Raw genomic sequence first — 56,206 nt, 5'->3', positions numbered from 1 at the left:
TGCCGTACCTCCTTGCGGCAGGACTGCAGACCAAGACGGCAGAACCTACTTGGTTCCATCACATTAGCGTTCAAGCGGATAGGCGCCACCGGATTGCAAAAAAACGCCCGGGCACGAGCGCCCGGGCCTTAATCCAAATCAATTTGTTGTCCGGTCAATTCATCGTCGGGATGACGAATTCGGCACCATCCTTGATGCCCGCCCGCGCGACCGCAGCCGAAGGCGAGGACGCGCAACCAAGAAATCGTCCGGTCAGTTCATCGTCGGGATGACGAATTCGGCACCATCCTTGATGCCGGACGGCCAGCGCGAGGTCACCGTCTTGGTCTTGGTATAGAAGCGGAACGCGTCCGGGCCGTGCTGGTTGAGATCGCCGAACGAAGATGCCTTCCAGCCGCCGAACGTGTAGTAGGCGATCGGCACCGGGATCGGCACATTGATGCCCACCATGCCGACCTGGACACGGCTTGCAAAGTCGCGCGCGGCATCGCCGTCACGGGTGAAGATGGCGACGCCATTGCCCATCTCGTGATCGTTGGCGAGCTTGATCGCGCTCTCATAGGTCGGGGCGCGCACAACAGAGAGCACCGGCCCGAAGATCTCTTCCTTGTAGATACGCATGTCCGCGGTGACGTTGTCGAACAGGCAGCCACCCATATAGTAGCCGTCTTCATAGCCCTGCATGGAGAAGCCGCGGCCGTCGACGACCAGCTTGGCGCCTTCCTTGACGCCGGTATCCACGTAGCCCTTGACCCGTTCCAATGCCTGCGCCGTCACCAGCGGGCCGAAATCGGCGGAAGAGTCCGTCGAAGGACCGACCTTCAGGCTCTCGACGCGCGGGATCAGCTTTTCCATCAGCCGGTTGGCGGTATCGTTGCCGACCGGGACGGCGACCGAGATCGCCATGCAGCGCTCGCCGGCCGAGCCGTAGCCGGCGCCGATCAGCGCATCGACGGTCTGGTCCATGTCGGCATCGGGCATGATGATCATGTGGTTCTTGGCACCGCCGAAGCACTGCACGCGTTTGCCGGCGGCCGTGCCGCGCGAATAGATGTAGTGGGCGATCGGCGTCGAGCCGACAAAGCCGATGGCCTTGATATCGGGATCGTCGAGGATGGCGTCGACCACGTCCTTGTCGCCATTGACGACATTGAGGATGCCTGCCGGCAGGCCGGCTTCGAGGAACAGTTCGGCAATGCGCATCGGCACGCCCGGATCGCGTTCCGACGGTTTCAGGATGAAGGCGTTGCCGCAGGCGATGGCCGGCGCGATCTTCCACAGCGGGATCATCGCCGGGAAGTTGAACGGCGTGATGCCGGCGACGACGCCGAGCGGCTGGCGCATCGAATAGACGTCGATGCCGGGGCCGGCGCCGTCGGTGAATTCGCCCTTCATCATGTGCGGTGCGCCGATGCAGACCTCGACCACTTCGAGGCCGCGCTGGATGTCTCCCTTGGCGTCGGCGATCGTCTTGCCGTGCTCGCGCGCCAGGATGTCGGCCAGTTCGTCATAGTCGCGCGCGACCAGTTCGAGAAACTTCATCAGCACGCGCACGCGGCGCTGCGGGTTGGTCGCGGCCCATTTCGGCTGCGCTGCCTTGGCATTCTCGACCGCCGCGCGCAGTTCCGCCTGCGAGGCCAACGCCACCGTGCCGCGCACGGAGCCGTCCATCGGCTGCATGACATCCTGCTTGCGGCCGCTGGCCCCGGCGACATGCTTGCCGCCAATGAAATGACCATAGTCGATCATGATTTCTCTCCCTTGTTTGTGATGCTGCATTGTCCGCCTTTGGCCGGCGGATGGCAACGCGAAGGAGAACGCAACCGTTGTGCGGAGAATAGATAACGATTGACGAGCGAGCATCAATTCCCGCAAATGGTGGGATCACGAGACGATGCCCGAGGATTGACAGGTTGAGTTCCTTCGCGCCCCCCTCTGTCCTGCGGGACATTCCCCCAGCCTTCACCCTCCCCCTTGTGGGGAGGGTCGGCGAGCGGTCGGAGCGAAGCGGAGATCGTTCGACGGGGTGGGGGTCTGGCGCCAGCGTCACCCCCACCCCGCTCCGCTACGCGGATCGATCTACCGGGGCGAGCCACGGGTCTCGCCCGTCCTTCGGACCCCCACAAGGGGGAGGGTAAGATGAACTGGGATGACGTCCGCATCTTCCTCGCCGTGGCGCGCGCAGGCCAGATCCTTGGCGCGGCCAAGCGGCTGGAGCTCAACCACGCCACCGTCTCGCGCCGCATCGCCGCACTCGAGGAAGCGCTGCGGACAAAGCTGTTTCGCCGCTTGACCACCGGCAGCGAGCTGACGCCCGCCGGCGAGCGTTTTCTCGACGTTGCCGAGCGTATGGAGGGCGACATGATCGCCGCGCGCTCGACCATTTCAGGCGAAGGCGACGACGTTTCCGGCACGGTGCGCATTGGCGCGCCTGATGGTTTTGGTGTCGCCTTCCTGGCCAAGCGCCTCGGCGAACTGACCGCCCTGCACCGCGAGCTGACGATCCAGCTTGTGCCGGTGCCGCGCTCCTTTTCCTTGTCGCGCCGCGAGGCGGACATCGCCATCACCGTCGAGCGGCCGACAGAAGGCCGGCTGGTGGCGGGAAAGCTGGTCGACTACTCGCTCGGCCTGTTTGCCTCGTGCGCTTATGCTGAAGCGCATGGCTTGCCCAAAACCGCCGCCGAGCTCGGCCAGCACACGCTCATTGGCTACGTACCCGACCTCATCGTCAGTCCCTCGCTCGACTATGCGGGCGAATTCAGCGCCGACTGGCGCACCAGTTTCGCCATCTCCTCGGCGCTCGGCCAGGCCGAGGCGGTGCGCTCGGGCGCCGGCATCGGCATCCTGCACACCTTCGTCGCCCGCTCGATGCCGGAATTGGTACCCGTCGACGTGGTCGCGCCGATCCGCCGTGCCTACTGGCTGGTCTATCACGAATCGGTCAGGCCGCTGCGCCGCGTCCAGATCGTCGCCAGCTTCATCACCAAGATGGTTGAGCGGGAGCGAAACCTGTTCGTCTGATGCATGTCGCCCAAAAGTGATCTCGGTTTTGGGAGGACGACATGCATAAAACAAAGACGCCAAAGCGCATCGCATGAATCCGGTCAAACGCGATGCGCTGTAGCCGTGCCGCCTTTTCCTTGCCACAAAACCGGCCAGTGTGGCATCAGGCGTGCGGTCGCCGGCTGTGGGCGGACGCCGCACGCGGAGAGATCTTTCAGAAAGCTGGCGCGGATAGACATGCGAGCCGTTCTTGCCATCCTGCCGCTGCTTCTCGTTTCCGCTTGCGCCAACCCGTGGACGAAGGTCCCGGAGGCCGAGCTGCCCAAGCCGATCCGCTACGCAATGGCGCGGCCTTCGCCTTTCGTTCTCGGCAATTATTGCGGCCCCGGCACCCGCACCGGCGACCTGTCGGCCCGGCCGGCCGACCGCCTCGACGCGGTCTGCCAGACGCATGATGCCTGCTACATCGCCCGCCACAACCATTGCGACTGCGACGGCACCCTGGTCGCCTCGGCGAAAGCGATCCGCGACGACAAGACAACGCCACGCAAAATGCGCGGCGAGGCCGAACTGTTGATCGCCACCTTCGCCATTCCCGTTTGCAAGGTCTTCCCGCAGGGCTTCATGCCGCCGCGCGATCCCGCGCAATTGAGCGCCCTGAAGGCCGGAGTCGCCGGGTGAAGGGTCGCGCATCCATCGCCATCGTTCTGTTCGGGCTGGCTGTCCTTGCCGGCTGTGCCGGCGCTGGCCGCAATGCCTGCGATCTCCTGCAAGGCCAGAGCGCTTGCGCGCGACCCGCGCTCTCCGCCGAGACAGCTGGGCCGCGGATCGCCGCCGCGCAGTTTTTCGGTGACGCCGGCACGAGCGACTATGAAAAACGCTTCCTGGCGCTGCTCGCCCACCACCAGCTTGGCGCCATGGACCGCGCCAACGGCACCGGCCCTTTCGGCCATGACCGGCATGAGATCGCCAACAGCGATTTCCAGGCGACCTACCGGACACTGCAAAAACTGGCCGGACCGGTTGCCGAAACGCATCTGCCGCCAGCCGGCGCCAGCAGCGGCGAGGGCCATTTCGATGGACGCTGGCGGGTGTCGCGGCAGACACTCTACATCGATGCGGCTGCGCGGCCCTCGGCGCCCAGGATCTTCGATTTCTCCGGCCTGCAGGCGTGCAGCGTCGAGGTCGTGCTGCGCCAGGCCGGCAAGCAACCGGCCGACATCGAAGGCATCTGCGACGGCACGCTGGCGATCCGTGCCGGCGGCGGTTCACGCACCATCGCCATGGGCACGGCATTCCGTTTTCGCCTGTCCGGCGAGGACGACACGGTCAGCCTGTTTCCGAGTGACGGCCTGAACCGCTGCACCGCAAGGATCCGCTCCAGCCTTGCCCCGGCCGGCGCGCCGCTCACCATTCGGCGCGAAGAGGCCGCCGATCCGGCTCTCGCCGCCTTCGACAGTCGCTACGAGCGTTGCACGACGCCTAACCCCACCGGCCTCGATGCGCTCAGCCGCGCCTTCTATGCCAGCCGCTGGCTGTCGCAGACCTGCGCCTTGCCGATCGGAAAGCCGCGCCTGCTGCGCAAATCGCGCGATGGCTTCAACGCCAAGGTCGAGGCGCTGATGGGAGCGCCGCTGTCCGACAGCGCCATCGACAAGGGCGACCCGGAGCTGCCGCTCGACTTCTCCAAGGCGCCAAGGCTGAAGCTGATCTATCTGTCGTCCCTGGAGTTCAAGGCCGACTTTTCCGGCCGCATCATCGAACGGCTGATCCGTCATCATGCGGCCCTCGGCACCAAGGTGCGCATCCTGGTCACCGACGTGCTGGAGCGCGACAAGGACGACGCCATGCTGCATCGGCTGGCGGCCGAATTCCCCAATGTCGAGCTGCAGGAATATCGCTGGCGGGCGGACCGGGGCGCGCCGATCGACGAGCAGATTTCACAATTGCACAAGGTCCATCACGTCAAGATGCTGGCGACGCTTGCCGACGATCCACGGCGCTCGCGCGCCATCATCGGCGGCCGCAACATCCATGACGGCTTCCTGTTTCACCAGCCGATCGATCTGTCGCGCTATCCCGATCTTGAGCAATACGGCAAGACCGACGGGCTCTCGCTGAACTACTATTCGAACTGGAGCGACTTCGACATCGAGTTCGCCGATCCGGCCACGGTCGAAATGCTGGCTGCGCATCTTTCGACAGTGTGGCTGCGCGACGCCGACACCAATCTGGCGCGCCCCTTCTCCATTCCGGTCCGGTCCGACGGCGCCCGCCCGTCAGGCACGGCACGACACTTCATTTCGGTGCCTTACGAGGACGGCCATGCGCTGGAGGACTATTTCGTCGAACTGGTCGACGCTGCCCAGCACCATATCCAGATCGTCAATCCCTACCTCAACCTGACGCCCAAGCTTGCCCAGGCTGTTGACCGGGCGCTCGCCCGCGGCGTCAGGATCGACATTGTCGGCCGCATCGATCTCAAGGGCGATATCGGCGGCAAGTTTCTCACCGCGCTCAACAAGCTGTTCGTCGAGAAATATGGCGACCGCATCAACATCCGCGAGTTCAAGGCGCCTGACGTGGTGCTGCATTCCAAGATCATGATGATCGACGAAAGGTTGGTCGCCATCTCGTCGGTCAATCTCAACAACCGCAGCTTCTTCCACGACAGTGAGAACGGCATGATGGTACTCGATCCGGCCTTCTACACCAGGATGAAGCCGATCTATGACGACTATGTCGCGCACTCCAATCCGGTCGCCACCAATGTAACGATTCCGTGGGCCTACCGGCTGCTTTTCGACGAGGACTGGGTCCGGCAGGCGTTCTGACCCTCTACCGTAGATAGCGCTCCTGCGCGAGGTCGCGGACGTCGATGTCAGGCACCCGGCTGGAGATGATGTCGGCCAGAACCTTGCCCGAGCCACAAGCCATGGTCCAGCCGAGCGTGCCGTGGCCGGTGTTGAGATAGAGATTGGAAAGCTCGGTGCGGCCGATCAGCGGCGGACCATCCGGCGTCATCGGCCGCAGCCCGCACCAGAACGTCGCATCCCGCATGGCGCCGGCGCCCGGAAAGAGATCGCCAACCGAGTGTTCCAGCGTGCGCCGCCGCGATTCGTGCAGCCTGAGGTCGAAGCCGGAAATCTCGGCCGTACCACCAACCCGGATGCGGTCGCCGAGCCGGGTGATCGCCACCTTGTAGGTCTCGTCCATCACCGTCGACACCGGTGCCGCGGCGGCGTCCTTGATCGGCACGGTGATCGAATAGCCCTTGACCGGATAGACCGGGATCGGCCGCTTCACCCGGCGCATGAAACCTGCCGAATAGCTGCCCAGCGCCATCACATAGGCGTCGGCGGTCTTCCAGCCCTTGCTGGTGCTGAGATTGGCGATGCGGTTGCGGCTGCGGATGACGCGCCAGATCGTCACGTCGTACTCGAACTTGACGCCGCGGGCCACACAGAGTTCGGCCAGCCTGTCGGTGAACATCTTGCAGTCGCCGGTCTCGTCGTGCGGCAGCCTGAGGCCGCCGACGAACTTTTCGCGCACCCCGGCAAGGCCAGGCTCAGCCGCGATGCAGCCGTCCTGGTCGAGGATCTCGTAAGGCACGCCATACTTCTTCAGCACCTCGACATCGCCGCCGGTGCCGTCGAGCTGCTTTTGCGTGCGAAACAGCTGCAGCGTGCCCTGGGTGCGCTCGTCATAGGCGATGCCGGTCGCTTCGCGCAGCGCCTTCAGCGTGTCGCGGCTGTATTCGGCGAGCGGCACCATGCGTGCCTTGTTGATCGCATAGCGCTCGGCCGTGCAGTTGCGCAGCATCTTGATCAGCCATGTCCACATATGCGGGTCGAAGGCCGGCCGCACCACCAGCGGGCCATGCTTCATCAGCAGCCATTTGATCGCCTTCAGCGGAATGCCGGGTCCGGCCCAGGGCGAGGCGTAGCCGGGCGAAATCTCGCCGGCATTGGCGAAGCTGGTTTCCAGCGCCGGGCCTTTCTGGCGGTCGAGAACCGTCACCTCGTGGCCGGCCTCGGCAAGAAAGTACGCCGTGGTCACTCCGATGACGCCACCGCCCAGCACCATGATCTTCATCGTTCACTCCTTGCCGCCGCACGTCCTTGAGGACGCCTGGACGCGGCCGCATTTCCGATTTGCGCACGATCCCCTGCGAAAATCGATGCCGACTTTCGGGATCGTGCAGTGTTGCCTGTTCACGCCGCCGTGGGACCGGGGTCGTCATCCCCTGTCTGCCGCATTCCGGCCCTTTCGCCAAGGGGCCGCCAATCGGCTGCGGCGCTGTAGACGAGGGTGAGCCCATGCGGCCGTCGCGCCTCGTCTCGGGATTTCTCCCTGACGGCACGCCGCGCGGCCTCCGGCTGGTAGAGCACGGTCGCGATCAGGACCGACTCCCGCCTGCCGTCGGCCTGTTCGATCCATGCAGTCTGACCCTCGGCCATGCCGAGCATGCAAAGCCCCCGCCTTGTCATGATCGACAGGCTGGAGCCGACCGGACCGCGCACCTCATTCTGCACCAGAGTTCGGGTCTCGGCAGGGCCGGCATCGACACGAAACACCAGCCTGCTGTTCAGCGTCACGATATCGGATCCGACCGAATCGATCGCGACGACCTCGGCTTTGGAAAGCTTCTCTTCAAGCATTGGAACAATCGGATCCGCGAAAGCCCGCCAACGCTCCAGCATGATCTCGAGGACGGCGAAGTCCTTCGTCGTCAGCCGGAAATTCGCGCCTGTCATCGCCGTCTCCATGATCAGGACCCTTCACGCCCGCAGGCCGGCGCATCGACCGCTTCGATGGTCGCCGACAGTTCCCGGCCGCCACGGCTGCTCCAGCACACTGTCTGCCCGATCGACGCGCCGATAAGCGCCGTCCCCATCGGCGTCAGCACCGAGATCCTGTTTTCACTGATGTCTGCTTCGCCGGGATAGACCAGCGTGATGCGCTGGGTGTGGCCGCCATCGTTGCGGATTGTCACCGTCGAACCCATCCGCACCACGTTGGCCGGCATGGAAGCCGCTGCCGTCACGAAGGCACGGTCCATCTCCGAAAGCAGTTCTTCGGCCGTCTCGGGCACGCGGTCGAGCGACGCCCGCGCCAGGCCCGTCAGCCGGTGGTGGTCGGCATCGCTGACCAGAAGCCGGCTCGGTGGACGCAATCCTGTTGCATGTTGCATGGCAAACCTCATGACTTGGCGCATCCAACAGACGCGCGCCTGCCCCCGCACAAACGGTGGCTTGATGAAAAGCCGGCAGCCGCGAAGCTGTCTGGCTCGGGAATGATGATGTCAGGTAGAAATGCCCCGGTTCGGACGAACGCCAAAAGGCGACCGCGCCGGGGCTACGATCCCGCGATCGGGCAGACCCTGAACAAGGTTCTGATATAAGCTGGGTTGCTCATGCAAGGAGCCTTGCCGACAGGCGTCCGCTTGTCAAGCGCGGCCAAACCGCTCAACTGCCGACATAGCGCCTATGGAAGCGCGGGCCGAGGCTGGTCAGGATCTCGTAGCCGATGGTGCCGGCATGGCCGGCAGCGTCATCGACACTTTGCGAGGGACCGAGCAGTTCGACGAGATCACCCTCGCGCAACCTGCCGGCCGGCAGGGCGGAAATGTCGAGAATGATCGAATCCATCGACACCCGCCCGAGGAAAGGCAGGCGCGTGCCCTCGAACCACGCAGCCGACGCGGCCCGGCGCTGCCAGCCATCCGCGTAGCCGAACGAAATCGTCGCCAGCCTGAGCGGGCCTTGCGCTTGATAGGTGTGGCCATAGCCGACGCCGGCGCCTTTTTCGATGCTGCGCGTCTGTGCCACCTTTGCCTGCAACCGCACCACCGGCAGCATCGGATTGGGCTTTGCCGGCGTCGGATTGATACCGTAGAGCGCGGCACCGGGGCGGGCGAGATCGTAGTGAAAGCGCTCCCCAAGAAAGATGCCGGAGGAATTGGTCAGCGAGGCCGGTGCCGCCGGCAGCATCTTGCGCAGCTGCTCGAATGCCAGCCGCTGCCGCTCATTGGCCGGGTGTTCCGGCTCGTCGGCGCAGGCCAGATGACTCATCACGAACCGGATGTCGATGCCGTCGAAGGCCTGCGGATCGGCGGCAACGCGCTCCACATCCCGGGGCGCCATGCCGAGCCGCGACATGCCGCTGTCGACCTGGATTGCGGCCGGCAGTTTTCGGCCGGCGCGGCGAGCCGACACACGCCAAGCCGCCAGTTGCTCGGGGCTGTTGATAACAGCGCAAAGGTTTGCTGCCACGGCGTCCGTCTCGGCACCGGACGGAATGCCGTTCAACACGAAAATGGCAGGGCCCGCACCAAGCGAGCGGCGCAGGGCGACGCCTTCGCCCAGAAGCGCAACGAAGAAGACATCGCAGCCGTCGCGCAGCAGCGCCGCCGCGACCTGGCCGGCGCCAACGCCGTAGCCGTCCGCCTTGAGCACACCAGCGCAGGCAACATCGCCCAACCGCGCCTTCAGCCGCCGGTAGTTTTCACGGATTGCACCGAGATCGATGGTGAGGATGGCCCCAGCCGCCACTTCGCTTGTGGCGGTGACCTCTTCTGGCGGCGATTTTTGGGGGGCGTCGTTCATGGCGACCCTTCGCGTGCTAGTGGATACATCAATAGGACCGCTGGGCCGGCGCGGCAACCGCGGTTGTTGTATAGCGGCTATTGCACCAGATGCCGGAATGCCGTCACCACATCCTCATAGACATGGCGCTTGAACGGCACGATCAGGTCGGGAAGGTCCTGCATAGGCCGCCATGCCCATTTGTCGAACTCTGCGGTGTGGCCACCCGGCGGCGGGTTGATCTGGATCTCGCTGACATCGCCGTGGAAGCGAAAGGCGAACCATTTCTGCGTCTGGCCGCGATACCGGCCCTTGAAGGCGATGCCGACGAGATGGTCCGGCAAATCATAGTTGATCCAGTCCGGCGCCTCGGCCAGCAGCGAGACGCCTCGCATGCCGGTCTCCTCATAGAGCTCGCGCTCGGCCGCCTGCAATGGCTCCTCGCCCTCGTCGATGCCGCCCTGCGGCATCTGCCAGAGCTGCGTCGTGCCGGCAAATTCGCTGTCCGGTTCGGCAATCCGGTGCCCGACCCAGACAAGGCCCTCGGCATTGAGGATCATCAGCCCGACACATGGACGGTAAGGCAGCGTTTCGCGGTCGATCTTGTTCGTCTTTGGCATCAGTCAGTCTTTCCAGCCGTCTTACGATGGCTAGCCTTTTTGCGGATCTATAGCCACCGCTGAAATCGGCACGATCTCTATGCCGCGCTTCTTGGCCTCGACCACCCAGGACGACACGGTATCGACCGTCAAGTCGAAGGCCGAACCGATGCCGACGGCAGTGCCTTTGGCCCGCGCGGTCGCCTCCAGGCTGTCTAGCTTCTTCAGGATTTCGCCGCGATCCTGCACGGCATCGATCGCCATGTCGCCGGCGACGAAGGGCACGCCATCCTTCAGCGCCAGGTCCGGCGCCAGGCTGCGCGCCGACGAGCCGTCATCGATATAGGCGAGGCCGCGTTTGCCGAGCTCGGCGATGAACGGCTCCATCGCCGCGGCATCGGCGGAAAAGCGGGCGCCCATATAGTTCATGACGCCGGTATAATTGGTCGTCCGCGACAGCGCCCAGTGCAGGCTCTTCAGGTTCTCATCCGCGCTCGCCGCCACCGTCAGCGTGTTGCGGCCCGGATTTACCTTCGGATAATCGAACGGTTCGAGCGGCACCTGCATGACGATCTCGTGGCCGCTCTGCCTGGCTGCCTGCATCCACCGGCCGATGCTGTTGCCTTGCGGCGCGAAAGCCAGCGTCACTTCCGCCGGCAGCTTGGCGATGGCCGCCTGGGTGCCGGTCTGCGAAACCGAAAGCCCGCCGATGACGATCGCCACCCGTGCGCCGCGCCCGCCCGACCAGGGCCGCGCATAGACGTCGAACGGCCGCCTGCCATCCGTGGCGCGCACCGGCAACGGTCCGGTCTCGCTGGTCTCGATCAGCGCCTTGTCGGGAATATGCGCGATCTTCAGGTTCTGACCGATGGTCGACGGATCGCGAATGACGATCGCTGCCTTGGGCGGCCCATCGCCCTCCTCCGTCTGCACATGGATAATCTGCGGCCCGCCTGATTTGACCGGCGCCTCCGGCTTCGGTGCCGCCGGGGCCAATGCAGGCGGCGCGGCGGCAGGCTCGGCCGCCGCGGTCACTTTCGGCGTTGAAACGGCAACCTCTTGCGGCTTTCTAAACGGTTTTTCCCTGAGCGCGATCGCGCCGGAGACGCCGGCCACCGCCAGCACGGCCACTGTCGCCATGATCGCACCGCCGCTGATCTTGCCGGCGGCGCGCGGCGACCGGACTGCCTGTCCGAGCGGGCGTTCGATGTCCTTGCCGATATCAGCCAAGCCTAATCCCCGGGCACATGGCTCCGAAGACGAAGCCGCTTCGAAAAGACATGCGCGAATTCATCAATTCCGGCGCACCCCGCGCCATGTCTTGGGAGCTTTGCCTCGCTCCCCGAATCAAACTGCCGGAACCTTTCGGTCCCGGCAGCATCGCATTGCTTCCATCTGGCTCAAACAGAAAGATGGGGCGGCGCGTGCGCCGCTCCAGATCCTTACTGGTTGAGAACCGCCTTTTGCGGATTGGGCGGGAAGGACGGATCGGTCTTCTGGCCACGCAGCAGCTGCTCGGCATAGATGAGCTGCAGATCGTCTTTCGGATCCGGCGGCACATAGGCCGCCGAGCCCGAACCCGTCGTGCTCTCGTCGGCGCCCTTGATATGGCCCTTGAGATCGGATTCGCCACGTGTCAGATCCCTGCCCTGCAGTTCCGGCGGCAGTGGCTGTTCGACCTTGATGTCCGGCGTGATGCCCTTGCCCTGGATCGACTTGCCGGACGGCGTGTAATAGAGCGCCGTCGTCAGCCGCAGCGCACCATTCTCGCCGAGCGGAATGATGGTCTGCACCGAACCCTTGCCGAAGGACTGCGTGCCGACCACCGTGACACGGCGCAGGTCCTGCAGCGCGCCGGCGACGATTTCCGACGCACTGGCCGAACCGCCATTGACCAGGACGATCATCGGCTTGCCGTTGATGTCGTCGACCTGCTTGGGCTTGGCGTCGAAGCGGGTGACGTCCTTGGGGTCGCGGCCGCGCGTCGAGACGATCTCGCCGCGGTTGAGGAAGGCATCGGACACGCTCACCGCCTGGTCGAGCAGGCCACCTGGATTGAGGCGGAGATCCAGAACGTAGCCCTTCAGCTTGTCGTCGGGAATCTGCTTCTTGATGGTGTCGATGGCGTTCTCGAGGTCGTCATAGGTCTTTTCGGTGAAGGAGGTGATCTTCATGTAGCCGATGTCGTTCTCCACCCGGAACTTGACCGCCTTGACCTTGATGATGTCGCGCACGACCGTCAGTTCGATCGGCTTGTCGGCGCCCTGGCGCAGGATGGTCAGCTTGATCGGCGTGTTGACCAGGCCGCGCATCTTGTCGACCGCATCGTTGAGGGTCAGGCCGCGAACCTCTTCGCCGTCGATCTTGGCGATGTAGTCGCCGGCCAGCACGCCTGCCTTGGCGGCCGGCGTGTCGTCGATCGGCGTGATCACCTTGACCAGATCGTTCTCCATGGTGACCTCGATGCCGAGGCCGCCGAACTCGCCCTTGGTCTGGACGCGCATATCCTGCGCCTGCTCGGCATTCATGTAGGAGGAGTGCGGGTCAAGCGAGGCCAGCATGCCGTTGATGGCATTCTCGACCAGCGACTTGTCGTCGGGCGGTGTCACATACTGTGCCCGCACCCGCTCGAAGATATCGCCGAAGATCGCCAGTTGCTTGTAGGTCTCCGACCCTGCAGCGTTCGCCGCCGAGCCGGGCGCGCCATAGACCAGGCTCATGGCGGACGCGCCCATCAGCGCACCGGCAAACAGAAGCGACAGTTTCCGCATTATTCACGTCCTTCCAGAAAAACGGTCCGCCCACCATGGGGCCGGATCGACGGGTTTTCCATCCTTGCGGAACTCGACATAGAGTTCCGGCGTGGCATTTCCATTCTTCGAAACCGAGGTGCTCGCCACCCGGGCCTCTCCCATCGCACCGATCGGCTCTCCTGCAAGCACTGATTGACCGGTCGCGACGCTGATTCTGCTCATCCCCGCCAAAACGACATGATAGCCGTCGCCTGCGTTCAGGATCAAGAGTTGACCATAAGAGCGAAACGGCCCCGCATAAAGCACATTTCCATCCGCCGGCGCGGTAACGATGGCTCCCGATTGTGTCGCAACCATGTCGCCAAGCATCACCGCGCCGTTACCGTCATCGGCGCCGAATCGCCGCTTGATACGGCCGGTCACCGGCAGCGCGATCTGTCCCTGAAGGGCCGAAAAGGGCACCGCGGCGGCAAGTTGGTTGCTTTCCGGAACGGGCAGCGACGCCAGTTCCGCCGGCGCCGATGTGTTGTCGCCGCTTGCCGTCTTCTGCTCGGCGGCCTTGGCAGCATCGGCAGCCTTGCGGCTCTTGTCGGCCTGCGCTTCGAGCGACGCGATCAACTCCTTCAGGCTGCCGGCCTTGGCCGCCAGCGCTTCGGATCGCTGCTTTTCGGCGGCCATTTGCGTCTGCGTGTCGGCTTCGAGCTTCTGCTTGGCCTCCAGCAGCATGCCGAGCCGCTTCTTTTCCGCCGTCTGGTCGCCGACCGCCGCCGTCAGCCGCGCCCGTTCGGCCTCGATCGACGCCGTGATCCTGGTCTGTTCCTTGAGATCGGCAAGCAGGCTATCGGTCTGCTGGCGCAGTTCCGGCACCACCGCGCCGAGCAGGATGGCGCTGCGCACCGACGACAGCGCGTCCTCGGGCTTGACCAGGATCGCCGGCGGCGGGTTGAGGCCCATGCGCTGCAGCGCGCCCAGCACTTCGGCCAGAACGTCGCGCCGCGCCATCAGCGAGGCGCGGATCTTCTGTTCCTGGCCCTTCAGTCCTTCCAGCCGGGCGCCGATGTCCTCGATGTCCTGGCCGAGCTTCTGCTCGGTCATCGCCGACTGGATCAATGCGGCGGTGATCGAGGCGTGATCCTTCTTGATCGTCGCGATATCGGCGGAGAGTTTGGCCAATCGTTCCGACGACAGCGTGATCTCCTTCGAGACCCGTTCATATTCGGCCCGGCTCTGATCCGGATCGGGAGCCATGTCGAGCGTGTTTTCCGCCCGCCCCGCATGCAGCGACAGCACAAGCACCGCCACCGCGATGCCGCAGCGCGCGCGCCAGGAGCCCGTTCTTGATTTTCTGTCTTCAGACATTGAAGCCCGACTCTATGCGTGGCTTCGTTAACGAACAATCAACCATGTTCGAAACCGCCCACTCGATGCAATCTTGCCTCGGCATTGGGGCGGAAATCCGGGTGTACTGCACCAATTCACCGGTTTACGAGCGATGATAAGGATGTCCCGAAAGGATGGTGGCCGCCCGATAAAGCTGCTCTCCCAGCATCACGCGCACCAGCTGATGCGGCCATGTCAACAATCCGAACGACATCACCAGTTCGGCCTGGTCGCGCAGCGACTGGTCGTGACCGTCGGCGCCGCCGATGGCGATGACCAGCGCCTTGCGGCCACCGTCACGCAACAGGCCGAGGCGCCCGGCGAAATCTTCCGAGGAAAAGCTTTTGCCGCGTTCGTCCAGCAGGATCAAAGCGGTGCCGGGCTGCAACTGCGTCTGCAGTTTCTGGCCTTCCTCACGCCGGCGCTCGTTGGCGGTCTGGCTGCGCCCCTCGGCAATCTCGGCAATGCCGCCAAATTCAAGCCCCACGGCCGGGCCGCTCTTGGCGAAGCGCTCGAAATAGCGGTCGGCAAGCAGCTTTTCGGGGCCGGCTTTCATCCGGCCCACGGCATGAACTGATATCTTCATCCTCGCCTTGTAAGCCGCGCGAACGACTTAGTGGAGCGTTTCTTCCTCGAGGTCCGGCGCCTGCCACATCTTTTCGAGATTGTAGAATTCGCGGACTTCGGGGCGGAAGACATGGACGATGATGTCGCCAGAATCGATCAGGACCCAGTCGGCGCCGGACAGCCCCTCAACGCGCGCGGTGCCGAGACCGGCATCCTTGATCGCTTTGAGAAGATGATCGGCGACAGCCGCGACATGACGGTGCGATCGGCCCGAAGCGACGACCATGTAGTCGCCGAGGCTCGATTTCCCCTGGATGTCGATGGAGACAATGTTTTCGGCCTTGGAGTCTTCCAGACTGGCAAGGACTGTCTTGATGGCGCGGGACACGGCGTCGTCTACGCTGATCCTGGCCGGCGAAGGCATGATATCGGCCTTCTTCCGCAGTGCTGTTCTCAGTGTATTTCCTTTCGCAGCAAGAACAACCAAATCACCCCTTGAAGCAGGTGACACCACTTAGATAGGCAGAGTTCCCTGACAGTTTCAAGACGGGACCCTGCCTCGCACGAACGTATTGTCGCTCTTGTGGTTCCGCTGCACGCCGGAAAAGATCGGAACCCTCACCGCCCGCATGGGTTATCGGCTCACCGACCAACCGGATTCCCCCCATGCCGATCGACCCGCAAAACGCCTTTCTCAGCGTCCAGGCTGGCCTCGCCCAACTGAGCACGCTGATTGTTTCGTACTCCTTCTCGGCCATCGGTGCCGTCATCCTCTTGATTGTCGGCTACATCGTCGCCGGTCTTGCCGAACGTTCGATCTTCGCCGGTCTCGGCCATATCCATGGTTTCGATGCGACGTTGCGGCATTTCTTCTCCAAGATCGTCCGCTACGCCATCCTGATCCTCGTCACCATCATGGTGCTCGGCCAGTTCGGCGTGCAGACGGCCTCGATCATTGCCGCGATCGGTGCCATTGGCCTCGCCATCGGTCTGGCGTTGCAGGGCACGCTGCAGAACATCGCCGCCGGCATCATGCTTCTGGCGCTGCGGCCGTTCCGCATCGGCGAATCCGTCGAGGTTGGTTCGATCGCCGGCACGATCGAGGAAATCGGTCTGTTCGCGACCAAGCTCAGGACCGCCGACGGCGTCTACATCCTGGCGCCCAACTCGACGTTGTGGAACCAGCCGGTGCGCAACTTCTCGCGCAACGGCGTACGCCGCAGCGACATCACACTCTCCATCGGCTCCTGGAACGACATCGACAGGGCGCAGAAAACCTTGCTTGCCACTGCCGCGGCCGAACGGCGAGTGAAACGTGAGCCGGCGCCGATCGCTTTCGTCTCGACATTGGGTGACAGCACTGTTTCGATTGCCTTGCGCTATTGGACATCGTCGGCGGACTTCTTCGCCACCCAGACCGATCTCACCAAGCGCGCCAAACAGGAATTCGATAGCGAAGGCATATCGATCCCGCTGCCGCCGCCGGAAGCGCCCCAACCCGAAGCCCGCCGGCAATAATCGGTTGGCTCAGTGCCGGCCCTCATCGTCCGGTGCGAAGGCAAGTTCGACCGGCAAAGGCGCCTGCGCCGTCATCGGTGCGAAACTGCCGGTTTCACCGACCGGGACCGCACGCGTCGTGAACACGCGCAAAAGCACGAACAGGCAGAAGGCTGCGGCGATGAGAACAGCCACATAGATGAAAGCCTGCGTGCCGAAGACGGCCGACAGCGCCGTCACAATGCCGGGCACGACGAAACCCGACAGCGACCAGGCAAACAGAAGCGAACTGGACAGCGCCACCATGTCGTCCTTGCCGGCGCGGTCGGCGGCATGTGCGCTGGCCAGCGAATAGATCGATTCCGAGGCGCCGTCCCACACGATATAGATCACAACCAACGCGGCCAACGCGCCGCCATCGAACCCGAGCGCAAACAGGCCGGCAACCATGGCGAGCGCGGATGCGGCGATCAGCACATAGCGGCGGTCGGTTCGGTCGGAAATCCAGCCAAGCGGGATCTGCAGGATCAGAGTGCCGAGAGGCATCGCCGAAAGCAGCAGCGCCACATCGGCCTGGCTGTAGCCCTTGGCCGTGGCGTGGATCGGTGCGAAGCCCGCAATCGACATCGACAGGCCGCCAACCGCAAGCATGCCGGCGACGCCGACCGGTGAAACCCGCCAGGCACGGCGCAGCGCCACCGAGGCCGCCTGCGGTGCCGGCGGCTGGGCAAGTCGGGTCATCCCGACGGGAAGGATCGATAGCGCCGTGAAGGCGATGCCGATCAGCGGCGCATCCGCTGTCCTGATATCGACCAGCGCCAGCGTCGCGTAGCCGACGCCGAGCCCGGCGACATAGGCAACGTAAAAGAAAGCCATCACCCGGCCGCGGATGGCGTTGGCAACGGCATCGTTGAGCCAGCTCTGCGCGACGATGAACAGGCCGCAGATGGCAAAGCCGTAGAGCGCGCGGGCGGCTATCCACAGCAGCGGATGGACCCCGGCGCCGACGGCGGCGTTGGCGAGTGCGATCAGCGCCGACAACACCATGAAGGCACGGGCATGGCCGACCCTTCGCACCAGCGGTCCGGTCAGGATGCAGCCCGCCAGCCCGCCGGCCGAAAGTCCGGTGATGATCAGCCCGGCCCAGGTCGGATCGAAACCCTCGGCGCCGAGCCGAACCGGGATATAGGCAAACATCAGCCCGTTGCCGACGGCTATCAGTGCCATCGACACGATGACGCTGGCAATCGCGATCAGCGGTGTGGGCTCGGCGCCCTGCTCGGCTTCGCTACGGGTTTTCCTGGGAATCGACATGCCAGCTCAGGATTGCCCATGAAACGGGCAAAGGGAGCGATAAAAGCGACATGGGCGGGCGGTCGGGCTCACCCCTTCGCCAGCTTGCGGATCGCACTTGATGACAGCGACGAGCGCGGGCCGTGGATAAAGGTCCAGGCCGGTGCTTTCATGCGGGCAAGCCGCGGCGCATCGCCCTCGTCGATGCGGGCATAGTCGAAGGTCTTGGCGACGACGGAGGACAGGAACGACAGCGTCGCGCCCGGGCGGTCGATGACGGCGATCGGGAAGGTCATGACGATCTCGCGCCAGCGCTGCCAGCGGTGGAAATCGCGCAAACTATCCGCCCCCATAATCCAGACGTAGTCGACCCCGGGATTGCGCGCCTTGACCAGCGCCAGCGTGTCGGCGGTGTAGCGGACGTGATGGGCGGCTTCGAACGCGGTGACCTTGATCTTCGGGTTCTTGGCGATCTGCTCCGACAGCTGCAGCCGTTCGCCGAGCGGCGCCAGTTCCCTGGTGTTCTTCAGCGGATTGCCCGGCGTGACCATCCACCACAATTGGTCGAGCGCCAGGCGTCTGAGCGCGATCTCGGCGACCAGCGCATGGCCGGCATGCGGCGGATTGAACGAGCCGCCGAACAGGCCGACGGCGAGGCCTTTCTCGGCATGCGGCATCTTCAGGTAACGGGAGGGTACCGCCGGTTCGGAAGATGCCAGCATTGCCTCAGGCTCTGACAACGAAAAGATTCAAGGCCTCACCTGTCCCGACCCGCGCACGCGGTATTTGAATGAGGTCAGTTGCTCGACGCCGACCGGTCCGCGCGCATGCATCTTGCCGGTGGCTATGCCGATCTCGGCGCCCATGCCGAACTCACCGCCATCGGCGAACTGCGTCGATGCGTTGTGCAGCAGGATCGCCGAATCGATCTCGTTGAAGAATCTTTCGACGGCTTGCGCGTCCTCGGCGACGATCGCCTCGGTGTGATGCGAGGAAAACGTCTCGATATGCTCAATGGCACCGGCAACGCCGTCGACCAGCTTCACCGCGATGATGGCGTCGAGATATTCGGTCACCCAGTCGGCATCGATCGCCGGCTTGGCATCGAAAAACACTTTCAGCACGTCGGCATCGGCATGGATTTCGCAACCCGCCGCGCGCAGTGCGTCGAGGATCGGCACCAGATGGGTGGAGGCGACCGCCTGGTCGACCAGCAGCGTCTCGGCGGCACCGCAGACGCCGGTGCGCCGCATCTTGGCGTTGACGGCTATCCGCACCGCCATGTCGAGATCGGCCGAGCGGTCGATGTAGAGATGGCAGATGCCTTCGAGATGCGCGAAAACCGGCACCCGTGCCTCAGCCTGCACGCGCCCGACGAGGCTTTTGCCGCCGCGCGGGATGATGACATCCAGCGTGCCGCCGAGGCCCTTCAGCATCTCGCCAACGGCGGCGCGATCGGTGGTCGGCACCAGCTGGATGGCGTCTTCCGGCAGGCCGGCTTCCTTCAGCCCTTCGACCAGACAGGCATGGATGGCGGCCGACGAATTGAGCGAATCCGAGCCGCCACGCAGGATCACCGGATTGCCGGCCTTGAGGCACAGCGCACCGGCATCGGCGGTGACGTTCGGGCGGCTCTCATAGATGACGCCGACGACGCCGAGCGGCGTGCGCACGCGCTCGATATGCAGGCCGTTCGGCCGGTCCCATTGCGCCATCACATCGCCAACCGGATCCCGTAGCGCGGCGATTTCCCGGATGCCGTCGGCCATGGCGCGAACGCGCGCCGGATCGAGCTTCAGCCGGTCCATGAAGGAGGCGGAAAGCCCGGATTCCTGGCCGTTCGAGACATCGATGGCGTTGGCGTCGAGAATGTCCTGCTCCCGAGCGACGATCGCCTCTGCCATGGCGAGGAGTGCGGCGTTCTTGGCGGCGGTCGTGGCAATGGCCAGCGGTCGGGCGGCAGCGCGGGCACGACGGCCGATATCGGCCATCGTTGCTACGGTGTCATCCCCGGATTTTTCATGCAGCTTCAGCATGGCTCATCCTCCGCTGGTTACCTGGTCACTGGCCAGTACTTGGTCGCCGGCCCGTACTTGGTCACCCGAATGGCTCACCACAAGGTCGTCGCGGTGGATCATCGCCGAACGCGCCTCGTAGCCGAGCACGGTTTCGATCTCGGTCGTCTTCAGGCCCGCGATCCTTACGGCATCGGCCGCATCGTAGGCAACCAGCCCGCGCGCGATCTCGCGGCCCTCGGGCGACAGGATCGCCACCGTGTCGCCGCGCGAGAAATTGCCGCTGACCAGCTTGACGCCGGCCGGCAGCAACGACTTGCCCGACAGCAGCGCACCGATGGCGCCGGCATCGACCGTAAGCCGGCCGGCCGGTTCGAGCTGGCCGGCGATCCAGGTCTTGTAGCCCTTGACCGGGTTGCTGCTCGGCCGAAAGAAAGTAGCGCGCTCGCCGCGTTCGATCGCCATCAGCGGCGACAACCGCGTGCCTGAGGTGATGATCATCGCGGTGCCGGCGGCGGTGGCGATCTTGCCGGCATCGAGCTTCGTGCGCATGCCGCCGCGCGACAGCTCGGAAGCGGCCGCACCCGCCATCGCCTCGATATCGGGCGTGATGCGGTCGACCACCGGAATGAATTTAGCTTGGGGGTCACGCGCCGGCGGCGCCGTATAGAGGCCATCGATGTCGGAGAGCAGTACCAGGAGGTCGGCGCCCATCATGGTGGCGACGCGAGCCGCCAGCCGGTCATTGTCGCCATAGCGGATTTCGGACGTCGCCACCGTGTCGTTTTCGTTGATGACCGGCACCGCCTTCATCTTGAGCAGCGTCGAGATCGTTGCCCGCGCATTGAGATAGCGGCGGCGCTCCTCGGTGTCGCCGAGCGTCAGCAGGATCTGGCCCGATTTCAGGCTGCCCTTGCCGAGAGCATCCGACCACGCGCCGGCCAATGCGATCTGCCCGACGGCTGCCGCGGCCTGGCTCTCTTCGAGCTTCAAGGCGCGCTTGCCGAGACCAAGGATCGTGCGGCCAAGCGCGATGGCGCCGGACGAGACGACGAGGATTTCAGCGCCGCCCTTGGCCAGCGCCGCAATGTCGTCGGCGAGCGAGGCCAGCCAGTCGCGCTTCAGGCCTGTCGCGCGGTCGACGAGCAACGCCGAGCCGATCTTGACGGTGATGCGCCGATATTTTCCCAGCGACTGCATCGTCCTACTTTTCCCAGCGCGTCTCGACCGGAGCAGCGATCTGCGCACGCGCCTCGGCCACCACCGACATCAGCGCCCGCAGCACCGCCTCGACGCCTTCGCCGGTGACGGCCGACAACAGCATCGGTGCGCGGCCGGCGGCACGCTTCAGCGAGGCGACTTTTTTCTTGCGCGCATCGGCGTCGAGCGTGTCGACCTGGGACAGTGCCACAATCTCGACCTTGTCGGTCAGGCCGTTGCCATAGGCCTCGAGCTCCGCGCGCACGGTCTTGTAGGCCTTGCCCGGATTTTCCTCCTGCGCCGAAACCAGATGCAACAGCACACGCGTGCGCTCGACATGGCCAAGGAAGCGGTCCCCGATGCCGACACCCTCATGCGCGCCTTCGATGAGGCCCGGAATATCGGCGATGACGAATTCGCGCGCGTCGATGCGGGCAACGCCGAGGCCGGGATGCAGCGTCGTGAACGGATAGTCGGCGATCTTCGGCTTGGCTGCGGTGACCGCCGCCAGGAATGTCGACTTGCCGGCATTGGGCAGCCCGACCAGCCCGGCATCGGCGATCAGCTTCAGCCGCAGCCAGATGTTGAGCTCCTGCCCCGGCAGGCCGGGATTGGCGCGGCGCGGCGCCTGGTTGGTCGAGGTCTTGAAATGCTGGTTGCCGAAACCGCCATTTCCGCCCTTGGCCAGCAGAAAGCGCTGACCGACCACGGTCAGATCGCAGATCAGCGTCTCGTTGTCTTCTTCGAACACCTGCGTTCCCGCCGGCACTTTCAGCGTGACATCGGCGCCCTTGGCGCCGGTCATGTTGCGGCCCATGCCGTGGACGCCGGTCTTGGCCTTGAAATGCTGCTGGTAGCGGTAGTCTATCAGCGTGTTCAGCCCGTCGACCGCCTCCAGCCAGACATCGCCGCCACGGCCGCCATCACCGCCATCCGGCCCGCCGAACTCGATGAATTTTTCGCGCCGGAACGACACAGAACCGGCGCCACCGTCACCGGAGCGGATGTAGACCTTGGCTTGATCGAGAAATTTCATGGGATTGTACAGTTTCTACTAGTGGCTTTGCGGCATTGCTCTAAACCTTGGCCCTTGCTCTAAACCAAGGCGCGGCGAAGGGCGAGGCCGTTTTGTGACAATGGCCGCGCGGAATCGGCCGGAGAGATGCCGGAATGAAGCTTGTAACCTACAACATCCAGTACGGCATCGGCCTCGACGGGCAATACGATGTCGGGCGCATCGCTGATGCCGTGCGCGGCGCCGACGTGATCGCTTTGCAAGAGGTGACCCGCAACAATCCCCGGAATGGCGGCCGCGACATGGTCGCCGAGATCGGCGAGGCGCTGCCCGACTATTTCGCCGTCTATGGGAGCAATTTCGAGGCCAATATCGGTTCGCACATCGACAACGGCCGTGCCGTCACGAAAACCTTCCAGCTCGGCAACATGGTGCTGTCCAAGACCCCCATTCATCTGTCGCGCAACCTGCTTTTGCCGCGCAGCCGCAGCTTCGAGATGATGAACTTCCAGCGCGGCGCGCTGGAAGCGCTGATCGAGACGCCGCTTGGTTTCATCCGCTTCTATTCCATCCATCTCGATCACCGCAGCCCCCTCGAACGCGCCAGCCAGATCCAGTTCCTGCGCCAACGCATGCTGAACTATGCGCTCGAAGGCGGTGCACTGTCCGGCGTCGCCGAGATCGGCCTGCCGGAACTGCCGCATCCCGAAGCCTTTGTCGGCATGGGCGATTTCAACATGCTGGCCGGCTCGCCCGAATATGTCGAACTCGCCGGCCGGCCGGATCATGAATTCGGCATGCCGCTGACCGCCGACTTTGCCGTCGACGCCGCTGTGCGCCTCAATGTTACCGGCGACGATCTCATCAGCTGGGTCGATCCCAAGCAACCCACCGATCCCAGCCGCCACAAGCGCATCGACTACATCTTCACCAGCGCGTCGCTCGCCAAATCCCTGCAGCGCCTGTGGGTCGACCGAAAGGCCGTCGGCTCGGACCACCTGCCGGTCTGGGTCGAACTGGGCTGATCCAGGTTTGCCTCCCATTGGTTTCGCGCCGTACCCGATGTGTGTCGAGATTCAGGTCAGGCCGAGCCGAGAATAGTGGCTTCCGAGAACCGGAGCGGAGCGTACTTTTCGTACGCGAGCACCGGAAGCACAGGAAGCCGCCATTCGCAGGCCGGCCTCACCTGAATATCGGCACACATCAAAAGTGGACCCAGTTCCGCAGGCTCGTCCAGGTCTTGCGATCGAGCCGGTAGCGCTCGACAGGAACCTGGCCGGCGACGATCGAATTCAGCATGCCCTGGCCGGCATATTGGAAGCCGCATTTGTGGATGACGCGGCGCGAGGCCGGATTGATGACCCGCGTCGAGGCATGCAGAACCTGGATCGACGTCCTCTGGAAGGCGAGATCGACCAGCGCGTGCGCCGCCTCGGTCGCATAGCCCTTCTTCCAGTACGGCTCGCCGATCCAGTAACCGAGCTCCAGCCCGCGATCGGTGGTGTTGAGACCGGCGCAGCCGACGAAGGTGTCGGTGCCGGCCAGCGTCAGGGCATAAGCGATGCCGGCCCGGCGCGACTTGGTCATGGCCAGGAAAGAGCGCGCCTCGGCCTCGCCATAAGGGTGCGGCATGCGGGCCAGCATTTCGGCGACATGGCGGTTGTCGGCAAGTTCGACCAGTTGCGCGATATCGCCTTCGTGAGGCGCCCGCATCACCAGTCGCTCGGTTACCAGCACCGGACAATCTATCGCGTAACTTTCGTCTTCTGAGTCTTCCGCTTCGGCAACCATTTGAAAGTCCTCCAGGCACAAGAAAAAGGGGAGATGGAAACCCATCTCCCCTGATCCTTTTCCTGGCTTTGCCAGACACCGGTTCCCGAGATGGGCGCCGGTGTTCTAGTGCGGAACCGGCTACTCCGCGGCTTTGGCAATCGGGTTGACCGATACGTAGGTTCGGCCGTTGGCTTTTTTGTTGAACGTCACGGCGCCGGTCTCGAGCGCAAAAAGCGTATGGTCCGTGCCCATGCCGACATTGACGCCGGGATGCCACGTGGTGCCGCGTTGACGAATGATGATGTTGCCCGGGATGACGGCTTCGCCGCCGAACTTCTTCACGCCCAGACGCTTGGAATGCGAGTCGCGACCGTTGCGCGACGAGCCGCCAGCTTTCTTGTGTGCCATCTAACTAACTCCGTTGCGCCGTAAGGCGCCTAAAAGGCCTTATGAACGCGTTCGCGTTCCGTTTCAAGTCCGATCCGGCGACCAGGTCGCCAGAAAATTACTTCGCAGCCAATTCCTTGGCCTGCTCCCGCCAGTCCTTGATCTGGTCGGCGCTGAAGGACATGTGCTCGTCGATCTTGGCGACATCCTTGTCGGTCAGCTTGGCGAGCTGCGCGAAGGTGATGATGCCCTGCTCGTTGAGATCCTTGGCTGCGACCGGGCCGATGCCCTTGATCACGGTCAGATCGTCCGGCTCACCCTTCGGCGCCTTGAACAGCGGCGCTGCCGCGGTCTCGGCTGCCTTTGTCTCGGCTGCCTTGGCCTTGGGCTCCTTCTTCGGCGCAGCTTCCGCCTGCACCTCGGTGGCGGCCTCGGCCTTCACCTTCTTCGGCGCCTTGACCGATGCCGTCTTCGTCGGCTTGGCGCCACCCAGCAGGATCTCGGAGATCCGCACGGTGGTCAAAAGCTGACGATGGCCGATCTTGCGGCGCGAATTCTGCCGGCGGCGCTTCTTGAAGGCGATGACGGTGCGGTTCTTGCCCTGCTCGACGACTTCGGCGGTGACCACCGCGCCATCGACGAACGGCGCGCCGAACGTGACATTCTCGCCTTCGCCATGTGCAAGGACGTGGCCGATCTCGACCATATCGCCGACATTGGCTTCGACTTTTTCGATCTTCAGGAGATCGTTGGCGGCAACGCGATACTGCTTGCCACCCGTTTTAATGACTGCGAACATTTTTTGCCTTTCGCTGTTCGGTCGGCCTTGATGAACCGCCTGAGGCAGTTCAGCCGTCTTTTTGTCAGTCTGCGGGTTCAAAAAACAAGCGGCGCGGAAGAACCCTCCACGCCGATTGCGCGCTGTCCCTAACCGAAGGTTGGGGGCGAGTCAAGGCAAACCAGCCGCGCCGTTTCGAGACCGTCATTGGCGGGCACGGACCGGCTGTGCCGACATGCCCACGGCGTTGCCCCCGCCTGGGCTGAGGATGGGTGACTGGTCGGCAATCTGCCTCGGGCCTCGCTGTACCCACCAGCCCGTGAATCCGCCGCTTGCCAAGCAAGCCAAATAACTGACGGATTGGCCTTGTAACCTGCCCGTTCAGCCGTTATCTAGTGCGCCGCGCCGGCAACGGCCGACCATGACCGCGGAGAGGTGGCAGAGTGGTCGAATGCACCGCACTCGAAATGCGGCATGGGTGCAAGCCCATCGGGGGTTCGAATCCCTCCCTCTCCGCCATTTAGTCCAAAAACCTGACATCTCCTGGGCTGCTAGCCGCCTGCCGCATATCGCGCAGCCAACAGGACAAAGCCGCCCGAGCCGGGACACTCTGGCCTTCGCGGAGGCCGTAGGCTTCGGCGATGGGCAGACCCATTCGGCATCTCCGCACATGGCTTTCTGTCCGCAAGCGCAGCCATGCCGCTGTGAATTTGCCAGCCGGTTTAGCCCAAATGGGGGAAGAGGCCCGGCCCAAGATCTCGTAATGGTTGGTTCGCCCAGCCAGTTAGGAGACCACTATGCGCAAAGCCTCTCTCGCCGTCACAGTCGCCGGCACGGCCTTCTTCAGTCTTTCCACTGTCGCATCGGCATGCGTGTCGATGGACGGCAACTTCGTCGTAAACAACTGCAATTATCGCGTCATGGGAAATTACAAGGGCTCGGATGGCAGTTGGGGTGGCTTCGGACCCCTCCGCGCGGGCGGTCGTGAGGTAGCTTCCAAAAGACGCGATGCCGGCTGGGACATCAGCTATTGCAACTACGATTCGTGGGTGGCAGGCACCTGCCGGCCGAAGGATCCCAGGCAGATGTAAGCCGCTTTCAAGCGCGTCACTTTGCGCGCTCGGCTGACGATGTGGCCGGCGTCGAACACCGGCCACTCTGACAGCGCACGGTAAATCCGTTATTGCTCCTTCTTGAACAGATCCTGGAAGATCAGCTGGCCCCAAGTGCGGCCGCGTGCGTGCACCAGTGCGCCGCCCTCGTTGAGCTTCCCCAGCTTGACCGGTGCGAACCCGAGTTGTTTGGCCAAGGCCGCCACGGGAGCGATCGCGTCCTCGTCGTCACCAGACAGAAAGACGACCCGGTGGCCGCCCTCGACGATCGGATCGGCAGCCAGGGTGGCCGCAATCAGGTGATTGAAGCCTTTGACGAGCTTGGCGCCGGTGAACGCCTTTGCGACGAAGGCCGAGGACGGCAGACCGTCCAGTTCTTCGGGGACTGGAAACACGTTCGTCGCGTCGATGATCGTCTTGCCTTCCCAGCTTGACAGCGCCTTCGCGACATCTGGGTGCGATTCGAAGCGGACAGCCAAAAAGATGATGTCCGCCTTGACCGCGTCCGCCAGCGTTTTCGGGATGATCGTGGGTCCGATCGCGGCCGCGGCTGATGCAAAGCTTTCCGGGTCGCGCGTGGTTGCCACGGACACTTCGATGCCGTTGCGGGCAAACGCCTTGGCAAGAGCCTGGCCGATCTTGCCGAAGCCGATAATTGCATAGCTCATGTATATTCTCCTTCAGTTTACCAGGCCCTGCGGGCTCGGGATATCGAATGGATGAACGGCGGGGCGTAGCGGGTCAGATTTGCGCCAAGCCCCCGTCGACGGCGACCTCGCTGGCGGTCATGAAGCTGCTGTCGGGCGACGCGAGAAACGCAGCCGCCGCCCCGATCTCCGCTGGATCGGCCATCCGCTGAAGCGGATTCATCGAGGCGAAGGCCTTCAAGCCCTCCTCGCCTATCGCTGCCTTCGCGAGTTCGGTCGCCGTCGGCCCGGGCGACAGCACGTTTACCCGGATGCCGGTGCCTTTCAAGTCTTCCGCCCAGGTCCGCGCGAGGTTGCGCACGGCCGCCTTGCTCGCGCTATAGACGCTGAATGCGGGCGCGCCCGTGGTGCCGGCGCTCGATCCGGTCAGGATAATCGAACCGCCCTCGCCCATCAGCGGTAGCGCCTTCTGGACCGTGAAAATCGTACCCTTCACATTGGTGTTGAAGGTTTCGTCAATGTGCTCGGCGGTGAGCTTGCCGAGCGGAAGCAGGCTTCCCACCCCGGCGTTGGCGAAGATGATGTCGAGGGTTCCGCGCTCGGCCTTCACCGCCGCATAGAGCCGATCGAGGTCGGCCTCATCCGAGACCGAGCCCTTCACCGCGCGGGCATTGGGCCCGAGTTCGGCCACAGCGGCGTCTAGCGCGTCCTGCCGGCGGCCGAAGATGAAGACGAAGGCGCCCTCCTCGATGAAGCGCTTCGCTGCGGCGCGGCCGATGCCGGTGGCGCCACCCGTAATAACCGCAACCTTACCGTCCAGTTTTCCCATGACTCAATCCTTCCAGCTTCTGTCTTTGCTCGTTCGGGGTACGCCCCGAGGACCTCTAGATGGGCCCGTCGGGGTCAGGTGGTGAGTGCGGAAGCGCGCACATCGGTGGTGCAAAATCGATCCGCTTTCAGGGCTGACGCCCGCCGCGACGATCCGTGTCCGCCATTCGGAATTGCGCCGCCCCTGTCGACATAAGCTATGATGTCCCGCCCCTACCGCTGTAGGATGTGCTAGATACGGGCTTTGGAAGGCGCACCGCGCGGTGCCGGATTGCACCATGATCGACTGGGATGACATTCGCTACTTTCTAGCCGTCGCACGCGGAGGCTCGGTGCGGGCTGCCGGCGCGCAGCTCGGGGTGAATCACTCGACCGTGCTGCGACGCATCGCACAGCTTGAGGAACGCCTCGGGGCGCAAATGTTCGAAAAGCTGCCTTCGGGCTACCGCCTGATGGCTGCGGGCGAGGAGGTCCTCGAGCTCGCGAACCAGATGGAAGCGTCGTCTCACCAGCTGGAGACGCGCGTCTTCGGGCGCGACCAGAGCGTGCGCGGGCTTCTGCGGGTGACGCTGGCACCCCCCCTCGCGACACACCTGCTCATGCCGGACTTCGCCGATTTCGCGAGTCTGCATCGCGACATCGAGATGGAAATCCTGTCGTCCGGCGAACTGGCAAATCTGACCAACCGAGAGGCCGACGTGGCGATCCGCGTCGTCTACGACCGCAAAACCCTGCCGCTCAATCTTCACGGCCTGAAGGGACCGGAGGTGTTCGGCGGCGTCTACATGTCCCGCGATCGCCTGGCCGCGTGGCGGGCGGGCGCGCCTGATCCCATCCGGTGGATCGTCATAAGCGTTCATGGAATTCCAGAGTGGGCCGGCGCGGGTGAAGTTCGCATCACGGGGGTTCCATTCAGGACCACGGACGCCGAGGCGCAGATCGTTGCCGTACGGCAAGGTCTCGGGATCACGACACTGCCGTGCTTCGTCGGAGATGCCGACCCCCTGCTGGTGAGGGTGCCAGGCACTGACCTGCACATGTACGGAACGCTCTGGCTTCTCACCCAGGGGGAGACACGCAAGACCAAGCGCGTGCGGCTCTTCACGGAGTTCGTATCCCGCAGGCTCGCCGCCTACGCTCCGCTTCTCACGGGACTATCCATATCGCGCGACTGACGCCCGGCGGGTCGCCTGCGACGCTTGCGGTGGACAGGCGCCGGCAATTCGGCAGGCTCGACGCCGTCGCGCCCAGCGAGTTTCACACCTACACGGTTGGCGATCTGGTGCTGCCGAAGAGCCGCTTTGACGGCCCGAGGCGACCGGCCGCCCGTGGCGTGGCGGCCGCGGATCGGCCGCGTGGGTCAACTGCCGATCCCCCCGGTTGATTGACTGCATACAGGAATTCAAGTATTCGGCCGTCATCAACAGGAAGGACGATCCGCGATGATGTCGACCGCCGAAATGGCCATTCGCGAGGATCTGGCGGCGGCTTATCGGCTGATCGCCCGGTTCGGGATGGACGACATCATCCACACGCACATATCCGCGCGCCTGCCCGAGGAACCGGAACTCCTGCTGATCAACCGCTACGGCGATCTCTTTCGGGAAGTGACGCCGGAATCGCTGGCGGTGATCGATCACCATGGCCGGCAGATGCGCGGCCAGCAGGTGCCGATCAACACGGCGGGCATCGTCATTCACACGGCGGTCCACGCGGCGCGCCCGGATGCGGTCTGCGTCATGCATACGCATACCGCCGCGGGGGTTGCGGTCAGTTGCCTGGAGGAGGGACTTCTGCCGCTCAACCAGACGTCGCTGCTCTTCTATGGGCAGGTTGGATATCATGAGTTCGAGGGCATCGCGCTCGACCCGGGCGAGCAGGAGCGCCTGGTCGCCGATCTCGGCGCCAATCGTGCCATGATCCTGAGAAACCATGGCCTGTTGACCGTCGGGCGATCGGTCGGGGAGGCTTTCGCCCTGATGTACAACCTCGAGCAGGCGTGCCGCATCCAGCTTTCCGCGTTGGCCAGCGGGCGGCCCATCCACCTGCCCAGCAAGGAGGTGTGCGAGCGCACCGCCAGGCAGTATGAGGCGGATCCGGACGGCGCCGCGGAACTGGAATGGCTGGCGCTGCGCCGGCTTGCCGGAATGCCCATCGACAGGCATTGATCCGTGCGGATCGTCATCGCCGATCCGCTTGCCTACAGCGACATTTTCGAGCGCGCGCTGCGCACCGCGCTCCCCTCGGCGGACTTCGTCCGCTGGCCTGACCTGGCGGACGGCGCCGAATACGATCTTCTGGTTGCCTGGCATCTGCCCGAGGAGATGGTCGAGTTGCCGCGCTCGCTGCGTGCCCTCTTCTGTTTTGGCGCGGGAACGGATCAGCTCCTCCATGATCCCCGCGTCCCGGCCGATCTCCCGATCGTGCGCCTGCAGGATCAAGGCCAGGCCGAGCAACTGCTGGACTATGCGATGCATGCGGCCTTCGCACGCCTGCATGACGATACAGCCGTTAGGGCAGACCAGCATGCCCGCCTGTGGCGCCCGGCTGATCGTCGGAACCGGACACGCGGATCGCTGCGGGCGGCTGTCCTTGGACTGGGTCCGCTCGGCCTGCATGTCGCGCAAGGGCTGTCGGCAGCCGGCTTCCCGGTGTCCGCCTGGTCGAGAACGCCCCGCCGGATCGACGGCGTCGCCTGTCTATTCGGCGATGATGGGCTCGGCGCCTGCGTCGACGATGCCGATGTCGTGGTCAATCTCCTGCCCTCCAGCCCCGAAACGAAGGGCATATTGTCGGACCGGCTGTTTTCCCGCCTCGCAGCCGGCGCTTATGTCGTCAATCTCGGCCGCGGCGATCACCTCGATGAAGAGGCGCTGCACGCCGCGCTCGACCGGGGTTGGCTCGGCGCTGCATGGCTGGACGTCTTTGCCGTCGAACCTTTGCCGCCCGAGCACTGGTTCTGGCGGCACGAACGAATTCGGCTGACGCCTCATCGTGCCGGCCTGCCGACGCCACAGGGCGCAGCGGCATCCATCGCCGCCGTAGCGACGGCACTCGAACAAGGCCGCAGCCTGCCCGGCACGGTCCGAGCATGATCGAAGCAAGACTGACCGAAAATTGAGCCGAATTTCGCAGTTGCACAAAGAATATGCTTGACTCGAAATGAGCCTGAATGCCAGCATACCGCCATGCTGAACCTGAGCACCTCACTCCTTGCGGATCAGAACGAGCGTCGAAACAGGATCTCGTCGAAGGCCTATGTCGAGTTGCGTGAGGCGATCATCACCGCACGTGTCGCGCCCGGTGCCAGTTTTTCGGAAACAGACGTCGCCCAGTCGCTCGGCATCAGCCGCACCCCGGTGCATGAGGCTTTCACGCGGCTTTTCGACGAAGGCCTGATCGAAATTTCACCCCAAACCGGCACCCGTGTCTCGCTGATCGACATGGCGCGTGTCCGTGAGGCGGTGTTCATCCGCTCCACGCTTGAAAGTGCGGTCATCGCCAACAGCGGCATCAGACCCGATGCGGGCTTGCTGGACGAGGTCGAGCTATTGCTTCGGGCACAGGAGCGCCTCGTCCAGGGCGACGACAGGGGCGCCCTGCACCGCGCCGACATGGACTTCCATGCAGGCCTGCTTGGTGCTTTCGGGCATGCTCGGGCCTGGACTGCGTGTCAGCACGTTTCGGCCGACATGATGCGCGTTCAGTTCCTGATCGGCATGAAGCCGGATCATATCCGTTCGATCATCGCCGAGCACCGTGCCATTTTCGACGAGGTCCGGGCCGGCAATATGGACGAGGCCGCACGGCTCATGGCGGCGCACATCCGAAATGTGGACTTTGATCAGCTGGGCTTGAAGCGCGAACATCAGGAATTCTTCCGAACCGGAGACCTGTCATGATCGCCGCCGGCATTCGCTCCTGTTCGGTTGCGGAAAGCGCGCGCGATTTTTTTTGGACCGTCTATGAAACCGGTTTACTGAAGCGTTTATCCGCACATATCTCGCGGGAGTGGGGCCGCTTGTCGGGAAGATCGAAAATCACCATTCGCGACGTCGCCCGGGCAGCCGGGGTGTCCGTCACGTCCGTTTCCCGCCATCTCAACGGGCAGATCAGCCTGCCGGAGCCGACGGCGAGCCGCATCCGGCAGGCGGCTGAGCGCCTCGGCTATCATCCCAACGCGATCGCCCGCAGGCTCAGCAGCGGCAAGAGCGAGACACTCGGCCTCATCACCGCCGACATCGCCTATCCGCTGTTCGCCGAGATCGCCAGCGCGTCGGAGGCCGAGGCCGCCAGGCATGGCTACAATCTGCTGATGTTCAACAGCCGGAACCTGGTGGAGAAGGAAGTCTCTTTCCTGTCGCGCATCGATGACCGACAGGTCGACGGCATCCTGCTTCTCACCAACCACCATGATGACGGGCGGCTTTTGCGGCGGATCAACGAGACCGGAAAAATCGTGCTCCTCGACGAGGACGTGCCGGGCGCGAAGGCGCCGCGCCTGTTCGCCGATAACGTCCATGGCGGCCTCCTGGCGACACGCCACCTGATATCGTGTGGCCATACCCGCATCGCCGCTATCGCGGGGCCGAGGGGACTTCTCAGCACCACCGAACGTCTCGACGGCTTCACGCGGGCGCTGGCGGAGGTCGGTCTTCACGCCGATCCCGCACTGCTGAGGTTCTGCGAATATGAGGAGGCGCCGGCCTCGATCGCGTTTCTCGACCTTCTGGAACAGAACGAGCCGCCTACCGCGATCTTCACGTTCGGCGACATGCTGGCCACTGGCGCAATCCGGGCCGCTCGGCAGGCCGGAATCCGCATTCCGGACGATATTTCGCTCGTCAGCTTCGACGATATCCACAATGCGGATCTGCTCGCGCCGGCGCTGACCACCGTGCGTCAGTCGGCAGCCGAGTTCGGCACGCGCGGCGTCAAAATGCTGCTCGATTTCATCGCCGGCAGGAAATCCGAAACGGTGACCGAACGGGTCGGCGTCGAACTCGTCATACGCAGTTCGGTGGCGCCGCCACACGGCCGTCCGTCAGGACGTTCGATAGTGCATACCGGCGCTGGAAGCCCCGATGGGCTCCCGGTGTCGGCCAGGGAGGAAGAGCAAGAAAGTTAGCCGCTTCCGCGGACGTGAAAGGGGAACACACATGTCCATAAATCGCTTTGGTCAAGACGCAGCGTTGATTGCGCTTGATAAATTCAAAACTGGGAAGATCGATCGCCGAAGATTCATGACCGCTATGGCCGGGCTCGGCATGGCAGTCGCGTTCAAGCCCGGGCGAGCCTCCGCCGAGGCGTCGGAAATCGTCGTCTGCAACTGGGGCGGGGCTGCCCTCGAAGCCTTTCAGAAGGCCTATGGCGAGCCGTTCAAGGCCAAGTCAGGCATTGAAGTCGTCATCGACGGCACCGGCCCGGCGACCGGTGCGATCCGCGCCATGGTCGATTCCAAGAATGTCACCTGGGATGCCACGGATGGCGGCATGACGGACGCCGTCGTGCTCGGCAAGGGCGGCTATGTCGTGCCGATCGACTATTCCATCGTCGACAAGTCCCTTGTCGGCGAAGGCCTCGCGGCCGAGTTCGGCATCTGCAACTACACCTACTCCAACGTGCTGGCCTATGACGCCAAGAAGGTCGGCGCCACCGCTCCTTCAAGCTGGAACGACTTCTTCGACCTCGAGAAGTTTCCCGGCAAGCGCACCATGTGCAAGTGGATCCAGGGGCAGCTCGAAGCCGTGCTGCTCGCCGATGGCGTCAAGCCGGAAGAGATGTACCCGCTCGACGTCGACCGCGCCTTCAAGAAGCTCGAACCGTTGCTGCCCAATCTGATTTTCTGGGAGTCGGGCGCGCAGAGCCAGCAGCTCTTCCGCGACGGAGAGGTGGTCATGGGCAATATCTGGCATACGCGCGCCAACCTGCTGCGCAAGGAAAACCCGGACTACACCTGGACCTGGAACCAGAACCTGATGTTTGCCAGCGCCTGGTCGGTGCCGAAGGGCAATCCCGCCGGCAAGAAGGTCTTCGACTTCATCAATTCGTCGATGGACCCGGAAGGCCAGGTGACGCTGTTGCGCGTCATGGGCAATGGCCCGTCGAACCCGAAGGCGCTGGCGCTGATGACCGACGAGGACAAGGCGGTCTATTCGCTGGCCCCCGAGAACGCCAAGACAGGTCTGGCGATCTCGGCGCAATACTATGCCGACAACGAGGCCGAGCTGCAGAACAAGTTCCTCGACTTCATCTCACGCTAACCATCGGAGACCACCACCGGCCATCGGCCGGTGGTGGTTCGAAAGATCATGACGTCATTCCAGCGTTGGGCCTTCTGCCTGACGGTGCCGGCTGCGCTTTTGACCCTGTGTCTCTACGTGCTGCCCATCCTTCAGGTGCTGGCGCTCAGTTTCACCGAGCCGACCCTCGGCTTCGGCAATTATGTGGCTCTGTTTCAGAACGCCGCGATCGGCCGCGTCGTGCGCACGACCGTCTTCGTCTCGGCGGTCACGACCGTGCTCACGATCGTCATGAGCTATGCGGTTGCCTTCGCGCTGGTCCATATGCCGCCGGCGACGCGACGGGTTGCGCTGTTCATGGTCATGGTGCCGTTCTGGATATCGGTGCTGGTGCGCGCCTTTGCTTGGATCACCATCCTGCGCCGCAACGGCGTGCTCAACTCGGCTCTGGTGGGCAGCGGAGCCGTCCGCGAGCCTCTCGAACTGGTCTACAACCAGTTCGGCGTCATCGTCGGCATGGTGCATTACATGATGCCCTTCGCCATCATGCTGCTCTACGCGAACCTGTCGGAGATCGACCTCAGGATCATCCAGGCGGCACGATCGCTTGGCGCGCGCCCGGTCACCATCTTCTTTCGTGTCTGGGTGCCGCTCAGCATGCCCGGCCTGGCGATCGCCGGCCTGTTCATCGTCATCTTCTCGCTCGGCTTCCTCGTCACCCCGGCGATCCTGGGCGCCGGCAGGGTGCTGATGGTCGCCGAATACATTTCCGTACAGATATCCTCGACGCTGCGCTGGGGCGTGGCGACGGCGCTGTCGACCATGCTCCTGCTGGTCGTCGGCATCCTTGTCGCGCTGGCCATGCGCAGCCCGGCGTTGCGTGCCGCCTTCGAAGGTGGCCGCAAATGACGCCACGCAGCTGCCGTCTGCTCGAACGCGCGCTGCCCAAGCTTTTGGCCTGGCTGCTGCTCGCCTTCCTGTTCGTTCCGGTGCTCGTGGTCATTCCGGTGGCGTTGACCGATCGGGACTACCTGTCGCTGCCCAACAACGGCATTTCGTTCGACCATTTCGCGGCGCTGGCCAATTGGCGCGCGGGTTGGTTGGCGAGCATACTCACGAGCCTCGGCATCGCCGTGGCCTCGAGCGTCATAGCGACGGCCGTTTCGGTGGCCTTCGCCATAGGCGCCTGGGTCTATGTCGGACGCTGGCCGTCGATCCTGCGCGTTATTCTGCTTTCACCGCTGATTGTACCGCCGATCATCTATGCGGTCGGCATGGTGCGCCTGTGGTCGAAGCTGGGCCTGCTCGACACATGGCTTGGCGTCACGATCGTCCACGTGATCCTTGCAATGCCGCTCGCCGTGCTGGCGATAGGCGCATCGCTTTCAAACCTTGATCCGAGGCTGGTGCAGGCGGCCCGCTCGCTCGGCGCACGCCCGGCGACGATCTTCGGCCACGTCATCTTGCCCAATATCGTGCCGGGCACGGTCGCAGGGGCGGTCCTCGCCTTCATCGTCTCCTGGGACGAGATCACGGTGACGCTGTTCATCACCAGCCGAGGCATCGTCACCCTGCCACGCAAGATCTGGACGAGCATCGCAGATGCCGTCGACCCCGCGCTGGCCGCGATCGCTACCGTCATGCTGGCGGTCACCATCGTCGGCCTCATACTGCGCATGACCGTTTGGGACCGGATTGCCCAGCGCCGATCATGACACGGCCTTCAACAGCTTCGCTTGTTTCAGAAAGGAAATCGAAGACATGACTGCCCACAGCGCCGCAATGAGCGAGCACGAATACCGCGAGGCCAAGTTCTTTCAGACCTTCGGCTCCGTCCCGACCCCGGCTTTCCACGACCCGGAAGAGCAGACCCGCGTCTGGGGCCGGCCCTGGGGTTGCACCAACGATGTCGGCAAGCTGCGCGCCGTGCTGATGCACCGGCCGGGCGAGGAGATCAATGTCGTCGACAAGAACAAGCCTATGCCCGAGATCGGCGGCTTCGGCGATCCGGAAAAGGGCTGGTACTTCATGGGCAAGACGCCGCCGGATCTTGCGGCCATGCAGGCCGCCCATGACGCTTTCACCGAGCTGTTGCGGTCGCAGGGCGTCGACGTCATCCTCACCGAAAAGGCCGCGCCCGGCGCGCTCAAGTCGACCTTCTGCCGCGACAGCGTCATCGGCGTGAAGGGGGGCGCGATCGTCACCCGCCTTGCCCGCAGGGCACGCCGCGGCGAAGAACTGATGGTCACCCAGGCGCTCGCCAGGGCCGGCTGCCCGATCCTCGGCACACTGCATGGCGAGGCGGTGTTCGAAGGCGGCGGCTTCGCGCTCCTCGACGACAAGACGGCCGTCTGCTCCGTCTCCGTCGCCTGCAATGCCGAGGGCGTGCGGCAGGTCGAGATGATCCTCAACAGCCTCGGCGTCGAGCTGATCAAGGTGCCGATGCCCGGCTATCGCATCCACATCGACGGCAGCTTCATGATGATCGACAAGGAGACGGCGATCATCAACATCAACGAGCTGCCCTATGTCTTCATCGAGTATCTGAACAAGCGTGGCATGAAGCTGATCGAGCTGCCGCCGGAAGACAACGCCTTCTCGCTGAACTGCCTGGCGATCGCGCCCGGCCGGGTCGTCATGCACGCCACCCGTACACCACGTCTGGCCGATCGGCTCGACGCCGCCGGCATCGAGATCCTGACGCTGGACTATGAATGCATTGAACTGAACGGGGGCGGCATTCATTGCTCGACGGGTCCGCTCGCCAGGGATCCGATCTGAATGTCCTTTCTCGACGTCCGAAACCTTCGCAAGACGTACGGTTCCGCCGTCGCGCTCGACGGGATCGACCTGTCGATCGAGGCGGGGGAGTTCGTAACCTTGCTCGGCCCTTCGGGGTCGGGCAAGACCACGCTGCTGATGTCGGTCGCCGGGTTCACCAAGCCGGACGAAGGCGCCATCCTGCTGGATGGCGCCGATATCACGCGCGTCGATCCGGAGGACCGGAATTTCGGACTGGTCTTTCAGGGCTATGCGCTGTTTCCCCACCTGAACGTCGCCGACAACATCGCCTTCCCTTTGCGGGTCCGCAAATGGGACAAGGCCAGGATCGCCGCGAGGGTGGAGGAGGTCCTGAACCTCGTCGGTCTCGACAGGTTGGCAGCGCGCAAGCCGCGCGAACTGTCGGGCGGCCAGCAGCAGCGCGTGGCGATCGGCCGTGCGCTGGCCTTCGGGCCGAAGATACTGCTGCTCGACGAACCGTTGTCGGCGCTCGACCGCACATTGCGCGACACCATGCAACGCGAGCTCAAACGGCTGCATCGGCAAACCGGCGTGACCTTCGTCTACGTTACTCACGACCAGGAGGAAGCCTATGCCATGTCGGACCGCATAGCCGTCTTCCATAATGGCGCAATCGTCCAGGTCGGCACCCCACGCGACATATACCGCGCTCCCGCCTCGCGCTTCGTCGCCGGCTTCCTGGGCGGCAACAACATCGTTTCGGCACGCGCCGTCGATGGCGGGATCGAGCTGTTCGGGGGCCGGGCGCCGATGCCCGGGGGCTATGATGCGTCGCGGCATGGCCGATCGGTGCTCACGGTCTGGATGCGGCCGGAAGACGTCGCCATCGGCGAGCCGCGGCCTGGAGCCATCGCCTTTCGCGCTGTCGTCGCCGACGTTTCCTTCGTCGGCTCGTCCGAGCGCGTGACAGTATCCACCCCGGACGGCTGGGAAATCCTGGTCATGGCATCATCGGCGGCGGCTCGCGACATCGCTGCCGGCGACAAGGTCACCTGCAGCGTTCTGCCCTCCAGCATCGGCTTTCTTGCCGATGAATAATTCGCCGGCGCATCCGACTGACGATCGGCCTCAGCCGAAATCCGTATTCCCCGACAGCCCGCCTTCCCTGACAGCCCGCCTTTCCTGACAGCCCGCCTTTCCTGACAGATTGAGAGACATGATGACCATCAGCCTTCGCACCGTCGACATTCCCGATTTCGGCATCCCTGTCGAGCGTCCCGCCATTCCGGCCACGACCTATGCGGCACGTTGCGCCAAGGCGCTAGAGCGCGCCGGCACGGACTGGCTTGCCGTCTATGCCGATCGCGAGCATGCCGCCAACATCGCCTTCCTGACCGGATTCGAGCCGCGTTTCGAGGAGGCAATCCTGCTGCTCGGCAAATCGGGCCAGCGCATCGTCGTCACCGGCAACGAGAATCTCGGCTACACGCCTATCGCCGGACTGCCCGGCATCGTCACCATGCTGGCGCAGTCCCTGAGCCTGATGGCGCAGGACCGCACGCAGAAGCCGGACCTCGTGGCCGTACTGCGCGAGGCCGGCATCGCGTCGGGCGACAGTGTCGGCCTGGTGGGCTGGAAATATCTCGAGAAGGAAGAATGGGCCGCGCAGCGTCCGACCTTCGTGGTGCCGGCCTTTATCGTCGATGCAATCGCTTCGATCGTGTCCGCGTCTTCGATCACCGATGCAACGCCGGTGCTGATGCACCAGACGAATGGGCTGCGCGCTGTCGTCGATGCCGACCAGATCGCCGAGGCCGAATGGGGTGCCGCCCGCTCTTCGATGGCGGTGTGGCGTATCCTGAGCGGCTTCACGCTCGGCGACACCGAGCTGACGGCGGCCTCGCGCATGGGTTATGCCGGCGAGCCGATGAACTGTCATCCGATGTTCGCAACCAACGATGCATCCGGCCCGGTGATAGGCCTGCGCAGTCCCACGGCTCGCGTGCCGAAGCGCGGCGACGGCGCCACCACGGCGGTCGGCTACTGGGGCGGACTGACAGCCCGAGCCGGCCTGATCGCAGAACATGACGACACGTTTCTGGAGGTGGCCAAAGCCTATTTCCGCGGTCTGATCGCCTGGTACGAGGCGGCCGGCATTGGCGCCGAGGGCGGTGCGATCCATGAGGCCGTGATCTCGACGCTGGCGGAAGGCAAGCTGCGCCCGGCCCTAAATCCGGGTCATCTCGTCGGCCTCGACGAGTGGATGAACTCGCCGATTCGTCCCGGTTCGACCGAACGCATCGTCTCCGGCATGCCATTCCAGGTCGACATCATACCCGTGCCGATGCCCGATGGATGGACGCTCAACTCCGAGGATGCGGTGACCTTCGCCGATGCCGGCCTGCGTGCCGAAATCGCGCGCCGTCATCCAGCACTTTCGCAGCGGTTCGAGGCACGCCGGCGGTTCGTCACCGAACGGATCGGCGTCACGGTGAAGGAGGATATCCTGCTGCTATCCGCCATCCCGCTCTGCCTGCCGCCTTTCTGGTTGGCCAGCAGCAAGCTTCTGGGCCGCGACTGAGAACCATCACCCGGGCATGCCTGTCAGACATCCTCCTGCTTGGCACCGAAGAGCAGGTCCGGCTGGTCGACACGCCATCCGGGAGATGGTGGCTGGGCATCCCGCGCACACGTACGATCTCGTTTCGCTGCGCAACTTCATCCGCGAGGCCCTCGACCTTGCGCCGACCCCGCCCAATCTCACGATCCCGCAACAAGGTCCGGCCAGACCGTCGGCTTCCGGCGCGCGCAGCAAGACCCACTGCGGAAACGAGACGTCCAAGGGCGGCATAGGCGATGTAGGAATGGGCGGCGACGGAACAGAAGCTCTCGGAACGGATGCCTTCTCCGAAGATCCCTATGCTTCAGAGCGCGTGACCAGTCGTTGATCTGACCTCAGGCCGAGCCATCGGATTGATGCTCGGCAATCGCACTCAGAAAAACCTGGCCGAACTCCTTCAGCTTTGCCGCCCCAACCCCATTCACTTCAGCGAAGGCGTCGAGGTCGTGCGGGCGGCGCTCAGCCATGTCGATCAGGGTGCGATCGGAAAACACCACATAGGCCGGCACCTGACGCTCCTTGGCGAGCCGCAGTCGCAAGGTCTTCAGCGCGGCCAGCAGCCCGGTGTCCACATCCGATTGCCCGAAATCCTGCCCGGAGCGCGTCTTGCCGCGCAAGGCGCGGCTGCGCACCTCGACACGATAATGGAACGGCATCTCGCCACGGCCAAGCGCATGGCCCTTTTCGGCGATGGCGAGGCCGCCATGACCGGCCGGATCCGACATCAGAAACCCGCCGGCGACGAGCTGCCGGATCAGCGACAGCCAGAAATCCTTCTTGTGCGCCAGACCGCTGCCGAAACTCGTGAGCCTCTGGTGGTTCCTGGCAAGCACCTTCTCGGTTTCATGGCCGAGCAGGATGTCGATGACATGGCCGGCACCGAAGCGTTCGCCACTCTGGGCGATGGCTGCCAGGATTATCCGCGCCTCCGCTCCGCCATCGGCGCGCGGCGCCTGGTCGAGGCAGGTGTCGCAATTGCCGCAAGGCTGCGCTTCTTCGCCGAAATAGCCGAGCAGCACCTGGCGACGGCACTGCGCCGTCTCGCAATAGCCGATCAGCGTGTCGAGCCGGCCATGTGAGCGCCTCTTGTGCTCGGCCGGCGCATCCTCGTCGTCGATGAACATCCGGCGCATGCGGATATCGCCAAGGCCGAACAGCATATGTGCCTCGGCGTCCCGCCCATCGCGGCCGGCGCGGCCGATCTCCTGGTAGTAGGCCTCCAGGCTGCCCGGCATGTCGGTGTGGAAGACATAGGCGACGTCAGGCTTGTCGATGCCCATGCCGAAGGCGATGGTCGCCACCATGACGACGCCGGACAGGGTCATGAAGCTGTTCTGGTTGGCGTCGCGCGCCTCCTTGCTCATGCCGGCATGATAAGCGAGCGCGGTGACGCCGTTCTTCTCGAGGAAGGCCGCCATCTCCTCCGTCTTCTTGCGCGACAGGCAGTAGACGATGCCGCTGCGGCCGGGATGGCGCTCGACGAAGCGCAGCAATTGCCGCTTGCTGTCCTGCTTGGCCTCGATGGCAAGCTTGATGTTCGGCCGGTCGAAGCCCAGCACCAGGGTCTCGACGCGCTCGGCAAATAGCCGGGCTTCGATATCGGTGCGCGTGCCTTCGTCCGCCGTTGCCGTCAGCGCGATGATCGGCACGTTGGGGAAGATGCCGCGCAGCCGCGACAGGTCCTCGTATTCGCGCCGGAACGCCGGCCCCCATTGCGAGATGCAATGCGCCTCGTCGACGGCGATCAGGCTGACATCGAGCCTGGCCAGCGCCTCGAGCATCCGCTCGGTCATCAGCCGCTCCGGCGCGAGATAGAGCAGGCGCGTCTGGCCCGAGGCGACGCGACGCCATGCGGCGATATTGGCATCGCGGTCGATCGAGGAATTGATCGTATCGGCAGCCACGCCGGCAAGCCGCAAGGCGGCGACCTGATCCTGCATCAGCGCCACCAACGGCGAAACGACAATGGTGAGCCCGCCCAGGACAAGTGCCGGGACCTGGTAGCAGAGCGATTTGCCCGCACCCGTCGGCATGACGGCCAGGACATGCCGCCCGGCCAGCAGCGCGTCCATGACATCGGCCTGGCCGGGGCGAAAATCATCGAAGCCGAACACGTCCTTCAGCACGCGCCGCTTGGGATCTCGCTCTTCTGTCGCGACGGCCGCCGGTGCCCGCATTACCGCGCGTCCACGGTCGGCGTGCTTATTGGCATGTCATAGCCGAACTCGGCGCAGAAACGCCGGACGCCGACGAGAAATGCCGGGGGCAGACCGCCGAGATAGGTCCTGAATTCTTCATTCCGTTCCCATTTTCTCAACGAAGCCACCCGGATCGGATTGTTCGGATCCTCGCTGAAACGAATGCGCGGTGTCAGTCCGAACGATTGCGCGATTCTGTCCTGCTGCGCATCGGGCGCGCCGATCATGTCTTCGTAGCGGACAAAGAGTATCTGCCGGTGCGGTTGTGCCTTCTTCAGCCGGGTCAGCGCGTCGTATTCGGCCAGCCAGCGATGCGGCGTGACGTGGAACCGACGCTCGTTGCGTGTTTGCGGATGCGAACTTGTCAGCGTGTCGAACGGATGGCGCACGCAATAGATCAAGCCGATGGAGGGAGGGAGCTTCGCCAGATGCGCAAAACCGCGCGCATCGCGCTTGACGACGAGGTTCGATTCCGGCCGGTCCAACATGTCCAGCATTGTGTATCGCGCTTCGGGCGGATGGACGAAAATGTCCTCGAAACACCTCATCAGCCGCTGTGTCAGCGTCGTGCCGCTGCGCGCGCAACCCGAAATGAAAATTCTGTTGGCGGGCGCCGCGCGTGCGTATGTGCGTTTTTGCATGCGCTGTTTCAGAGACAGCGGCACGAACCGCAGAAACTCCCGCACAACCCTTCGCGCAGCCGCTCCAAACGCAGCCTCAAGCCTGTGAGCGCCCTTCATCCGCAATTCCGCAGGGCCGCCCGGCACGAAACGCGCCGCTTGGGGTCCATGGCCAAGATACTCGTCGCCGATATCAGCATCAGGCAGACACCGGACTGGAATTCCTGGATGGGAGAGGATGGGAAATCGGTCAAAACGACTCTCTGCATGGGCACCATGCCTTAGCGCAGCTGTCATCGTGCCACAACAGGAACAGGTCGCCTGCAGCCTGCGCCTTCCCTTGCAACACCTTTACCTCGCTGGATTCCTTCACCCAGCAATGTAAGCTCGGCTCCGCTAGCCAGGGAGGATGCGATGCTGCAGACCAGACAGGATGTTCTCGGCGAGCGGTTCCACCTGCAGCGCGCCGCCTTCGAGGCGCAGCCTTTCCCCAACTTTGGCATCCGCAAGGATCGCCTGAAACGCCTGCTGGCGCTGACCGAGCGGCATGAAGCCGACATCTGCACCGCCATCGACACCGACTTCGGCGGCCGTTCCGCGCATGAGACGCGCCTTGCGGAACTGTTCGTCGTGCGCGCCGGCATCCGCCACGCGCTGTCGCATGTCAGGGGCTGGATGCGCGAACGCCGCGTTGTCACCACCATGCCGTTCCTGCCCGGCCGAAATCGCCTCGTCCCGCAGCCGCTCGGCGTCGTCGGCATCGTGTCGCCCTGGAATTATCCTTTCCAACTCGCTGTCGCGCCGGTCACGGCGGCACTCGCGGCCGGCAATCGCGTGCTTATAAAACCTTCCGAATTGACGCCGGCATTCTCAGTGCTGCTGGCCAAACTCGTTGCCGAGCATTTCGCACCCGATGAGCTCAGCGTCATCACCGGCGATGCCGAGATGGGAAAGGCCTTCGTGTCGATGCCTTTCGATCATTTGCTGTTCACCGGCTCGACCGCGGTCGGACGCCAGGTCGCGATCGCCGCGGCCGCCAATCTGACCCCGGTCACGCTCGAACTCGGCGGCAAGTCGCCGGCAATCTTCGATCCGTCCTGCGATCTTGACGCGGCGGTATCCAGCATTGCCTATGGCAAGCTCTTGAATGCCGGGCAGACCTGCATCGCGCCGGATTATCTGCTGGTGCCGAAGGGACAGGCAGGCACGGTCGCTGTCAAGCTCGCAACGGTGATCGCGAAGCTCTACCCGACCTTGCGCGACAACCCCGATTATACCGCCATCATCAGCGACCGGCACCACCAGCGCCTGCGCGACATGATCACTGAAGCGCGTGACGCCGGCGCCGATGTCACCGAAATCAACCCGGCCGGCGAAGAGCTGGGTGGCAAAAGCCGGAAGCTGCTGCCGACCCTGGTCCGCAACGCCGGCGCAAACCTGCGGCTGATGCGCGAGGAGATTTTTGGGCCGGTGCTGCCCATCGTAGAATACACCGGGATCGACGAAGCGATCGCGCATGTGAACGGGGCAGCCCGACCGCTGGCGCTCTACTGGTTCGGCCGCGACAGCGGCAATCGTCAACGCATCCTGCACGAGACTATTGCCGGCGGTGTCACCATCAACGACTGCATGCTGCATCTGGTACAGGAAAACCAGCCTTTCGGCGGGGTCGGCGCCAGCGGCATGGGCGCCTATCACGGCGAGTGGGGATTTCGGACGTTCAGCAAGGAGAAGCCGGTTTTCGCACAGTCGCGGCTGAGCGCCGGAGCCTTGTTGCGCCCGCCCTACGGCAAGACGTTCGAGCGGCTCTTCAGCCTCCTGCGTCACATCACCTGATCGAGCGAGCGCAGCCTCCGGTTCGTCGTGCCATGCAGCGCCGGCGCATTAAGACTATCTTCACCACGGTGCGGCAGGGTCCTCATCCTGCGGTGATGTCTTGAGTACCGCGGCGCCACAAGCGCCCAGGCAACAGACCCGCGCCTCTTTCGGGGTGCGGGTCATTCCCGCTCGATCTCTTACCCTTGGCTAGCCGAGGAAATCGGCCCGGTGCGGCGTGAAGCTGTCGACCAGCCGCCCTGCTTCCAGCGCCTTGACGCCGTGCACCAGACCGGACGGCACAATGAAGCTGCCGCCGGTCTCGATGGTTTCGGTCCTACCGTCGATGGTCACCTCGAAGCGGCCTTCGGCGACATAGCTTGCCTGGACATGCGGGTGCGAATGCAGGGCGCCGACGCCACCCTTGTCGAAGCCGAATTCGACCAGCATCAACTCGTCGGTGTGCAGGAGGACGCGCCGCCTGTTGCCGTCCGGCGTCTTCGTCCAGGCGCCCTCGCCGGCTTGCGCGAAAATCTTTGCGGTCATCGTTGTCTCCTCAGAGCAATTCCAGGAAAAGTGTGAAACGGTTTTCCGTCCGGAATTGCGTTAAAACAATGAGATAGCGCGGTTCAGCGTTTCCGCTAAACGATGAACCTCGCTAGCGCGCCAGCCAGCCGCCATCCACCGGCACCACCGCTCCATGCATATAGTCCGATGCCGGCGCCAGCAGGAAGACGGCGGCGTCGCCAATGTCGCCCGCCTCGCCCCAGCGGCCGGCCGGGATACGCGCCAGGATGGCGGCGCTGCGGTCGGGATCGGCGCGCAGCGCCTGCGTGTTGTTGGTCTCGATATAGCCCGGCGCGATGGCGTTGACGTTGATGCCTTTTTGCGCCCATTCGCAGGCGAGCAGACGCGTGATGCCGAGCACACCGTGCTTCGAGGCAGTGTAGGACGCAACGCGGATGCCACCCTGGAAACTCAGCACGGAGGCAATGTTGACGATCTTGCCTTTCCGCTCAGCGGCCAAGGCACGCCTTGCAAAGCTTTGGCAGAGCAAAAAAACCGTTTTCAGATTGACGTCCATGACGTCGTCCCAATCGGCCTCGCCGAGATCGACGGCATCGGCGCGGCGGATGATGCCGGCATTGTTGACCAACCCGTCGAGCGGACCGCTTTCGTCCCAGATCCGGTCGTGCAACGGGCCGGCGGCCGAAATGTCGGCAAGGTCGGCGCTGACCGCCTCGAATTGCCCTCCCAGCGCGGCGACCTTGTCTGCCGTATCGTCCATCGACGAGCGGCCGACGCCGACCACCGCGCCCCCGGCGCGTACGATCGATACGGCGATGCCCTGGCCGATGCCGGTGTTGGCGCCGGTGACCAGGAAACGTTTTCCGGCAAGGCTGAAGGGGTCGCTCACCGCAGATCGCTCAACGCCACCGGGTCGACATCGGTATAGTCGACATTGTCGCCGGCCATCGCCCAGATGAAAGCATAATTGGAAGTGCCGGCGCCCGAATGGATCGACCAGCCCGGCGACAGCACCGCTTCCTCGTTGCCCATGACGATATGGCGCGTCTCGTCCGGCTCGCCCATGAAGTGGAAGACGCGTGCCGTCTCCGCCAGGTCGAAATAGAGATAGGCCTCCATGCGCCGGTCATGCACATGGCACGGCATGGTGTTCCACACCGAGCCCGGCGCCAGCTGAGTCATGCCGACCACCAGCTGGCAGGTCTTCACGCCGTCGGCATGGATGAACTGGAAGATCGAACGCTCGTTGCAGGTGTCCTTGCTGCCGAGATCGAGGCGCTTGGCGTCGCCGATGCGGATCAGCCGGCTGGGCCAGGCCTGATGCGCCGGCGCGCTGAGCAGATAGAATTTGGCCGGCGCATCTGCATCGGCCGACGCGAACGACACATCAGCGATGCCCATGCCGAGATAGAGCATGTCGCGCGCCTGCAATTCGAAGGACTGGCCGCCGGCCTTGATGACGCCTGCACCGGCGATGTTGACGGCGATCAGCTCGCGACGGTCGAGAAAGTTCTTGGTGCCGGTCGGCTTGATCGTTTCCAGTTGAAGCGCGGCGTCCGTCGGCACGGCGCCGCCGACGATCATGCGGTCGTAATGTGTGTAGGTCAGGCTGATGCGGCCGGGCTGGAACAGGCCGTCAATGTGAAAGTTGTGGCGCAGCTCATCGGTTCCCATCGCCGCGGCGGCGACCGGGTCGATGGCAAAGCGGGATGTATAGTCGGTGTGGCTCTGGTTCATTTCAATCCTGACTTGAGATGGGTCATTCGCCGGCGGCGGCCTTGACCGAACTGGAATAAAAAGCCTGACGCGCATGCAGGCGTTCGCGGTAACGCTGCTGGCTGGCGGTGAGGTGCGCGCGCATCGCCTCTCGCGCGGCCTCGGCATCGCCAGAGGTAATGGCGTTGAGGATCACCAGGTGCTCGCGCTGCAGTCCGCGCTGGTAGCTATCGGATTGCGCCAATTCGGTCGACCAGGGCGAAGTCACGTCGCACGGGATGGCGCGCCGGCCGAGCACGTCGAGCATCTCGACATAGAATGGGTTGTTGGTGGCGCTGGCGATCGCGCGATGGAAGGCGAGGTCGGCCGGACCGGTCGGCTCGCTGGCAAGCAGCAGCCGCTCGAATTCGAAGAAGGCTTCCTGGATCGCCGCCTCCTGCGCGGCATTGCGGCGGACGGCGGCGATCCCGGCCGATTCAATCTCGATCGCCAGCCGCACTTCGAGCACGTTGAGCGCGATCGAATCCTTGCTGCCCATGTCGGCGGCAAGCGCGCCGAACATTGTCGAGATGTGCTCTGTGACGAAGACGCCGGCGCCCTGGCGCGGTTCGACCAGCCCGTCGGCGGCAAGCTTGGCCAGCGCCTCGCGGATGACGGTGCGGCTGACGCCGAAGGTTTCGGTCAGTTGGCCTTCGGTCGGTAATTTATGGCCGGGCAGGATCTCACCCGCCTGCAACTGCTTGCGGATCGTCGTGACCACTGTCTCCGACAATTTGGGTTTTCTCTCGACCCTGAGGTCGGTCGCGGTGTCCGATGCCATGTCGCCCCTATTTGAAGATGCTCGGTAGCCAGAGCGAAATGGCCGGAATGTAAGTGACGAGCCCCAGTACCACGAGCCCGGCCCCATAGAACGGCCAGATCGAGCGCATCGCCTCCCAGACGGATATCTTGCCCACTGCGCACGCCACGAACTGCACAGCGCCCACCGGCGGCGTATTCAGCCCGATGCCGAAGTTGAGGATCATGATAACGCCAAAATGTACCGGGTCGACGCCGTAGGCTTGCGCCACGGGCAGGAAGATCGGCGTGCAGATGATGATCGTCGGCCCCATGTCCATGAAGGTGCCGAGGAACAGCATCAAGACGTTGAGCAGGAGAAGCACGACCAGCGGATCGTCCGAGATTGCGTTCATGGAGGCTATGAGCGCTGCCGGCACTTTCAGGAAGGCCATCAACCACGAGAACGCCGCCGCCATGCCGATGATGAGCAGCACCATGGCCGTGGTACGCACGGCACCATGGGTGGCATGAACGAAACCTTCCCAAGTCATCTGCCGGTAAACGAAGACAGTGACGAGCAACGCATAGATGACCGCGACACAGGAACTCTCGGTCGCCGTGAAAACGCCCGATCGTACGCCACCGAAGATGATCGCGATCAGCAGCAGGCCGGGCACCGCGACAGCGAAGAGATGCGCGACGGCGGTGAAGCCCGGAAACGGCTCGGTCGGATAGCCGCGGGAGCGCGCCACGAAATAGGCAGTGATCATCAGCGACAGGGCCAACAGCAGGCCCGGAATGATGCCGGCCGTGAACAGGTCGGCGATGGAGATCTTTCCACCTGCCGAGATCGAGTAGATGATCATGTTGTGCGACGGCGGCAGGAGCAGCGCGATCAGCGCCGCCATCGACGTGACGTTGACGGCGTAATCCGCTCCATATCCACGCGCTTTCATCTGCGGAATCATCAAGCCGCCGACCGCCGCCGCCTCGGCCACCGCGGAGCCGGAAATGCCGCCGAACAGTGTAGCGGTCGCAATGTTGACCTGCCCGAGGCCGCCGCGCAAATGGCCAACGAGCGAGCCGGCGAAGGCAACGATCTTGCTGGCGATGCCGCCGCGCACCATCAAGTCGCCGGCATAGATGAAGAAGGGAATGGCCAGCAGCGAAAAGACGCTCATGCCGGAATTCAGGCGCTGGAACACGATGAGCGGCGGCAGGCCCATATAGAGGACGGTGGCAAAGCTTGCGACGCCGAGGCAGAAAGCGATCGGCGTGCCGATAAGCATCAGAAGGGTGAAGACGCCAAAGAGGATCCAGAGTTCCATGCCGTCAAACCTTCACGTTCGCCGTGTCGAGTTCGGTTGCGACTTCCGCCGGCGGCAGTTCATCGAGCACATCGTCGATCGGCGCACCGGAGAGACGAAGCACGATGCGCTCCAGCGTGAAGAGCACGACGAGCACGCCTCCCGCGACCAGCGGGACGTAGTCCCAGCCCCCGGATATGCCGAGCGACGGCAAGGTAGCGCCCCAGGTCAATGCGACCAGTTGGCTGCCATACCAGATCATACCGATGCCGAAGGCGAGCGCGACGAGGTCCGAGATCATCCGCAGCCAACGCTTGCCGCCTTTGGGCAGCACGTAGAGCAGGACGTCGAAGCCGAGGTGATAGTTCTCGCGCACCCCGACGGCAGCGCCGAGGAAAATGAACCAGCTCATCAGCATCACCGAGCCCTGCTCGGTCCAGCTTGGCGAGCGGTTCAGGACATAACGACCGAACACCTGCCAGGCGACGAAGGCGGTCATCAGCACCAGCCCGATGCCTGCGACCCATAGCGCCGCTGTGCTGACGCGCGACATCATGCGCGCGACGCCGCACAGGGGCGGTCTGTGTTCTGGGCTGGAGGTCACCGGTTCTCTCCGCAAGAGGATGGCGGCGCGGAATGCCCGCGACGCCGCTTGATCACTGCACGGCCTTGATGGCTTCGACCATGGCCTTCAGCTTGTCGTCCTTGACGTGCTTCTCGTAGACCGGACCCATGGCGTCGATGAAGGGCTGCTTGTCCGGCGTCGTGATCTGCGAACCGGCCGCCTCGACCTTGGCGCGCGATTCCTTGACCTTGGCGGTCCACAGCTCGCGCTGCCTGGCGACGCTCTCCTTGGCGGCCGCCTTGAAGATCGCCTGATCCTCCGGCGTCAGCTTGTCCCAGCTCGACTTCGCCATGACGAAGGCTTCCGGCACCATAGTGTGCTCGTCGAGCGAATAGAACTTGGCGACTTCCGCATGCTTGGCGGTGTCGTAGCTCGGAAAATTGTTTTCCGCGCCGTCGATGACCCCGGTCTCGATCGCCGAATACACCTCGCCATACGGCATCGGCGTCGCGTTGGCGCCGAGTGCCGCCACCATGTCGACGAAGATGTCGGACTGGATGACGCGGAACTTCATGCCGGACAGATCGGCTAATGAGTTGATCGGTTTCTTCGAATTGTAGAAGGAGCGCGCGCCGCTGTCGTAAAAGGCGAGCAGCACCAGCCCGACCTGTTCGAACGCCGCCGCGATCTGGTGGCCGACCGCCCCGTCCATGACCTTGTGCATATGGTCTTCCGAGCGGAAGATGTAGGGCAGCGAGGGCACAGTGGTTTCGGGAATGAGCCCGTTGAACGGCGCCATCGAGATGCGGTTGAGGTCGATCACGCCGGTGCGAACCTGCTCGATCGTGTCCTTTTCTTCGCCGAGCTGCGCGGAATGATAGAGCTCGACCGCATAGCGGCCGGCCGTACGCTCCTTTACAAGCTCGCCGAAATATTTGACCGCCTCGACCGTCGGATAGCCGTCCGGGTGGGTGTCGGACGAGCGCAGAACCGTCTGGGCGCTTGCCGTTCCGGCCATCAGTGCGGCGGCGAGTAGCGCAGCTCCCGTCAGTCTTGAAAAATGCAACATGGTTTCCTCCCTTTGCATTGCGGGCGAGTTGCCCCTTCAGAGCCGATACGCCTTTTTCGCCAGCGTATAGGTCAGTTCCCGCGCCAGCTCATGCGCCTCGTCCTCGCGCAGCCGATGCTCGGCGACGAGACGCGCCAGGAACGCGCAGTCGACTCGCCGCGCCACATCGTGACGCGCCGGGATCGATGGAAAGGCACGGGTGTCGTCGTTGAAACCGACGGTGTTGTAGAAGCCGGCCGTCTCGGTGGTCATCTCGCGGAAGCGCCGCATGCCTTCCGGGCTGTCGTGGAACCACCATGCCGGCCCGAGCTTCAGCGCCGGGTAGACACCGGCCAGCGGCGCCAGCTCGCGCGCATAACTGGTCTCGTCGAGCGTGAACAGGATGACGGTGAGGTCGCGCGCCAGCCCGACGCAGTCGAGCAGCGGCTTCAGCGCCGTCACATAGTCGGTCCTGGTCGGGATATCGAAACCCTTGTCGCGGCCGAATTTCTGGAAGATCGCGGGCGAATGATTGCGCCAGGAGCCGGGATGGATCTGCAGGACCAGTCCATCGTCGAGGCTCATCTTGGCCATCTCGGTCAGCATCTGGGCGCGGAACAGTTTTCGCTCGCGCTCATCGTCGGAACCACGGCGAATCCGATTGAACAGCTCTTTCGCCGCCGCATCCGAAAGATTGGCGGTCTCGGCCGTCGGATGGCCATGATCCGACGAAGTCGCGCCGAAGCTTTTGAAGAAGGCACGCCGCTGGCGATGCGCATCGAGATAGCCGGCCCAATTGCCGGTGTCGCAGCCGGTGATCTCACCGAGCCGGTCGAGATTGGTTGAAAACCCTTCGAAATCTGGGTCGACGACCGCGTCCGGCCGATAGGCGGTGATAACGCGGCCCTGCCAGCCGCTGTCGCGAATCATCTGGTGCCATTGGAGATCGTCGAGCGCGCCTTCCGTGGTCGCGATGACCTCGATGTTGAAACGCTCGAACAGCGCGCGCGGGCGAAAATTCTCCCACTGCAGCAGCGTCGCGATGGTGTCGTAGTGGCGGTCGGCAGTCGCCGCGGTCAGCGGTTCGTCGATGCCGAACAGATCGGCGAGCACATGATCGAACCACAGCCGGGTCGGCGTGCCGCGAAACAGATGATAGTGCTCGGCAAAAAGCCGCCAGATCGCCCTGCCGTCGGTCTCGACCGGCGCGCCGTCGAGCGTCGCCACGCCGAGATCCTCAAGGCGGACGCCTTGGCTGAACAGCATGCGGAAGATGTAGTGATCCGGGACGATGAGCAGTTGCGCCGGATCCGGGAATGGCTCGTTCAGCGCATACCAGCGCGGATCGGTGTGACCATGCGGGCTGACAAGGGGCAGGTCCTTGATCCCGGCATAGAGATCACGGGCAATCGCGCGCGAATGCGCCTCGGCGGGAAACAGCAAATCCGCATGGGTCAGTGCCACGATCATCCTCCCAAGCCACTATCGGTAGGGGCGGCAAGAAATAATGTCAACATACAAAATTGCGATTGTTGTATGATGACTTTTCGACCCATTGTGTGGCAGGAAATCGAATGTTACGCCGCTTTGCCGATCCCTGCCGAGGCCACTCATGTCATCCGACCAGACCAGTCGCACCACGACGACCGAACGCCTTTCCACGAAGACCGTGCGCGCACTGCCGGCTTCGATCGCGACACCTGCGTATGATCGCAGCCGCGTCGTCCCGGGCATCGTGCACCTTGGTGTCGGCGCCTTCCACCGCGCCCATCAGGCAGCCTATGTCGACGATTGCCTGGCGGCAGGCGAGGCGGATTGGGGCATAACAGGCGTTTCGCTGCGCAGCACCGACACGCGCGACGCTCTCACGCCGCAGGACGGGCTCTACACGCTGGCGATCAGAAGCAGTGGAACCGAAAAGCTTCAGGTCATCGGCTCGATCGGTGCGATGCTGGTGGCGCCGGAGAATCCGGGCGCGGTGCTGGCCACGCTGACCGATCCGCACACCCGCATCGTCACGCTGACGATCACCGAAAAAGCCTATCTGAGGGCGGCAGGCGGGGGATTGGATGCCGCCCATCCCGATATCGTCCATGATCTGGCCAATCCCCGGATGCCGAAGACAGCGCATGGTTTCCTGACCGAGGCGCTTGCCCTGCGACGCGCCGCCGGCACGCCGCCCTTCACTGTCCTGTGTTGCGACAATTTGCCGGCCAACGGAGCCACGCTGCACCGGCTGTTGGTCGAATTCGCCCAGTTGCGAGATGCCGGGCTCGCTCAATCGAGTGATGTCGGAATTGCCGACCACATCGCACACCAGGTCGCGTTTCCCTCCAGCATGGTCGATCGCATCGTGCCGGCAACCACCGACGCCGATCGGGCGCGGATCGCTGAAGAACTCGGCGTCGAGGACGCCTGGCCCGTGATGACCGAGCCGTTTTGTCAGTGGGTGGTCGAAGATAAGTTCCCGACTGGCCGGCCCGCGTGGGAACAATTCGGCGTCACCATGGTTCGCGACGTCGGCCCGTTCGAGGACATGAAGCTCAGGCTGCTCAACGGCTCGCATTCGGCCATCGCCTATCTTGGCCTGCTCAGCGGTCATGCCACCGTCGACCGCGCCTTCGCCGACCCGGCGATCCGCCAATTCGTCGATGCCTTGTGGGCCGAAGCCATCCCGACCCTGCCCGAGGATGCCGGATTGGACACGAGCGCCTATATTGCGGAGCTCGCGGAGCGTTTTTCCAACACTGCACTTGCCCATCGCACGGCGCAGATCGCCAATGACGGCAGCCAGAAACTGCCGCAGCGCATCATCGCTTCCGCCATCGAATGCCTGGAAGCCGGTACCGAACTGGTCCATCTGACCCTGGTGGTGGCTGCCTGGATCGCCGCCTGCGCCGCGCGAGGGAAAACCTTGCCGGAGGGCCATTTCACCGATCCGCTCGACGCGGCGTTGACGGAACTTTTGAGTGAGCAACTGCCGGCGAATGAAACCGTGACCGCGGTGTTCGACCTGGCCGGCTTCGCTGGGGATCACGCCGAACGCCAGACGTTGATCGAACTTGTGGCTGTGCATCTCGTCCACCTGCGACGCGACGGTCCGACCTTGGCCTTCGCCGCGCTCGGCATAGATATGAAGTAGTCATCAACCAGACTTGGTGCGGGTCCGAACCAACTCGATTCAGGCTTATTTGCCGACCGAACCGTCCAGCGTTTGCCGGGAAGAATACTCCGTGCCTTTTGAATTCCAGAACAATCGCACGGCCTTGCCGACGAGGTTTTCGTAGGGAACGAAGCCGACCATGAATCGGCTGTCGGAGGCATTGTCGCGATTGTCGCCCAGCATGAAATAGTGGCCTTCGGGCACCTCAAATTCCCGCGTGTTGTCGCCGATGGAACTGTCCGTCAGGTCGAGAACGAAATGGGTGACACCACCCGGCAGGGTCTCCCGTTCAAGCCTGGCAGGTTGCTCGCGTTCCTCGTAGGAGAAAGTGCCTGCATCCTTGAGGCCGACGGCCACATCGTTGATGTGCAGCACGCCATTGACCATCTGGATCTTGTCCCCGGGTAGACCGACGATCCGCTGGATGTAATCCACGCTGGGGTCGGGCGGGAATTTGAACACCACCACATCCCCTCGCTTGGGCTCCGCGCCGAACATGCGGCCTTCTATCGGCAACAGATTGAACGGCACGCTGTAGCGGCTGTAGCCATATGCGAATTTGGAGACGAAGAGATAGTCGCCGCCTTGCAATGTCGGCACCATACTGCTGGATGGTATCGAAAACGGCTGGAACAGAAACGAACGGATCGCAAATGCAGCCGGATAGGTAGTCAGAAAGACAAGCACCAGCACCCAAAACCCGTGCGCATACCATCTCACCGGCTTGAACCGATGGGCGAAGGGCACAACGAGCGCTGCCCCCAGAATCATCGAACCGATACCTGAAAAATTGGCCAGCCAGGCAAGATCGGTTCCCGGCAGCACCGGAAATCCGGTGTAGGCGAGTGCGAAAACGATGGCGCTGATCACCACCAGGCTGGCAACCGCCGGCTTGCCGCTGCCGATCCACAGAAATCCGCCGAATGGACCGCCAAAGGCCGACACCAGGGCCGTCGACCACCAGGAGCGTGAGGCTGTTTCTCGTTGCGCTGTTTCTTCCGTCACCGGCCCACCCCCATCCCAAGGCAGCGCGACTGTCCAACAAACAAAAAAGCGAGGCAAGGCCCCGCTTTTTACTCTTTCATCGGAACCTAATTTCAAGCCGGAAGAATAGCGCCTTCCAGCGTGGTGAGCTGGCTAAGGAACTGCTCCGCCTTGCTGCGAGCCTCGTCGTCCTTGGCATCAGTGGCGTCTTCTTTGGCTTCCTGGATGCGGCGCGCGAGATCGGCGCGGTCGACATCCTTCACCGCGACAGCCGATTCCGCCAGCAGCGTGCAGCCGGCCGGAACGATGTCGGCGAAGCCGCCGAACACCACATAGCGTTCTTCGCCGCCCGCCGCGGTCTTCACGGTGACGACGCCCGGCTTGATCGTGGTCATGACCGGCGCGTGATGCGCCATGACGGTCATCTCGCCTTCGGCGCCCGGAATGACGACGGATTCGACCTGTTCGGAAACAAGCAGGCGTTCCGGGGAAACCAGTTCGAATTGGAAAGCTTCAGCCATGATCAATTTAGCGAATAGCGAATAACGAGTAGCGAATTAGTCAGAAGAAGAATTCGCCGGCCCATATTCCCAATTCGCTACTCCCTATTCGCTATTCGCTTGATTACGCCGCTTCAGCCGCGAGGCGCTGTGCCTTCTCGACTGCTTCCTCGATGCCGCCGACCATGTAGAAGGCTGCTTCGGGAAGGTGATCGTAGTCGCCGTTGCAGAGGCCCTTGAAGCCCTTGATGGTGTCGGCGAGGTCGACCAGCTTGCCCGGCGCGCCGGTGAACACTTCGGCGACGAAGAATGGCTGCGACAGGAAGCGCTCGATCTTGCGGGCGCGGGCAACGGTCTGCTTGTCCTCTTCCGACAGCTCGTCCATGCCCAGGATGGCGATGATGTCCTGCAGCGACTTGTAGCGCTGGAGTATCGACTGCACCTGGCGCGCGACGCCATAATGCTCGTCGCCGACGACCAGCGGGTCGAGCATGCGCGAGGTCGAATCCAGCGGATCGACGGCCGGATAGATGCCCTTTTCGGCGATGGCGCGGTTGAGCGTCGTCGTCGCGTCAAGGTGGGCGAACGAGGTCGCCGGCGCCGGATCGGTCAAGTCGTCGGCGGGCACGTAGATGGCCTGCACGGACGTGATCGAGCCCTTGGTGGTGGTGGTGATACGTTCCTGCAGCGCGCCCATGTCGGTGGCGAGCGTCGGCTGATAGCCCACGGCCGAAGGAATACGGCCGAGCAGAGCCGACACTTCCGAACCAGCCTGCGTGAAGCGGAAGATGTTGTCGACGAAGAACAGCACGTCCTGGCCCTGGTCGCGGAAGTATTCCGCAACCGTCAGGCCGGTCAGGCCGACGCGGGCGCGCGCGCCCGGCGGCTCGTTCATCTGGCCATAGACGAGTGCGGCCTTGGAGCCTTCGCCGCCGCCCTTCTTGTTGACGCCGGATTCGATGAACTCGTGATACAGATCGTTGCCTTCGCGGGTGCGCTCGCCGACGCCGGCGAACACCGAATAGCCGCCATGCGCCTTGGCGATGTTGTTGATCAGTTCCTGGATCAGCACGGTCTTGCCGACGCCGGCGCCGCCGAACAGGCCGATCTTGCCGCCCTTGGCGTAGGGAGCCAGCAGGTCGAGCACCTTGATGCCGGTGATCAGGATCTGCGCTTCCGTCGACTGCTCGACATAGGTCGGAGCCGGCTGGTGGATGGAGCGCATTTCGGTCGCGTCGACCGGGCCTTCTTCGTCGACCGGCTCGCCGATGACATTGATGATGCGGCCGAGCATGCCCGGGCCGACCGGCACGGTGATCGGCGCGCCGGTGTCACGCACTTCCTGGCCGCGAACCAGACCTTCGGTCGAGTCCATGGCGATGCAGCGCACGGTGTTTTCACCCAGATGCTGGGCAACTTCGAGCACCAGGCGGTTGCCGACATTGGTCGTCTCGAGCGCGTTCAGGATCGCCGGCAGGTGATCGCCGAACTGGACGTCGACAACGGCGCCGATGACCTGGCGGACCTTGCCGGCAACGCCCGTTGCCTTGGTGGCCACTGCCGATGTCTTGGCAGCAGCGGCCTTCACCGGTGCTGCCGACTTGGCCGGGGCCGCCTTCGCGGCTGCTGCTGGAGCCTTTGCCGCCTTCGCGGGGGCTGCGGTTTTCGCGGCTGCGGCCTTGGGGGCTGCCTTCTGGGGGGTCGCTGCTTTCGCCATCGTCTTTACCCTTTTTCGTCCTTTGTTTCTCACGCGGTCCGATCGCGGGTCGATGACCCGCGAACCGCGCCTAGAGCGCCTCGGCGCCCGAAATGATCTCGATCAGTTCCTTGGTGATCTGCGCCTGCCGCTGGCGATTGTAGGTGATCGACAGCTTGTTGATCATGTCGCCGGCGTTGCGCGTCGCATTGTCCATGGCGCTCATCTTGGCGCCCATTTCGCCGGCC

At 63.8% G+C, this 56,206-nt stretch carries 54 protein-coding genes and 1 tRNA gene (1 of these 55 only partly in view); 20 read left to right on the top strand and 35 right to left on the bottom strand.

From position 1 onward, the window contains the following. Positions 1–252: 252 nt before the first annotated feature. Entirely contained in the window at positions 253–1,749 is a 1,497-nt protein-coding gene (locus tag NKJ67_RS06610; protein ID WP_292455985.1) for a CoA-acylating methylmalonate-semialdehyde dehydrogenase, read from the bottom strand. 390 nt (positions 1,750–2,139) lie between these two features. Between NKJ67_RS06610 and NKJ67_RS06605 the strand changes: the two genes are divergently transcribed. The 3 genes from NKJ67_RS06605 (at position 2,140) to NKJ67_RS06595 (ending at position 5,837) form a co-directional block, all read left to right on the top strand. Continuing rightward, a complete protein-coding gene (locus NKJ67_RS06605) occupies positions 2,140–3,021 on the top strand; it encodes a LysR family transcriptional regulator (RefSeq protein WP_352580865.1) in 882 nt (293 codons plus the stop codon). 219 nt (positions 3,022–3,240) lie between these two features. Continuing rightward, a complete protein-coding gene (locus NKJ67_RS06600) occupies positions 3,241–3,684 on the top strand; it encodes a phospholipase A2 family protein (protein WP_352580864.1) in 444 nt (147 codons plus the stop codon). After that, positions 3,681–5,837 carry a phospholipase D-like domain-containing protein gene (locus tag NKJ67_RS06595; protein ID WP_352580863.1) on the top strand — a complete coding sequence of 719 codons (2,157 nt, stop codon included), beginning with the start codon at positions 3,681–3,683 and terminating at the stop codon, positions 5,835–5,837. The genes NKJ67_RS06600 and NKJ67_RS06595 overlap by 4 nt, the downstream gene beginning before the upstream one ends. 4 nt (positions 5,838–5,841) lie before the next feature. Here the strand turns inward: NKJ67_RS06595 and NKJ67_RS06590 are convergent, their stop codons facing one another. The 10 genes from NKJ67_RS06590 to rsfS all read right to left on the bottom strand — a co-directional run bounded on the left by NKJ67_RS06590 (position 5,842) and on the right by rsfS (position 15,313). Beyond that, entirely contained in the window at positions 5,842–7,098 is a 1,257-nt protein-coding gene (locus tag NKJ67_RS06590; protein ID WP_024502886.1) for a D-amino acid dehydrogenase, read from the bottom strand. 119 nt (positions 7,099–7,217) lie between these two features. Then, positions 7,218–7,760, bottom strand: a complete 543-nt coding sequence (locus tag NKJ67_RS06585; RefSeq protein WP_245469536.1) for a GreA/GreB family elongation factor — start codon at positions 7,758–7,760, stop codon at positions 7,218–7,220. A 14-nt stretch (positions 7,761–7,774) separates the two neighbouring features. Beyond that, on the bottom strand, positions 7,775–8,197 hold the full coding sequence (gene rnk / locus NKJ67_RS06580; RefSeq protein ID WP_127267089.1) for a nucleoside diphosphate kinase regulator: 423 nt from the start codon (positions 8,195–8,197) through the stop codon (positions 7,775–7,777). 274 nt (positions 8,198–8,471) lie between these two features. Further along, positions 8,472–9,611 (bottom strand): alanine racemase, encoded by a 1,140-nt coding sequence (gene alr / locus NKJ67_RS06575; RefSeq protein ID WP_352580861.1) that lies wholly within the window; start codon positions 9,609–9,611, stop codon positions 8,472–8,474. Between the two features lie 77 nt (positions 9,612–9,688). Next, on the bottom strand, positions 9,689–10,210 hold the full coding sequence (locus NKJ67_RS06570; protein ID WP_127267091.1) for an RNA pyrophosphohydrolase: 522 nt from the start codon (positions 10,208–10,210) through the stop codon (positions 9,689–9,691). 30 nt (positions 10,211–10,240) lie between these two features. Continuing rightward, the gene (locus tag NKJ67_RS06565) at positions 10,241–11,419 is read right to left on the bottom strand and encodes a divergent polysaccharide deacetylase family protein (protein ID WP_127267092.1); all 1,179 of its coding nucleotides are present in this window, start codon (positions 11,417–11,419) and stop codon (positions 10,241–10,243) included. Between the two features lie 212 nt (positions 11,420–11,631). Beyond that, entirely contained in the window at positions 11,632–12,963 is a 1,332-nt protein-coding gene (locus NKJ67_RS06560; protein WP_024502881.1) for a S41 family peptidase, read from the bottom strand. Next, positions 12,964–14,301, bottom strand: a complete 1,338-nt coding sequence (locus NKJ67_RS06555; RefSeq protein WP_127267093.1) for a murein hydrolase activator EnvC family protein — start codon at positions 14,299–14,301, stop codon at positions 12,964–12,966. It lies immediately after the preceding gene. 124 nt (positions 14,302–14,425) lie between these two features. After that, a complete protein-coding gene (gene rlmH / locus NKJ67_RS06550; protein ID WP_127267094.1) occupies positions 14,426–14,908 on the bottom strand; it encodes a 23S rRNA (pseudouridine(1915)-N(3))-methyltransferase RlmH in 483 nt (160 codons plus the stop codon). A gap of 27 nt (positions 14,909–14,935) precedes the next feature. Continuing rightward, positions 14,936–15,313, bottom strand: coding sequence for a ribosome silencing factor (rsfS, locus tag NKJ67_RS06545; RefSeq protein WP_013529073.1), 378 nt, complete (start codon positions 15,311–15,313; stop codon positions 14,936–14,938). Positions 15,314–15,555: 242 nt separating this feature from the next. Between rsfS and NKJ67_RS06540 the strand changes: the two genes are divergently transcribed. Continuing rightward, entirely contained in the window at positions 15,556–16,407 is an 852-nt protein-coding gene (locus tag NKJ67_RS06540) for a mechanosensitive ion channel family protein (RefSeq protein WP_127267095.1), read from the top strand. A 9-nt stretch (positions 16,408–16,416) separates the two neighbouring features. On the opposite strand, the gene NKJ67_RS06535 is transcribed toward NKJ67_RS06540, so the two are convergent. From NKJ67_RS06535 to obgE, 5 genes are all read right to left on the bottom strand, one after another. Beyond that, positions 16,417–17,700: an MFS transporter gene (locus NKJ67_RS06535; RefSeq protein ID WP_256747308.1), complete on the bottom strand. Its 1,284-nt coding sequence runs from the start codon at positions 17,698–17,700 to the stop codon at positions 16,417–16,419. A gap of 68 nt (positions 17,701–17,768) precedes the next feature. Beyond that, complete coding sequence (locus NKJ67_RS06530) at positions 17,769–18,356, bottom strand: nicotinate-nucleotide adenylyltransferase (RefSeq protein ID WP_127327663.1); 588 nt, start codon at positions 18,354–18,356, stop codon at positions 17,769–17,771. Positions 18,357–18,428: 72 nt separating this feature from the next. Beyond that, positions 18,429–19,715 carry a glutamate-5-semialdehyde dehydrogenase gene (locus NKJ67_RS06525; RefSeq protein WP_352580860.1) on the bottom strand — a complete coding sequence of 429 codons (1,287 nt, stop codon included), beginning with the start codon at positions 19,713–19,715 and terminating at the stop codon, positions 18,429–18,431. Between the two features lie 3 nt (positions 19,716–19,718). Next, on the bottom strand, positions 19,719–20,894 hold the full coding sequence (proB, locus tag NKJ67_RS06520; RefSeq protein ID WP_292334593.1) for a glutamate 5-kinase: 1,176 nt from the start codon (positions 20,892–20,894) through the stop codon (positions 19,719–19,721). Positions 20,895–20,898: 4 nt separating this feature from the next. Continuing rightward, a complete protein-coding gene (gene obgE, locus NKJ67_RS06515; protein ID WP_127266818.1) occupies positions 20,899–21,930 on the bottom strand; it encodes a GTPase ObgE in 1,032 nt (343 codons plus the stop codon). 134 nt (positions 21,931–22,064) lie between these two features. Between obgE and NKJ67_RS06510 the strand changes: the two genes are divergently transcribed. Then, positions 22,065–22,934 carry an endonuclease/exonuclease/phosphatase family protein gene (locus NKJ67_RS06510; RefSeq protein ID WP_352580859.1) on the top strand — a complete coding sequence of 290 codons (870 nt, stop codon included), beginning with the start codon at positions 22,065–22,067 and terminating at the stop codon, positions 22,932–22,934. A gap of 178 nt (positions 22,935–23,112) precedes the next feature. On the opposite strand, the gene NKJ67_RS06505 is transcribed toward NKJ67_RS06510, so the two are convergent. From NKJ67_RS06505 to NKJ67_RS06495, 3 genes are all read right to left on the bottom strand, one after another. After that, positions 23,113–23,700, bottom strand: a complete 588-nt coding sequence (locus NKJ67_RS06505) for a GNAT family N-acetyltransferase (RefSeq protein ID WP_127264650.1) — start codon at positions 23,698–23,700, stop codon at positions 23,113–23,115. Positions 23,701–23,820: 120 nt separating this feature from the next. Next, positions 23,821–24,090, bottom strand: a complete 270-nt coding sequence (rpmA, locus tag NKJ67_RS06500; protein WP_013529063.1) for a 50S ribosomal protein L27 — start codon at positions 24,088–24,090, stop codon at positions 23,821–23,823. A gap of 97 nt (positions 24,091–24,187) precedes the next feature. Further along, a complete protein-coding gene (locus NKJ67_RS06495) occupies positions 24,188–24,868 on the bottom strand; it encodes a 50S ribosomal protein L21 (protein ID WP_127317713.1) in 681 nt (226 codons plus the stop codon). Positions 24,869–25,276: 408 nt separating this feature from the next. Here NKJ67_RS06495 and NKJ67_RS06490 point away from each other — a divergent pair. After that, positions 25,277–25,366: transfer RNA gene (locus NKJ67_RS06490), tRNA-Ser, on the top strand. A 278-nt stretch (positions 25,367–25,644) separates the two neighbouring features. Continuing rightward, entirely contained in the window at positions 25,645–25,938 is a 294-nt protein-coding gene (locus tag NKJ67_RS06485; protein WP_352580858.1) for a hypothetical protein, read from the top strand. An 89-nt stretch (positions 25,939–26,027) separates the two neighbouring features. Here NKJ67_RS06485 and NKJ67_RS06480 read toward each other — a convergent pair whose 3' ends face one another. Both NKJ67_RS06480 and NKJ67_RS06475 read right to left on the bottom strand, forming a co-directional pair. Continuing rightward, positions 26,028–26,627: an NADPH-dependent F420 reductase gene (locus NKJ67_RS06480; RefSeq protein WP_127328601.1), complete on the bottom strand. Its 600-nt coding sequence runs from the start codon at positions 26,625–26,627 to the stop codon at positions 26,028–26,030. Between the two features lie 73 nt (positions 26,628–26,700). Next, positions 26,701–27,435 (bottom strand): SDR family NAD(P)-dependent oxidoreductase, encoded by a 735-nt coding sequence (locus NKJ67_RS06475; protein ID WP_127266895.1) that lies wholly within the window; start codon positions 27,433–27,435, stop codon positions 26,701–26,703. A gap of 277 nt (positions 27,436–27,712) precedes the next feature. Here NKJ67_RS06475 and NKJ67_RS06470 point away from each other — a divergent pair, with 277 nt between their 5' ends. The 11 genes from NKJ67_RS06470 to NKJ67_RS06420 all read left to right on the top strand — a co-directional run bounded on the left by NKJ67_RS06470 (position 27,713) and on the right by NKJ67_RS06420 (position 38,999). Further along, the gene (locus tag NKJ67_RS06470; protein WP_352580856.1) at positions 27,713–28,609 is read left to right on the top strand and encodes a LysR family transcriptional regulator; all 897 of its coding nucleotides are present in this window, start codon (positions 27,713–27,715) and stop codon (positions 28,607–28,609) included. 213 nt (positions 28,610–28,822) lie between these two features. Further along, a complete protein-coding gene (locus tag NKJ67_RS06465) occupies positions 28,823–29,602 on the top strand; it encodes a class II aldolase/adducin family protein (RefSeq protein WP_502905184.1) in 780 nt (259 codons plus the stop codon). A 3-nt stretch (positions 29,603–29,605) separates the two neighbouring features. Further along, positions 29,606–30,529, top strand: a complete 924-nt coding sequence (locus NKJ67_RS06460; protein WP_352580855.1) for an NAD(P)-dependent oxidoreductase — start codon at positions 29,606–29,608, stop codon at positions 30,527–30,529. Between the two features lie 93 nt (positions 30,530–30,622). Then, positions 30,623–31,336, top strand: coding sequence for a GntR family transcriptional regulator (locus NKJ67_RS06455; protein ID WP_352580854.1), 714 nt, complete (start codon positions 30,623–30,625; stop codon positions 31,334–31,336). 119 nt (positions 31,337–31,455) lie between these two features. Continuing rightward, positions 31,456–32,562: a LacI family DNA-binding transcriptional regulator gene (locus NKJ67_RS06450; protein ID WP_352580853.1), complete on the top strand. Its 1,107-nt coding sequence runs from the start codon at positions 31,456–31,458 to the stop codon at positions 32,560–32,562. A gap of 115 nt (positions 32,563–32,677) precedes the next feature. Then, on the top strand, positions 32,678–33,697 hold the full coding sequence (locus NKJ67_RS06445) for an ABC transporter substrate-binding protein (RefSeq protein ID WP_256748031.1): 1,020 nt from the start codon (positions 32,678–32,680) through the stop codon (positions 33,695–33,697). Positions 33,698–33,745: 48 nt separating this feature from the next. Continuing rightward, on the top strand, positions 33,746–34,585 hold the full coding sequence (locus NKJ67_RS06440; protein WP_352580852.1) for an ABC transporter permease: 840 nt from the start codon (positions 33,746–33,748) through the stop codon (positions 34,583–34,585). After that, complete coding sequence (locus tag NKJ67_RS06435; RefSeq protein WP_352580851.1) at positions 34,582–35,391, top strand: ABC transporter permease; 810 nt, start codon at positions 34,582–34,584, stop codon at positions 35,389–35,391. Before NKJ67_RS06440 ends, NKJ67_RS06435 begins: the two co-directional genes overlap by 4 nt. A 46-nt stretch (positions 35,392–35,437) precedes the next feature. Continuing rightward, positions 35,438–36,457, top strand: a complete 1,020-nt coding sequence (locus tag NKJ67_RS06430; RefSeq protein ID WP_256748034.1) for a dimethylarginine dimethylaminohydrolase family protein — start codon at positions 35,438–35,440, stop codon at positions 36,455–36,457. Continuing rightward, entirely contained in the window at positions 36,458–37,516 is a 1,059-nt protein-coding gene (locus NKJ67_RS06425) for an ABC transporter ATP-binding protein (RefSeq protein ID WP_352580850.1), read from the top strand. It abuts the gene before it with no gap. A 121-nt stretch (positions 37,517–37,637) separates the two neighbouring features. Beyond that, entirely contained in the window at positions 37,638–38,999 is a 1,362-nt protein-coding gene (locus NKJ67_RS06420; RefSeq protein WP_256748037.1) for a M24 family metallopeptidase, read from the top strand. 374 nt (positions 39,000–39,373) lie between these two features. Here NKJ67_RS06420 and recQ read toward each other — a convergent pair whose 3' ends face one another. Both recQ and NKJ67_RS06410 read right to left on the bottom strand, forming a co-directional pair. Beyond that, entirely contained in the window at positions 39,374–41,215 is a 1,842-nt protein-coding gene (gene recQ, locus NKJ67_RS06415; RefSeq protein WP_352580849.1) for a DNA helicase RecQ, read from the bottom strand. After that, the gene (locus tag NKJ67_RS06410; protein WP_245456759.1) at positions 41,215–41,877 is read right to left on the bottom strand and encodes a sulfotransferase family protein; all 663 of its coding nucleotides are present in this window, start codon (positions 41,875–41,877) and stop codon (positions 41,215–41,217) included. The genes recQ and NKJ67_RS06410 overlap by 1 nt, the downstream gene beginning before the upstream one ends. A 393-nt stretch (positions 41,878–42,270) precedes the next feature. Between NKJ67_RS06410 and NKJ67_RS06405 the strand changes: the two genes are divergently transcribed. Next, positions 42,271–43,692: a coniferyl aldehyde dehydrogenase gene (locus NKJ67_RS06405; RefSeq protein WP_352580848.1), complete on the top strand. Its 1,422-nt coding sequence runs from the start codon at positions 42,271–42,273 to the stop codon at positions 43,690–43,692. Positions 43,693–43,881: 189 nt separating this feature from the next. Here the strand turns inward: NKJ67_RS06405 and NKJ67_RS06400 are convergent, their stop codons facing one another. From NKJ67_RS06400 to uxaC, 8 genes are all read right to left on the bottom strand, one after another. After that, on the bottom strand, positions 43,882–44,217 hold the full coding sequence (locus NKJ67_RS06400; protein WP_127270498.1) for a cupin domain-containing protein: 336 nt from the start codon (positions 44,215–44,217) through the stop codon (positions 43,882–43,884). 112 nt (positions 44,218–44,329) lie between these two features. Next, positions 44,330–45,088 carry a 2-dehydro-3-deoxy-D-gluconate 5-dehydrogenase KduD gene (kduD, locus tag NKJ67_RS06395; protein ID WP_352580847.1) on the bottom strand — a complete coding sequence of 253 codons (759 nt, stop codon included), beginning with the start codon at positions 45,086–45,088 and terminating at the stop codon, positions 44,330–44,332. Continuing rightward, positions 45,085–45,936, bottom strand: coding sequence for a 5-dehydro-4-deoxy-D-glucuronate isomerase (gene kduI / locus NKJ67_RS06390; RefSeq protein WP_352580846.1), 852 nt, complete (start codon positions 45,934–45,936; stop codon positions 45,085–45,087). The genes kduD and kduI overlap by 4 nt, the downstream gene beginning before the upstream one ends. Positions 45,937–45,958: 22 nt before the next feature. Further along, positions 45,959–46,735 carry a FadR/GntR family transcriptional regulator gene (locus NKJ67_RS06385; RefSeq protein WP_352580845.1) on the bottom strand — a complete coding sequence of 259 codons (777 nt, stop codon included), beginning with the start codon at positions 46,733–46,735 and terminating at the stop codon, positions 45,959–45,961. A 7-nt stretch (positions 46,736–46,742) separates the two neighbouring features. After that, positions 46,743–48,023 (bottom strand): TRAP transporter large permease, encoded by a 1,281-nt coding sequence (locus tag NKJ67_RS06380; protein WP_127328608.1) that lies wholly within the window; start codon positions 48,021–48,023, stop codon positions 46,743–46,745. Between the two features lie 4 nt (positions 48,024–48,027). Further along, positions 48,028–48,558, bottom strand: coding sequence for a TRAP transporter small permease (locus tag NKJ67_RS06375; RefSeq protein WP_127269376.1), 531 nt, complete (start codon positions 48,556–48,558; stop codon positions 48,028–48,030). Positions 48,559–48,658: 100 nt separating this feature from the next. Next, positions 48,659–49,636 (bottom strand): TRAP transporter substrate-binding protein, encoded by a 978-nt coding sequence (locus NKJ67_RS06370; protein WP_352580844.1) that lies wholly within the window; start codon positions 49,634–49,636, stop codon positions 48,659–48,661. A gap of 36 nt (positions 49,637–49,672) precedes the next feature. Next, on the bottom strand, positions 49,673–51,085 hold the full coding sequence (gene uxaC / locus NKJ67_RS06365; protein WP_352580842.1) for a glucuronate isomerase: 1,413 nt from the start codon (positions 51,083–51,085) through the stop codon (positions 49,673–49,675). 142 nt (positions 51,086–51,227) lie between these two features. Between uxaC and NKJ67_RS06360 the strand changes: the two genes are divergently transcribed. Then, the gene (locus tag NKJ67_RS06360) at positions 51,228–52,757 is read left to right on the top strand and encodes a mannitol dehydrogenase family protein (RefSeq protein WP_127267286.1); all 1,530 of its coding nucleotides are present in this window, start codon (positions 51,228–51,230) and stop codon (positions 52,755–52,757) included. 45 nt (positions 52,758–52,802) lie between these two features. On the opposite strand, the gene lepB is transcribed toward NKJ67_RS06360, so the two are convergent. The 4 genes from lepB to NKJ67_RS06340 form a co-directional block, all read right to left on the bottom strand. Then, the gene (gene lepB / locus NKJ67_RS06355; protein ID WP_127397902.1) at positions 52,803–53,549 is read right to left on the bottom strand and encodes a signal peptidase I; all 747 of its coding nucleotides are present in this window, start codon (positions 53,547–53,549) and stop codon (positions 52,803–52,805) included. Positions 53,550–53,875: 326 nt separating this feature from the next. Then, entirely contained in the window at positions 53,876–54,283 is a 408-nt protein-coding gene (locus NKJ67_RS06350; protein WP_352580841.1) for a F0F1 ATP synthase subunit epsilon, read from the bottom strand. 103 nt (positions 54,284–54,386) lie between these two features. After that, positions 54,387–55,979 (bottom strand): F0F1 ATP synthase subunit beta, encoded by a 1,593-nt coding sequence (atpD, locus tag NKJ67_RS06345; protein ID WP_164762633.1) that lies wholly within the window; start codon positions 55,977–55,979, stop codon positions 54,387–54,389. A gap of 70 nt (positions 55,980–56,049) precedes the next feature. Then, positions 56,050–56,206, bottom strand: partial view of a F0F1 ATP synthase subunit gamma gene (locus NKJ67_RS06340; protein ID WP_027037275.1) — the final stretch only. 728 nt of this gene lie beyond the right edge of the window; the window shows 157 of its 885 coding nt (coding positions 729–885); its start codon lies off the right edge, out of view; it ends in the stop codon at positions 56,050–56,052.

This window comes from Mesorhizobium sp. M0088 (assembly GCF_040322895.1).
Lineage (GTDB): Bacteria > Pseudomonadota > Alphaproteobacteria > Rhizobiales > Rhizobiaceae > Mesorhizobium.
Note: the sequence above shows the minus strand (reverse complement) of the source record. Positions and strands in the feature narration are given on the sequence as shown.

Coding starts and splice junctions, on each gene's coding strand:
- NKJ67_RS06610 (WP_292455985.1), bottom strand. CDS start 1,749: ATGATCGACTATGGTCATTTCATTGGCGGCAAGCATGTCGCCGGGGCC.
- NKJ67_RS06605 (WP_352580865.1), top strand. CDS start 2,140: ATGAACTGGGATGACGTCCGCATCTTCCTCGCCGTGGCGCGCGCAGGC.
- NKJ67_RS06600 (WP_352580864.1), top strand. CDS start 3,241: ATGCGAGCCGTTCTTGCCATCCTGCCGCTGCTTCTCGTTTCCGCTTGC.
- NKJ67_RS06590 (WP_024502886.1), bottom strand. CDS start 7,098: ATGAAGATCATGGTGCTGGGCGGTGGCGTCATCGGAGTGACCACGGCG.
- NKJ67_RS06585 (WP_245469536.1), bottom strand. CDS start 7,760: ATGACAGGCGCGAATTTCCGGCTGACGACGAAGGACTTCGCCGTCCTC.
- rnk (WP_127267089.1), bottom strand. CDS start 8,197: ATGCAACATGCAACAGGATTGCGTCCACCGAGCCGGCTTCTGGTCAGC.
- alr (WP_352580861.1), bottom strand. CDS start 9,611: ATGAACGACGCCCCCCAAAAATCGCCGCCAGAAGAGGTCACCGCCACA.
- NKJ67_RS06570 (WP_127267091.1), bottom strand. CDS start 10,210: ATGCCAAAGACGAACAAGATCGACCGCGAAACGCTGCCTTACCGTCCA.
- NKJ67_RS06555 (WP_127267093.1), bottom strand. CDS start 14,301: ATGTCTGAAGACAGAAAATCAAGAACGGGCTCCTGGCGCGCGCGCTGC.
- rlmH (WP_127267094.1), bottom strand. CDS start 14,908: ATGAAGATATCAGTTCATGCCGTGGGCCGGATGAAAGCCGGCCCCGAA.
- rsfS (WP_013529073.1), bottom strand. CDS start 15,313: ATGCCTTCGCCGGCCAGGATCAGCGTAGACGACGCCGTGTCCCGCGCC.
- NKJ67_RS06540 (WP_127267095.1), top strand. CDS start 15,556: ATGCCGATCGACCCGCAAAACGCCTTTCTCAGCGTCCAGGCTGGCCTC.
- NKJ67_RS06535 (WP_256747308.1), bottom strand. CDS start 17,700: ATGTCGATTCCCAGGAAAACCCGTAGCGAAGCCGAGCAGGGCGCCGAG.
- NKJ67_RS06530 (WP_127327663.1), bottom strand. CDS start 18,356: ATGCCGCATGCCGAGAAAGGCCTCGCCGTCGGCCTGTTCGGCGGCTCG.
- NKJ67_RS06525 (WP_352580860.1), bottom strand. CDS start 19,715: ATGCTGAAGCTGCATGAAAAATCCGGGGATGACACCGTAGCAACGATG.
- proB (WP_292334593.1), bottom strand. CDS start 20,894: ATGCAGTCGCTGGGAAAATATCGGCGCATCACCGTCAAGATCGGCTCG.
- obgE (WP_127266818.1), bottom strand. CDS start 21,930: ATGAAATTTCTCGATCAAGCCAAGGTCTACATCCGCTCCGGTGACGGT.
- NKJ67_RS06510 (WP_352580859.1), top strand. CDS start 22,065: ATGAAGCTTGTAACCTACAACATCCAGTACGGCATCGGCCTCGACGGG.
- NKJ67_RS06505 (WP_127264650.1), bottom strand. CDS start 23,700: ATGGTTGCCGAAGCGGAAGACTCAGAAGACGAAAGTTACGCGATAGAT.
- rpmA (WP_013529063.1), bottom strand. CDS start 24,090: ATGGCACACAAGAAAGCTGGCGGCTCGTCGCGCAACGGTCGCGACTCG.
- NKJ67_RS06495 (WP_127317713.1), bottom strand. CDS start 24,868: ATGTTCGCAGTCATTAAAACGGGTGGCAAGCAGTATCGCGTTGCCGCC.
- NKJ67_RS06485 (WP_352580858.1), top strand. CDS start 25,645: ATGCGCAAAGCCTCTCTCGCCGTCACAGTCGCCGGCACGGCCTTCTTC.
- NKJ67_RS06480 (WP_127328601.1), bottom strand. CDS start 26,627: ATGAGCTATGCAATTATCGGCTTCGGCAAGATCGGCCAGGCTCTTGCC.
- NKJ67_RS06475 (WP_127266895.1), bottom strand. CDS start 27,435: ATGGGAAAACTGGACGGTAAGGTTGCGGTTATTACGGGTGGCGCCACC.
- NKJ67_RS06470 (WP_352580856.1), top strand. CDS start 27,713: ATGATCGACTGGGATGACATTCGCTACTTTCTAGCCGTCGCACGCGGA.
- NKJ67_RS06455 (WP_352580854.1), top strand. CDS start 30,623: ATGCTGAACCTGAGCACCTCACTCCTTGCGGATCAGAACGAGCGTCGA.
- NKJ67_RS06445 (WP_256748031.1), top strand. CDS start 32,678: ATGACCGCTATGGCCGGGCTCGGCATGGCAGTCGCGTTCAAGCCCGGG.
- NKJ67_RS06440 (WP_352580852.1), top strand. CDS start 33,746: ATGACGTCATTCCAGCGTTGGGCCTTCTGCCTGACGGTGCCGGCTGCG.
- NKJ67_RS06435 (WP_352580851.1), top strand. CDS start 34,582: ATGACGCCACGCAGCTGCCGTCTGCTCGAACGCGCGCTGCCCAAGCTT.
- NKJ67_RS06430 (WP_256748034.1), top strand. CDS start 35,438: ATGACTGCCCACAGCGCCGCAATGAGCGAGCACGAATACCGCGAGGCC.
- NKJ67_RS06425 (WP_352580850.1), top strand. CDS start 36,458: ATGTCCTTTCTCGACGTCCGAAACCTTCGCAAGACGTACGGTTCCGCC.
- NKJ67_RS06420 (WP_256748037.1), top strand. CDS start 37,638: ATGACCATCAGCCTTCGCACCGTCGACATTCCCGATTTCGGCATCCCT.
- recQ (WP_352580849.1), bottom strand. CDS start 41,215: ATGCGGGCACCGGCGGCCGTCGCGACAGAAGAGCGAGATCCCAAGCGG.
- NKJ67_RS06410 (WP_245456759.1), bottom strand. CDS start 41,877: ATGCAAAAACGCACATACGCACGCGCGGCGCCCGCCAACAGAATTTTC.
- NKJ67_RS06405 (WP_352580848.1), top strand. CDS start 42,271: ATGCTGCAGACCAGACAGGATGTTCTCGGCGAGCGGTTCCACCTGCAG.
- NKJ67_RS06400 (WP_127270498.1), bottom strand. CDS start 44,217: ATGACCGCAAAGATTTTCGCGCAAGCCGGCGAGGGCGCCTGGACGAAG.
- kduI (WP_352580846.1), bottom strand. CDS start 45,936: ATGAACCAGAGCCACACCGACTATACATCCCGCTTTGCCATCGACCCG.
- NKJ67_RS06385 (WP_352580845.1), bottom strand. CDS start 46,735: ATGGCATCGGACACCGCGACCGACCTCAGGGTCGAGAGAAAACCCAAA.
- NKJ67_RS06380 (WP_127328608.1), bottom strand. CDS start 48,023: ATGGAACTCTGGATCCTCTTTGGCGTCTTCACCCTTCTGATGCTTATC.
- NKJ67_RS06375 (WP_127269376.1), bottom strand. CDS start 48,558: ATGATGTCGCGCGTCAGCACAGCGGCGCTATGGGTCGCAGGCATCGGG.
- NKJ67_RS06370 (WP_352580844.1), bottom strand. CDS start 49,636: ATGTTGCATTTTTCAAGACTGACGGGAGCTGCGCTACTCGCCGCCGCA.
- uxaC (WP_352580842.1), bottom strand. CDS start 51,085: ATGATCGTGGCACTGACCCATGCGGATTTGCTGTTTCCCGCCGAGGCG.
- NKJ67_RS06360 (WP_127267286.1), top strand. CDS start 51,228: ATGTCATCCGACCAGACCAGTCGCACCACGACGACCGAACGCCTTTCC.
- lepB (WP_127397902.1), bottom strand. CDS start 53,549: ATGATTCTGGGGGCAGCGCTCGTTGTGCCCTTCGCCCATCGGTTCAAG.
- NKJ67_RS06350 (WP_352580841.1), bottom strand. CDS start 54,283: ATGGCTGAAGCTTTCCAATTCGAACTGGTTTCCCCGGAACGCCTGCTT.
- atpD (WP_164762633.1), bottom strand. CDS start 55,979: ATGGCGAAAGCAGCGACCCCCCAGAAGGCAGCCCCCAAGGCCGCAGCC.